General features: G+C 73.0%; 45 protein-coding genes and 2 pseudogenes (2 of these 47 running past the window's edge). 31 read left to right on the forward strand and 16 right to left on the reverse strand.

The window, feature by feature from the left end:
• Positions 1-905, reverse strand: the 5' portion of a protein-coding gene (locus tag LZF96_RS02395) for an ATP-binding cassette domain-containing protein (RefSeq protein ID WP_233865235.1). 70 nt of this gene lie to the left of the window's left edge; the window shows 905 of its 975 coding nt (coding positions 1-905); the start codon lies at positions 903-905; its stop codon lies beyond the left edge, outside the window.
• 299 nt (positions 906-1,204) lie between these two features.
• Here LZF96_RS02395 and LZF96_RS02400 point away from each other — a divergent pair, with 299 nt between their 5' ends.
• Positions 1,205-2,284 carry a TetR/AcrR family transcriptional regulator gene (locus LZF96_RS02400; protein WP_308294128.1) on the forward strand — a complete coding sequence of 360 codons (1,080 nt, stop codon included), beginning with the start codon at positions 1,205-1,207 and terminating at the stop codon, positions 2,282-2,284.
• A 122-nt stretch (positions 2,285-2,406) separates the two neighbouring features.
• On the opposite strand, the gene LZF96_RS02405 is transcribed toward LZF96_RS02400, so the two are convergent.
• Complete coding sequence (locus tag LZF96_RS02405) at positions 2,407-3,477, reverse strand: WD40 repeat domain-containing protein (RefSeq protein WP_233865152.1); 1,071 nt, start codon at positions 3,475-3,477, stop codon at positions 2,407-2,409.
• A 187-nt stretch (positions 3,478-3,664) separates the two neighbouring features.
• Between LZF96_RS02405 and LZF96_RS02410 the strand changes: the two genes are divergently transcribed.
• On the forward strand, positions 3,665-4,654 hold the full coding sequence (locus LZF96_RS02410; protein WP_233865155.1) for an aldo/keto reductase: 990 nt from the start codon (positions 3,665-3,667) through the stop codon (positions 4,652-4,654).
• A 774-nt stretch (positions 4,655-5,428) separates the two neighbouring features.
• On the opposite strand, the gene LZF96_RS02415 is transcribed toward LZF96_RS02410, so the two are convergent.
• The 3 genes and pseudogenes from LZF96_RS02415 to LZF96_RS02425 form a co-directional block, all read right to left on the reverse strand.
• Positions 5,429-6,319: a 2'-5' RNA ligase family protein gene (locus LZF96_RS02415; RefSeq protein ID WP_233865157.1), complete on the reverse strand. Its 891-nt coding sequence runs from the start codon at positions 6,317-6,319 to the stop codon at positions 5,429-5,431.
• A gap of 151 nt (positions 6,320-6,470) precedes the next feature.
• Positions 6,471-7,823 (reverse strand): MFS transporter, encoded by a 1,353-nt coding sequence (locus LZF96_RS02420; RefSeq protein ID WP_233865159.1) that lies wholly within the window; start codon positions 7,821-7,823, stop codon positions 6,471-6,473.
• 245 nt (positions 7,824-8,068) lie between these two features.
• Positions 8,069-8,443, reverse strand: a pseudogene (locus tag LZF96_RS02425) (MarR family winged helix-turn-helix transcriptional regulator); the annotation flags it as partial.
• Positions 8,444-9,722: 1,279 nt separating this feature from the next.
• Between LZF96_RS02425 and LZF96_RS26365 the strand changes: the two are divergent.
• The 4 genes from LZF96_RS26365 (at position 9,723) to LZF96_RS26865 (ending at position 18,274) form a co-directional block, all read left to right on the forward strand.
• Entirely contained in the window at positions 9,723-9,857 is a 135-nt protein-coding gene (locus tag LZF96_RS26365; RefSeq protein ID WP_267940331.1) for a hypothetical protein, read from the forward strand.
• Positions 9,858-9,866: 9 nt separating this feature from the next.
• The gene (locus tag LZF96_RS02430; protein WP_233865161.1) at positions 9,867-10,280 is read left to right on the forward strand and encodes a DUF2530 domain-containing protein; all 414 of its coding nucleotides are present in this window, start codon (positions 9,867-9,869) and stop codon (positions 10,278-10,280) included.
• 506 nt (positions 10,281-10,786) lie between these two features.
• A complete protein-coding gene (locus tag LZF96_RS02435) occupies positions 10,787-13,585 on the forward strand; it encodes an HAD-IC family P-type ATPase (protein WP_233865163.1) in 2,799 nt (932 codons plus the stop codon).
• Positions 13,586-14,566: 981 nt separating this feature from the next.
• Positions 14,567-18,274 (forward strand): CHAT domain-containing protein, encoded by a 3,708-nt coding sequence (locus LZF96_RS26865; protein ID WP_233865165.1) that lies wholly within the window; start codon positions 14,567-14,569, stop codon positions 18,272-18,274.
• 774 nt (positions 18,275-19,048) lie between these two features.
• On the opposite strand, the gene LZF96_RS02445 is transcribed toward LZF96_RS26865, so the two are convergent.
• On the reverse strand, positions 19,049-22,582 hold the full coding sequence (locus LZF96_RS02445; protein ID WP_374203063.1) for a sacsin N-terminal ATP-binding-like domain-containing protein: 3,534 nt from the start codon (positions 22,580-22,582) through the stop codon (positions 19,049-19,051).
• Positions 22,583-23,010: 428 nt separating this feature from the next.
• On the opposite strand from LZF96_RS02445, the gene LZF96_RS02450 reads away from it, so the two are divergent.
• Together LZF96_RS02450 and LZF96_RS02455 are read left to right on the forward strand one after the other, a co-directional pair.
• Positions 23,011-23,328: a hypothetical protein gene (locus LZF96_RS02450; protein WP_233865167.1), complete on the forward strand. Its 318-nt coding sequence runs from the start codon at positions 23,011-23,013 to the stop codon at positions 23,326-23,328.
• Between the two features lie 116 nt (positions 23,329-23,444).
• Positions 23,445-24,185, forward strand: coding sequence for a sulfite exporter TauE/SafE family protein (locus LZF96_RS02455; RefSeq protein ID WP_233865169.1), 741 nt, complete (start codon positions 23,445-23,447; stop codon positions 24,183-24,185).
• Between the two features lie 103 nt (positions 24,186-24,288).
• On the opposite strand, the gene LZF96_RS02460 is transcribed toward LZF96_RS02455, so the two are convergent.
• Entirely contained in the window at positions 24,289-25,254 is a 966-nt protein-coding gene (locus tag LZF96_RS02460; RefSeq protein ID WP_233865171.1) for a DUF3027 domain-containing protein, read from the reverse strand.
• A gap of 497 nt (positions 25,255-25,751) precedes the next feature.
• Here LZF96_RS02460 and LZF96_RS02465 point away from each other — a divergent pair, with 497 nt between their 5' ends.
• The 4 genes from LZF96_RS02465 to LZF96_RS02480 all read left to right on the forward strand — a co-directional run bounded on the left by LZF96_RS02465 (position 25,752) and on the right by LZF96_RS02480 (position 29,948).
• Positions 25,752-27,245 (forward strand): MFS transporter, encoded by a 1,494-nt coding sequence (locus LZF96_RS02465; protein WP_233865238.1) that lies wholly within the window; start codon positions 25,752-25,754, stop codon positions 27,243-27,245.
• A 26-nt stretch (positions 27,246-27,271) separates the two neighbouring features.
• Positions 27,272-27,856, forward strand: a complete 585-nt coding sequence (locus LZF96_RS02470; protein ID WP_233865173.1) for a hypothetical protein — start codon at positions 27,272-27,274, stop codon at positions 27,854-27,856.
• Positions 27,857-27,993: 137 nt separating this feature from the next.
• On the forward strand, positions 27,994-28,965 hold the full coding sequence (locus LZF96_RS02475; protein ID WP_233865240.1) for a futalosine hydrolase: 972 nt from the start codon (positions 27,994-27,996) through the stop codon (positions 28,963-28,965).
• 50 nt (positions 28,966-29,015) lie between these two features.
• Positions 29,016-29,948, forward strand: a complete 933-nt coding sequence (locus LZF96_RS02480) for a 1,4-dihydroxy-6-naphthoate synthase (RefSeq protein WP_233865175.1) — start codon at positions 29,016-29,018, stop codon at positions 29,946-29,948.
• Between the two features lie 124 nt (positions 29,949-30,072).
• Here the strand turns inward: LZF96_RS02480 and LZF96_RS26870 are convergent, their stop codons facing one another.
• Positions 30,073-30,456 carry a cold-shock protein gene (locus LZF96_RS26870; RefSeq protein WP_308294129.1) on the reverse strand — a complete coding sequence of 128 codons (384 nt, stop codon included), beginning with the start codon at positions 30,454-30,456 and terminating at the stop codon, positions 30,073-30,075.
• Positions 30,457-30,709: 253 nt separating this feature from the next.
• Here LZF96_RS26870 and LZF96_RS02490 point away from each other — a divergent pair, with 253 nt between their 5' ends.
• Complete coding sequence (locus LZF96_RS02490) at positions 30,710-31,006, forward strand: hypothetical protein (RefSeq protein ID WP_233865176.1); 297 nt, start codon at positions 30,710-30,712, stop codon at positions 31,004-31,006.
• Positions 31,007-31,031: 25 nt separating this feature from the next.
• Here LZF96_RS02490 and LZF96_RS02495 read toward each other — a convergent pair whose 3' ends face one another.
• The 5 genes from LZF96_RS02495 to LZF96_RS02515 form a co-directional block, all read right to left on the reverse strand.
• Complete coding sequence (locus tag LZF96_RS02495) at positions 31,032-31,682, reverse strand: HAD family hydrolase (protein WP_233865178.1); 651 nt, start codon at positions 31,680-31,682, stop codon at positions 31,032-31,034.
• 212 nt (positions 31,683-31,894) lie between these two features.
• On the reverse strand, positions 31,895-32,398 hold the full coding sequence (locus LZF96_RS02500; protein WP_233865180.1) for a GNAT family N-acetyltransferase: 504 nt from the start codon (positions 32,396-32,398) through the stop codon (positions 31,895-31,897).
• A 68-nt stretch (positions 32,399-32,466) separates the two neighbouring features.
• A complete protein-coding gene (locus tag LZF96_RS02505) occupies positions 32,467-33,906 on the reverse strand; it encodes an ATP-binding protein (protein WP_308294130.1) in 1,440 nt (479 codons plus the stop codon).
• Positions 33,907-34,053: 147 nt separating this feature from the next.
• Positions 34,054-34,713, reverse strand: coding sequence for a response regulator transcription factor (locus LZF96_RS02510; protein ID WP_233865183.1), 660 nt, complete (start codon positions 34,711-34,713; stop codon positions 34,054-34,056).
• The gene (locus tag LZF96_RS02515) at positions 34,710-36,002 is read right to left on the reverse strand and encodes a histidine kinase (protein ID WP_233865184.1); all 1,293 of its coding nucleotides are present in this window, start codon (positions 36,000-36,002) and stop codon (positions 34,710-34,712) included. Before LZF96_RS02515 ends, LZF96_RS02510 begins: the two co-directional genes overlap by 4 nt.
• 268 nt (positions 36,003-36,270) lie before the next feature.
• Here LZF96_RS02515 and LZF96_RS02520 point away from each other — a divergent pair, with 268 nt between their 5' ends.
• Positions 36,271-37,044, forward strand: a complete 774-nt coding sequence (locus LZF96_RS02520) for a Clp protease N-terminal domain-containing protein (RefSeq protein WP_233865185.1) — start codon at positions 36,271-36,273, stop codon at positions 37,042-37,044.
• Positions 37,045-37,202: 158 nt separating this feature from the next.
• Here LZF96_RS02520 and LZF96_RS02525 read toward each other — a convergent pair whose 3' ends face one another.
• The gene (locus LZF96_RS02525) at positions 37,203-38,321 is read right to left on the reverse strand and encodes an ArsO family NAD(P)H-dependent flavin-containing monooxygenase (protein ID WP_233865242.1); all 1,119 of its coding nucleotides are present in this window, start codon (positions 38,319-38,321) and stop codon (positions 37,203-37,205) included.
• A 246-nt stretch (positions 38,322-38,567) separates the two neighbouring features.
• Here LZF96_RS02525 and LZF96_RS02530 point away from each other — a divergent pair, with 246 nt between their 5' ends.
• The 9 genes from LZF96_RS02530 (at position 38,568) to LZF96_RS02575 (ending at position 48,427) form a co-directional block, all read left to right on the forward strand.
• A complete protein-coding gene (locus LZF96_RS02530; RefSeq protein WP_233865186.1) occupies positions 38,568-39,221 on the forward strand; it encodes a low molecular weight phosphatase family protein in 654 nt (217 codons plus the stop codon).
• A gap of 339 nt (positions 39,222-39,560) precedes the next feature.
• Positions 39,561-39,839 (forward strand): hypothetical protein, encoded by a 279-nt coding sequence (locus LZF96_RS02535; protein ID WP_233865187.1) that lies wholly within the window; start codon positions 39,561-39,563, stop codon positions 39,837-39,839.
• Positions 39,840-40,164: 325 nt separating this feature from the next.
• Positions 40,165-41,307 carry an iron ABC transporter permease gene (locus tag LZF96_RS02540; protein ID WP_233865188.1) on the forward strand — a complete coding sequence of 381 codons (1,143 nt, stop codon included), beginning with the start codon at positions 40,165-40,167 and terminating at the stop codon, positions 41,305-41,307.
• 101 nt (positions 41,308-41,408) lie between these two features.
• On the forward strand, positions 41,409-42,425 hold the full coding sequence (locus tag LZF96_RS02545; protein ID WP_233865244.1) for an iron chelate uptake ABC transporter family permease subunit: 1,017 nt from the start codon (positions 41,409-41,411) through the stop codon (positions 42,423-42,425).
• Positions 42,422-43,270, forward strand: a complete 849-nt coding sequence (locus tag LZF96_RS02550; protein ID WP_374203064.1) for an ABC transporter ATP-binding protein — start codon at positions 42,422-42,424, stop codon at positions 43,268-43,270. Before LZF96_RS02545 ends, LZF96_RS02550 begins: the two co-directional genes overlap by 4 nt.
• Before the next feature lie 136 nt (positions 43,271-43,406).
• Complete coding sequence (locus LZF96_RS02555; RefSeq protein ID WP_233865189.1) at positions 43,407-44,414, forward strand: ABC transporter substrate-binding protein; 1,008 nt, start codon at positions 43,407-43,409, stop codon at positions 44,412-44,414.
• A gap of 630 nt (positions 44,415-45,044) precedes the next feature.
• Positions 45,045-46,178, forward strand: a complete 1,134-nt coding sequence (locus LZF96_RS02565) for an IS630 family transposase (protein WP_233865190.1) — start codon at positions 45,045-45,047, stop codon at positions 46,176-46,178.
• A 51-nt stretch (positions 46,179-46,229) separates the two neighbouring features.
• Entirely contained in the window at positions 46,230-47,597 is a 1,368-nt protein-coding gene (locus LZF96_RS02570) for a hypothetical protein (RefSeq protein WP_233865191.1), read from the forward strand.
• Positions 47,594-48,427: an NAD(P)-dependent oxidoreductase gene (locus tag LZF96_RS02575; RefSeq protein ID WP_233865192.1), complete on the forward strand. Its 834-nt coding sequence runs from the start codon at positions 47,594-47,596 to the stop codon at positions 48,425-48,427. Before LZF96_RS02570 ends, LZF96_RS02575 begins: the two co-directional genes overlap by 4 nt.
• A gap of 325 nt (positions 48,428-48,752) precedes the next feature.
• Here LZF96_RS02575 and LZF96_RS02580 read toward each other — a convergent pair.
• Positions 48,753-49,016: pseudogene (locus LZF96_RS02580) on the reverse strand (transposase); the annotation flags it as partial.
• 68 nt (positions 49,017-49,084) lie between these two features.
• Here LZF96_RS02580 and LZF96_RS02585 point away from each other — a divergent pair.
• A complete protein-coding gene (locus LZF96_RS02585) occupies positions 49,085-49,405 on the forward strand; it encodes a hypothetical protein (RefSeq protein WP_233865193.1) in 321 nt (106 codons plus the stop codon).
• Positions 49,406-49,450: 45 nt separating this feature from the next.
• On the opposite strand, the gene LZF96_RS02590 is transcribed toward LZF96_RS02585, so the two are convergent.
• Positions 49,451-50,548, reverse strand: coding sequence for a hypothetical protein (locus tag LZF96_RS02590; protein WP_233865194.1), 1,098 nt, complete (start codon positions 50,546-50,548; stop codon positions 49,451-49,453).
• A gap of 267 nt (positions 50,549-50,815) precedes the next feature.
• Between LZF96_RS02590 and pstB (LZF96_RS02595) the strand changes: the two genes are divergently transcribed.
• From pstB (LZF96_RS02595) to pstS, 7 genes are all read left to right on the forward strand, one after another.
• Positions 50,816-51,697: a phosphate ABC transporter ATP-binding protein PstB gene (gene pstB, locus LZF96_RS02595; protein WP_233865195.1), complete on the forward strand. Its 882-nt coding sequence runs from the start codon at positions 50,816-50,818 to the stop codon at positions 51,695-51,697.
• 28 nt (positions 51,698-51,725) lie between these two features.
• Positions 51,726-52,544 (forward strand): response regulator transcription factor, encoded by an 819-nt coding sequence (locus LZF96_RS02600; RefSeq protein WP_233865197.1) that lies wholly within the window; start codon positions 51,726-51,728, stop codon positions 52,542-52,544.
• A gap of 409 nt (positions 52,545-52,953) precedes the next feature.
• Complete coding sequence (locus LZF96_RS02605; RefSeq protein ID WP_233865199.1) at positions 52,954-53,976, forward strand: PstS family phosphate ABC transporter substrate-binding protein; 1,023 nt, start codon at positions 52,954-52,956, stop codon at positions 53,974-53,976.
• Positions 53,977-54,025: 49 nt separating this feature from the next.
• Positions 54,026-54,994: a phosphate ABC transporter permease subunit PstC gene (gene pstC / locus LZF96_RS02610; protein WP_233865201.1), complete on the forward strand. Its 969-nt coding sequence runs from the start codon at positions 54,026-54,028 to the stop codon at positions 54,992-54,994.
• A complete protein-coding gene (gene pstA, locus LZF96_RS02615; RefSeq protein WP_233865203.1) occupies positions 54,994-55,977 on the forward strand; it encodes a phosphate ABC transporter permease PstA in 984 nt (327 codons plus the stop codon). The genes pstC and pstA overlap by 1 nt, the downstream gene beginning before the upstream one ends.
• 196 nt (positions 55,978-56,173) lie before the next feature.
• On the forward strand, positions 56,174-56,956 hold the full coding sequence (gene pstB, locus LZF96_RS02620) for a phosphate ABC transporter ATP-binding protein PstB (RefSeq protein ID WP_374203068.1): 783 nt from the start codon (positions 56,174-56,176) through the stop codon (positions 56,954-56,956).
• 263 nt (positions 56,957-57,219) lie between these two features.
• Positions 57,220-57,671, forward strand: partial view of a phosphate ABC transporter substrate-binding protein PstS gene (gene pstS, locus LZF96_RS02625; protein ID WP_233865205.1) — the 5' end (the start) only. The gene runs 634 nt beyond the window's last position; 452 of the gene's 1,086 nt are visible here — the first part of the coding sequence; the start codon lies at positions 57,220-57,222; its stop codon lies off the right edge, out of view.

A 57,671-nucleotide genomic window follows, 5' to 3' on the forward strand; every position in this document is an offset into this window, starting at 1 on the left:
AGGAAGACCTCGTCGAGGGTGGGACGGCGCAATCCGATGTCCTCCACTTCCGTGCCGCGGGCGTGGAGTTCGCGGGTGACCTCGGTGAGGGCGGCGATGCGATCCCGGACGGACGCGTGCACGCGCAGTTCGTGTTCCTCCACCACCGGCGCCGCGGCATCGGCTACCCGGGCCAGGACCGCGGCCACGGCCGGCAGGTCGGCGGGTTCGCGGGCGACGACCTCGATCCGATCACCCCCGATGGCACGCTTCAGCCCGATGGGGGTGTCCTCGACCACCTTGCGCCCGTTGTCCACCAGCGCGATCCGGTCGGAGAGGCGGTCCGCCTCGTCCAGGTAATGGGTGGTCAACAGGACGGTGGTGCCGGCGCGGGCCAACTCACGGATGGCCTCCCACACCTCCATCCGACCGCGCGGGTCCAGCCCGGTGGTCGGTTCGTCGAGGAAGAGCACCTCCGGGGCGAGGATCATGCTCGCCGCCAGGTCCAGGCGGCGGCGCATCCCGCCGCTGAAGGTGCCGGGGGCACGATCGGCGGCCTCGGTGAGACCGAAGCGTTCCAGCAATTCCCCGGCGCGGTGCCGCGCCCGCCGGGCGTCCAGGTGGAAGAGGCGTCCGAACATCTCCAGGTTCCGGCGGGCGGAGAGGATCTCGTCCACCGCCGGCTCCTGGCCGGTGAGACCGATGCGGTGACGCGCCGCCCGGGGTTCGGCGACCACGTCGTGACCGCCGACCACGGCCCGGCCGCCGGTGGGACGCAACAGGGTGGTGAGGATGCGAACGCAGGTGGTCTTCCCCGCGCCGTTGGGGCCCAGGAGTCCGAAGACCACGCCCCGGGGAACGGCCAGGTCGAGGTGGTCGAGGGCGACCTTGTCGCCCCAGCGCCGGGTGAGCCCCTCGGCCAGGATCGAGTACCGGCTGCCCGGGGCACCGCCCGGGGGCGTCGGAGGGAGCGAGGGATCGGGAGGGTGTGAAGAAGCGGACACGACGGAGAAACCTCCGGAAGTGGTCTGTGCTGGGTGATCGGAAGCCCGGCAGGGCGCGGTGCGCCCCGGCACGGGGCACGGGAGTCGACACCACACACGGCGTACGGCGTACGCTGTTCATCATGATGCGTACATCGTACCCAGAAATCAAGGGTACGACGTACGCACTTCTCGACCGGGGTGAGGGAACGAAACGGACGCGCCGTTAGGATGGCGCCACCATGACCACGGCACAGAGCGGCAGCGGCGATCTCTCCCGGAGCATGGAGCTCCTGTGGCGCGGCAAGGAATCCTCCGGTCGCGGCCCGCGCCCGGGCATGACCCTGGAGACGATCGTCGACGCGGCGATCGCCCTCGCCGACCGTGAGGGACTCTCCGCCCTGTCGATGCGACGGGTCGCCGCAGACCTGGGCGTCGGCACCATGTCGCTGTATCGCTACGTTCCCGGCAAGGGCGAACTGCTGGACCTCATGCTGGACCGGGTCCTGACACCCGGTCCCACCGGCACCGGCCCACCACCGCCGGAGACGGTTCGAAACTGGCGGACCATGCTCGAATTCGTGGCGCTGGGCAACTGGCAGCTGTACATGGCCCACCCCTGGCTGCTCCAGGTCAACCAGACCCGACCCGTGCTCGGGCCCAACGCACTGGCAGGGCTCGACTTCATGTTGGAGGGCCTGACCGGGCTCGGCCTCACCGACGCCGAGCGGGTGGCCGTCGTCATGACTCTGGACCACTACGTCACGGGCACCGCCCGCACCTATGTTCTACAGGCCGTGGCCGCGCGCGAGACCGGGGTCAGCGACGAGGAGTTCTGGGGAGCGCAGGAACCGATCCTCGACGAGATCATGGGGAGCGGTCGCTTTCCCCGACTCGCCGAGCTGGATCCCGCGAGCTTCTCCATCGGTGGCGCGCAGGCACTGCGCTTCGGGCTCGACTCCCTGCTCGACGGCCTGGAAAGGTACATCGGTGCCCGACGACGCGGCGATCGCCGGGCACCGTCTCTGGTGGTCACCGGGAACGACCCCGGCGCCGGGGTAAACGATCCGGCCACCGACATCGCCGAAGGGACCGGGGAAAACGGCACTCCCCGGTCCGTCGTCTCCGACACCGCCGGGGTCCCCGACCCCCCGGACCCGGCCACCGGCACCGATGCCACCCATGCGAGGACCGACACCGATCCCGTCGGTGGCCCCGTCACCGATTCCGGTACCGGGACGGGTACCGCCGAGCACGAGACGGGAAAGACCTCAACCGGCACGGGTCCCGAAAACACCGGGGAGTCCCGACCCGGCCGATGACACCGGGAGGACGGGGGTCCCCCGGGGCCGCTCGCCCGGCCGGCGGGAGGCCGCACCGACTCACCCCGACGCCCCGGCGGCACCGGGGTGACGGTGGCGGCCCCCGGCGCCGACTCCCGCCGTCACCGTCGGCGCGAACCGGCACCCCGGAACAACCGGCGCAGTGCCACCACCAGCACCGTGGCCGCGATGACCGCGATGACGGTACGGGTCGGGAAACCCTCCTCGGCCGCCCGCGAGCCGTCATCGGTGTCCACCCCGGTATCGGGGCCGGTATCCGTCCCGGTGTCGGAACCCCCCTCCGTCGCGGTTCCGGTGCCCTCCTCGGTGTCCCGCGCCGCGACACTCTCCGGCAGCTGCCGTCCGGTCAGTTCCACCGGCTGCACCCGGCTCATCGCACCCTCCGAACCGAACATCAGCGTCCGACCGTCCGGGGTGAAGGTCACCGACTCGCCCTGCGGCTGGAGGGGAACGTTCACCACGCCCAGGGATTCCGGCTCCTCACCCTCCGACCAACCGAAGATCTCGGCGTTGAAATAGCCGCGCAGGACCAACCGGGTGCCGTCCGGGGAAAAGGCGCCATCGGTCACCCACAGGTTCGTGTCGTGGTACCGGGTGAAGACGTTCGTGTCCTCGGTGCTCATCTCCTCCGGCCCGATGTAGACGGCGCCGCTGCCGTCCCGCCGCTTGCTGGCCAGGTGGACCCGTCCGGTGTCCGGGTGCACCATCAGCGCTTCCGCGTCCCGGGGGCCGTCCTCCCAGGTGACCGTGTACACCGCGGGGGCGAGACTGATGTCCGCCAGGGTCTCCGGCTCGGGGAAACGATAGATCCACACGTGCGGCCAGGCACCGTCGAAGTTGTCGCCGATGTCCCCCACCCACAGATCGCCGTCCGGGCCGAGGTGGATCGCCTCCACGTCCCGGAACTCCACCCCGGTGAGCGTTACCGTGGCGACGGTTCGGCCCGTGGTGCCGTCCACGGCGTAGATCTCGGGCGCGTAATCGCTGTCGTTGTGCGTCCAGTAGACGTCCGGGTGGCGATGGCTGGCCTGCAATCCACTGGACTCCACGATCCGCGGGTCCTCGATGGTGAACTCTTCCGGCACCCCGCCGCCGTTCCCCTCCTCGGCCACGGCCGGCGGAGCCGTGATCACCGCCGTGCCGGCGAACACCGTGACGACCGACATCACCATCAGCGCGAACCCCACCGGGCCCGGACGAGGCCCCCGACGGCCCCGTCGGGGGCCGGATACCCGGCGGGAGGAGACAGCGGGGACGGAAACGGAAGGGGATGGCATGATCCCAGCCTGCCGGCCCGCCGCGCCGCCCCCCGCATCGGTGCTTGCCCGGAGTGCGCTCCAGCACATTGACTGGTGTGTCATGGAGTACACACAGCTGGGACGCACCGGGCTCAAGGTCAGTCGCATCGTGCTGGGGACGATGAACTTCGGCCCCGAGACCGACGAGGCCGACAGCCACACCCTGATGGACGCCGCCCTGGACGCGGGCATCAACTTCTTCGACACCGCCAACGTGTACGGGTGGGGAGCGAACAAGGGCCGCACCGAGGAGATCATCGGTAGCTGGTTCGCCAAGGGCGGGGACCGCCGCGACAAGGTCGTGCTCGCCACCAAGGCCTACGGCAGCATGCAACTGGACGACAAGCCCGTCTGGCCGAACCACGACAAGATCTCGGCCCTCAACATCCGCCGAGCCGTCGAGGCCAGCCTCAAGCGACTGAACACCGATCACATCGACCTCTACCAGTTCCACCACGTGGACCGTGCCACCCCGTGGGAGGAGATCTGGCAGGCCATGGACGTACTCGTGCAGCAGGGCAAGGTGCTGTACGTGGGCTCCTCCAACCACGCCGGTTGGAACCTCGCGCAGGCCAACGAGACCGCCGCCCGGCGCGGCTCACTCGGTCTGGTGAGCGAGCAGTGCCTGTACAACCTGGTGGAGCGACGCGCCGAGATGGAGGTCATCCCCGCCGCCGAGGCCTACGGCATGGGTGTCATCCCCTGGTCGCCCCTGGGCAGTGGCCTGCTGGGCGGTGCCATCCGCAAGGAGCGGGAGGGCTCGGGGACCGGTAACCGCTCCCTGCGGGCGCTGGAGAACACCAAACTGCGCGAGCAGGTCCAGGCTTACGAGGATCTGCTCGACAAGCACGGTCTGGAGCCGGGCGAAGTGGGTCTGGCCTGGCTGCTGACCCGGCCGGGGGTGACCGGTCCGATCGTCGGGCCGCGTACCCGCGAGCAGTTGGACTCGGCGCTGCGGGCCGTGGAGCTGGAACTGGGCGAGGAGGTTCTGGCAGGGCTGGAGGATATCTTCCCCGGCCCCGGCCCCTCTCCGGAAGCCTTCGCCTGGTAACACCCGCCGGGAGGGTCCCCGGGATATGTCCCTGGGACCCTCCCGGCGCCCGGGCCCCCGCCGCTGCCGGGAAGCCCCTCGATATCCCGAAGGGGCCCGGACGCTCTCCACGCCGGACAGCAACCGGGGTGACGGCAACCGGGGGTGATCGACCGGGCAGGAACAGGACGACCGGAGCGGGCCGAAACACCGGTGCGGGAAGTCCTCCGCGGGCAGCGGCACAGCGGGGTCGAAAACGTGACATTCCCCGGAACGGAGACGGTCCGTGGAAACGCTCCGTCCGATGGGAGCACCGGTCCGGGAAATCAGCCGCCGAGAGCGGTGGCGATGAACACCGCGGCGAACATCAGGATCAGAGCTGCGCTGACAATGCGCGCACGGGTTTTCGCGTCCACGCCACCACGGTAGCCGGAACGAAGGCCATCCGGAGCGGCAGGGTGCCTTCCGGTCATCCCGACCCCGGCAGCCGCCCCGCACCGGGACACCGGCTTCCGCGGGAAGGATCGTGGAGGGGGGCCGCAGGAGGATGTGCCGGAAGGGCTCACCGGGAAGGATGAAGGGCCCGGGAAAAGGCGACGCGCGGTGCGTGGTGGGACCTCCCGTACGGAGAAGCCGAAATTCGGATGGCCGGGCACCGGGTCGGAGTCGGGGGCCGGATGGGGATCGGCGATCGGAAACCCGGAGGGCCCGGACAGGGAGCGGAAAAGGAGGGCCGGGAGCCCGTCGGCGAGAGTCGGGGCCGGGATGCTCGGCGGTCGGAACGGACGGAAGGGCTCAGTGTCCGGCGCCCGGCACCTCCACGGAACGTCCCGTTCCCAGTTCCCGGGCCAGCAGCGGGGTGTAACGCGGTCCGGCCCCCGGCACACCTCCCGATGGCAGCTCACTGCGGATCACCACCAGGCGGTCGACCGGCCAAGCCTCCCCGACGACGTCCTCCAGCGCGGCGGCGAGGACGGCTGTCGCCCGGCCCGCGCCCCCGCGGGATCGGGCAAGGGTGAGGTGGGGACGGAAGGGCGTGGTCTCCCGGTGCGATGCCCCTGCCCGGGTGCCGGCCGCCCGACAGGCCTCGGCCAACCGCACCACCGCGCGATCCCGACCGACCGCTTCTCCTCGTGAGCCCCGAGCGGCCCGCCCCCCTCGGACGGTCCGACGGGCCGAAGCGGCGTCATCCGAGTCCCCGCCCTCCGAGACACCCCCCTCCACGTCCCGCCCCGTTCCATCCCGAGCAGCACCGATCACATCGGTAAGTGGGCCGGCTCCGGCCCCGGCGGGTGGGCCGCCGGGGGAAACGGGAGAGGGCGGCGGGCCTCCCTCTCCCGGAATGGGGCTCCGGATGCCGGCACCGGGACGGGTATCGGTCGGGGTACGGGGAGGAGCATCGGCATCGGCGACTCCCAGCCACAGCACCCGATCCCCGAAACGCCCCCCGGGCCCGAGGCGGAGGTGGAAGGGCGCGCTCCTGCCCGCCGCCCGCCCGAGTCGTTCCCCCAGCTCCGGAAGCATCCCGTCCGGACACTCACCATGGAAGGCGAGGGTGATGTGCCATCCGGTCGGTTCGGTCCAGCGCAGCCCCTCGGCCTCCGGCAGACCGCGCAACTCATCGGTGATCTCCGCGACCCGGCGGAGGACGGCCTCGGGCGGAAGCAGGGCGGAGAACAGACGCATAACGGCAGTCTCCCCATTCCCGGGCCCGGCCGCGCGTCCGGGAGGGACGGGGGCCGCCACCCGCTTCCCCGCCGGTCGGTGCGGCACGGGCACCCGCTCACCGGGCCACGGCGAGCGGGTGAACAAGCAGGCGGGTGAACGGCGAGGAGGGTCAACCCACCGCAACCGCCGCCGGCTCCTTACGGGATACGAAATCGACGACGGGGGCACCACGCCGCAGCCTGACCCGCAGCCGCAATCCACCGATCCGGGCCAGTACCAGTGCCACCACCAGGGCGGCGGCCGCGCAGATGGCACCCCCGGCCAACATGCCGATTCGTGGGCCCATGGTGTCGGTGATCCAACCGAGCAATGGGGCGCCGAGGGGGGTGCCACCGAGGAAAACCATCATGTGCAGGCTGATCACCCGGCCGCGCATCGCGGGATCGCTGGCCAGTTGCAGGCTGGTGTTGGCGGTGATCATAAAGGTCATGCCGACGAACCCGAGGGGGATCATCAGGGCGGCGAAGACCACGAAGTGCGGAGCCCCCGCGGCCGCGACCAGCAGGACACCGAACAACCCCGCGGTCCCCACCGTGAATCGCATCCGACTCCCCATGCGTCGGGCGGCGATCAGGGCCCCCGCCAGCGAGCCGACCGCCATCAGAGTGTTCAGCAACCCGTAGGTGCCGGCCCCGGCATCGAAGACACGGTCGGTGAAGGCCACGACCCAGATGGGGAAATTGAAGCCGAATGTGCCGATGAATCCCACCAGTACGACCGGCCACAGCAACTCGGGCCGACTGCCCACGTAGGCGAGCCCTTCACGCAACTGCCCCTTCCCGCGTGGAGCCCGCTCGACAGGGGTGAGTTCGGAGGTCCGCATCAGGAGCAATCCGAGCACCGGGGCGATGAAGGACAGGCCGTTGAAGAGGAACGCCCAGCCGCTTCCCACGGCGGTGATGAGAATGCCCGCGACGGCGGGACCGACGATGCGGGCGGACTGGAAGTTGGCGGAATTCAGGGAGACCGCGTTGCGCAACAGTCCGGGGCCGACGAGATCGGAGACGAAGGTTTGACGGGCGGGATTGTCGACGACCGTGACCAGGCCGAGGACGAAGGCCAGGCCGTACACGTGGTAGACGTGCACCTGTCCGCTGAGGGTGAGCGCGGCGAGAACCAGCCCGGTCAGCCCCATCGCCCCCTGGGTGCACATGAGCAGCCGACGCTTGTCCATGCGGTCGGCGAGTACACCACCGTAGAGGCCGAAGAGCAGCATCGGCAGGAATTGCAGGGCCACGGTGGTGCCGACGGCCGCGGCCGAGCCGGTGAGGGTGTGGACCAACCAGTCCTGGGCGATGCGCTGCATCCAGGTACCCGTGTTGGAAACAATGGCCCCGAGGAAGAAGATCCGGTAGTTCCGCACCCTCAGGGACCGGAAGGTGGAGGGCCTGTCCGGTTCGGCGGAAGGGTCGTTCGGAGTGGGCTGATCGGGGGCGGAAGCTTTTCCGGATCCCGAGGTCAAGGTGGCGCTCCTTACATGTGGGGGGCGATGGGGTCGTCTCCCTCCGGCCCGGACGTCGAGGGGGCGGGGGGTGGTGGGGCGGTCGGGATCGGGCGGCGAGGGCTCCCGCTCGGAACCTCCCCGCCGGCGCCACCGGGGAGGGAATCGGTGGAGGAGAGAGCGGCGTCACCGATGGGCGCCCCGGTGGCCGATGCTCCGTCGAAGGACGCGGAAGAGCCTTCGACCGGCGGGAAGGGCGTCGGGTCCATATGGGCGAGCTTGTGAAGCACGGGAGCGGCGGCACGCAGCCGGGCCCGCTCGTCGTCATCGAGTCGGGAGGCGAGTCGAGTGAGCCAGGCGTTGTCCTTACTGCGAGTGGCTCGAATCATCTCCTCGGCCCGCTCGGTGACGGTGACGGTCTTCTGGCGCCGATCGACCGGGTGCTGTGCCACCCTCACCAGGCCGCGCTCCTGAAGGAGAGCGAGGATCCGGGTCATGGTGGGGGGTTGGACGTGCTCTTTGCGGGCCAGCTCCCCGGGAGACATCGGTCCGCATCGATGCAGGGTGCCGAGGGCGGAGAGCTCCGCGACCCCCAGGGAGCGGTCCTCGCGTTGGTGTCGGATGCGCCGGGCGAGACGCATCACGCCGATGCGCAGCGTGTTCACCGCGTCGGCGTTCTCGGGGGTATCGATGGGTGGCTCGGACACGCAGCCACCCTACACCCAGGTGGTTAGCATTGCTAACTAAATACTCCTCCTTCCCTGCCCGCCTGCCCGCCTGCCCGCCTGCCCGCCTGCCCGCCTGCCCGCCTGCCCGCCTGCCCGCCTGCCCGCCTGCCCGCCTGCCCGCCTGCCCGCCTGCCCGCCTGCCGATCATCGACTCGACCTGTCCCGGCTCCGGCTCGTTTCGGCGCGGTCACTCTCTTTTCTTTTCAAAGATCACGCCATCGGCATGTTCGCCGCATCGACTCACGGTGCCACCACCGGCCGGCCCGCAGCGCGCCCCACATCTCTCCACGCCGACCTGCTCCCGGACCCCACCCAGCGCAACCGTTCGCCACGATCACCCCCACGTCACCACTCGATGGACCCACCCTCCGGAACCGCCCTCTCCCGCCCGACAGTCGCCCGCACTTCCCGCCCCGAGCACTCACCCTCTCCTTCCTCCGCCGCTTTCCGCCGACGCCTCCTCCGGTGATCACCTCCTCCCGCATCCCTCGACTCCTCCGCTTTCCGCACCCCACCCTCTTCTCCCGCGTTCCGGCTTTGTACCTCCTTCCGGACTTCCCTCCCGGGGCTCTCCTCCGGTGCTCCCCCGAAATACCGCTCCATGCGCCTGCCCTTCGCCCCATCCGATTCGGACGACCACGCCTGTTGGACACATCTCGAGGGCCTGGAATCACGAATTTCGCAAGCACTTCACCCCTTTGAGTGAGAACATGCGGAAAATGACTCCGGAAACGATTCATCGGGGGAACGTCGGGGCATGAGACCAGCCGGGCGACCGAAGATGTCATCCCGGTGCCCGCGCCGATACGGGAAGCCGCCCCTCACCCGTCTGCCCCCCGGGCCCGGATCCGCTCCGCCCCGGGTCCCTTCCCGGCCCCGCTCGGAGAGAATCTCCCCCGAAGGGTTTCCCCGGCTCCCGCACCGCCCGGAAGCCCCCGGCCCCTCCCCCGCCCCGACCGCCGAATTCCACGGTCCACCCCGCTTCCGTCCTCCTTCCCCACCCCGACGAACTCCCGGGCCGGTCTCCCCGTTTCCGCCTCGGCCACCGACCCCCGGTGCCCTTCCCACCTCCCCCGGCCATGCCCGTTCCGCCGGGCACGGCTCCGGTGGGTCCGCCACCTCCCGGGTGCCGGCGGTGCGGGTGGACGGTGCTCTCTTCGAGCGGCTTCACCGTCATGCCGCCCGCCGGGGAATGACGATCCGGGGCCACGTCGCGGACATGCCGGCCCGGGAGGATTTCGACGAACGCCTGCTCACCTCGATCGAACGTGCCGAGCGCCTGGTGATCGGCGGTACCGACATCGAGACACCTCCTGCGGGCCGATAGGCTGGGACCGTGGGAATCAGACGGGATTTCCAACGGCGGCGGGACGGGAGGGCCACCACGATGCCCCGGGACTTCCTCACCCACGGCAAGCGGAAGGCGCCCGAGCCGTTGGAGGGCAACATCCCGGTCGTGGTGATGGCCCTCACCAGCGTCTGGGGCATCCTCCTTGTCGGCTCACTCCCCTTCCACTCCCGGCTCGCCGACCATGACGCGGAGTGGTGGATCGGGAGTTGCGGGGCCGGCGTCCTCCTCGGCCTCTACGGTCTGTGGTTCGTCCGTCGTCGTGAGACCGCCGCCCTGCGCCGAGCGGCCGACGCCACCACCCCCGCCAGGGGAAACGGCGGGGTCGGCCCGACCGAGACCGGCACGACCTCTCCGGAAAACCACCCCGACGACGACGCCCACCCCCAGCACCGGGATTGATTCCGAGCGAGCCACCGGTTCGGCCTCCTCCCCACAGCCCGGCATCCCCGTATTCCGGCACCCCGGCTGCGGCGCTCACCACCCGATCGCGGACCTCCGGCCACCCAACCTTTCTCGGTCCGCCGGCCAACACCCCGGAGTCGCTGCCCACTCACGGAGCCACCGCGTTCCGGGCGCCGGGGCCCGATCCGCTCGGCCGACGACGAGGGGCCGAGCACTCCACGACGCCCGGAGCACCGCCCACCCCCTGACCTGTTTCCCGCCGCCCGCTCCGGAGGCCGGGCATGGCTTTCCGGTGGGGACGCCGTGGAGCCCCCAGCCCATCCCGGGAACACCTGAAAAGCGGTGAACGCATCATGGGAATCAGCGACATTCACCACCGTCGTTTCGGGGCGAGTTGCGTTTCCCACATGCGCTCCGGCGATTCCCCGGCTCGTCACCCATCGGCGACCGGGAGGACGGGAGGCACCCGCGCGTTCGTCTTCCGGAAACCGTAGGGTCGGACCATGACGCAGACCCGGGTCGACACGACCGGCCAGGTGCAGGGGCTGACGGCGACGGAGGTCGCCGACCGGGTGTCCCGCGGCCAGGTCAACGACGTTCCGGTCCGATCCTCCCGCTCCACGGCGGAGATCGTCCGGGCCAATGTTTTCACCCTGTTCAACGGCATCATCGGCACCCTCTTCGCGATCATCCTGGTGGTCGGCCCCATCCAGGACGGCCTCTTCGGCTTCGTGATCATCGCGAACGCCCTCATCGGCATCGTGCAGGAACTACGAGCCAAGCGCACCCTGGACAACCTCGCGGTCATCGGCGAGGCCCGGCCGGTGGTGCGACGGGACGGGGAGGCACGGCCGATCCCCACCGACTCGATCGTTCTCGACGACGTGATCGAACTGTCTTCCGGAGCCAAGGTCGTCGTCGACGGCGTGGTGAACGAGGCCGACGGCCTCGAGGTGGACGAGTCGCTGCTGACCGGCGAGGCCGATCCCGTGGTCAAGCGTCCCGGGGACACGGTGATGTCGGGCAGCTTCGTCGTCGCGGGGAGCGGCGCCTTCACCGCCACCCGGGTGGGTCGGGAGGCATATGCGGTGCAGCTCGCCGAGGAAGCGTCCCGGTTCACCCTGGTCCACTCGGAACTGCGCAGCGGTATCAGCCGGATCCTGAAGTTCTGCGTGCTGCTGATGATCCCCGCCGCCATCGGGCTGATCATCAGCCAGTTGTCGGTGGAGGGGGCCGACACCTTCGAGGCGATCCGCCGCATGGTGGCCGGGATCGTCGTCATGGTGCCCGAGGGCCTGGTACTGCTCACCTCCATGGCCTTCGCCATCGGCGTCATCCGACTGGGTCGCCAGCAGTGTCTGGTCCAGGAACTACCGGCGATCGAGGGCCTGGCACGGGTCAGTGTCGTCTGCCTGGACAAGACCGGAACCCTCACCGAGGGCGGCATGGACGTCCGCGAGGTGCGGCCACTGCCCGGGGGCGTCCTCCCGCCGTCGCGCCACGGAGCCGGCACGGCCCCCACCCCCGTGTCCCCCGGCGATCCGGTTCCCGATGCCACCGGACCGAAGCGCGGTTCCGGACGTGCCCCGGTGACCGCGAGCAGTCGCACGGGCGGCGGAGTTGTCGGAGCCGTCCGGAACTCCACCGACCCCGCCGGTCCCGAGACCCCCGCTCCCCCTTCCGCCACCCCGGCCGCCGAACGGGGATCCGGGTTCGCGCCGCCCCCGGAAATCGACGCCACCCGTCACGCCTCCGACGGTACGGAAGCCCACTCCGTGATCGACAGCGCCCACCTGCGCGGTGTGCTCGGTGCGCTCGGCGCCGGAGACCGTCACCCCAACGGCAGTCTGCGGGCCATCGCGGAGGCCCATCCCGCTCCCGAGGGGTGGCGAGCCGTCGCCACGCTGCCCTTCTCCTCCGCCCGCAAGTACAGCGGCGCGGCGCTCGTGGAACCCGACGGTACCTGCCGGACCTGGCTGTTGGGCGCCCCCGACGTGTTGCTGCCCCCCGGTCACCCGGTGCTCACGGAGGCCGACCGCCTGAACTCCCGGGGTCTGCGAGTGCTGCTGCTGACCCGTTCCGACCTGCCGGCCGACCGCCTGGCATCCCTCACCGAGGCCGGGGACGGCCCCGCCGGCGCGGCATCGATCCCGACCGCACTGGTGGTACTCGAACAACGTCTGCGTCCGGAGGCGGCGGATACCCTGCGGTACTTCGCCGAGCAGGACATCGAGGCCAAGGTCATCTCAGGTGACAACGCCGTCTCCGTGGGAGCGGTGGCCGCCGAGCTCGACCTCCCGGGCGCCGACCGGCCGGTGGACGCCCGTTCCCTCTCCGGGGATCCCGCGCGGATGGCGGGAGAGCTGGAGAAGGGAACCGTCTACGGGCGCGTCACCCCGCAGCAGAAACGCGAGATGGTGGCCGCCCTGCAGTCCCGGGGGCACGACGTGGCGATGACCGGTGACGGCGTGAACGACGTGCTCGCGCTCAAGGACGCCGACATTGGTGTCGCGATGGGTTCGGGGTCGGAGGCCACCCGGGCCGTGGCGCAGATCGTGCTGTTGAACAACAGTTTCGCCACGCTGCCGTCGGTGATCGCCGAGGGCCGTCGGGTGATCGGCAACATCGAGCGGGTCGCGAACCTCTTCCTCACCAAGACCGTCTATTCGGTCTTCATGGCTTTCGCTGTGATCATCAGCCAGGTGCCCTATCCGTTCCTGCCCCGTCACCTGACGCTGATCTCGGCGCTGACCATCGGCCTGCCGGCCTTCTTCCTGGCGCTGGCGCCCAATCGGGAGCGGGCCAGGCCGCACTTCGTGCGTCGGGTTCTGCGGGTCTCCGTACCATTCGGTCTGATCACCGGCGTCTCGACCTTCTCGGTGTACCTGCTGGCCCGCCGGCACTACGGCGCCACGGAGGCCGGTTTGGAGGCGGAGACCAGCGCGGCGTCGTTGACGCTGTTCCTCGTCGCGCTGGGCGTGCTGTCGATCATCGCCCGGCCGTACACCTGGTGGCGAGTGGGTCTGTTGGCCGTGATGGCGTGCGGGTTCCTGACGGTGTTGGCCACCCCTTGGTTGCAGGGGGTCTTCGCATTGAGCCTGGTCGGCATGACGATGCCGTGGGTGGCGGTGGCCGTCGCGGGCATCGCGGTGCTGGGCCTGGAGGCGGTCTGGCGGATCATTCCCCGGTACTGGCCCGATCTGCCGGAGGAGCCGCACGGTGCCGCCGTGTCGGTCGAGCCCGGCCGGGTGGGACGGCGGGCCTCCCGGAATGGCGCGGACCGACCGCACGCGGGCGGGTGACGTACACCGGCCGGACATCGGTCGGGGCCGCCGGTCCCCGGAGCGTGACGACGCGGCCCGGGTCTCCCCCATGGTCGGGTGGTCCCGGGATCCCGGTGTGCGCGTGGACGCGGTTGGGGCGCACGGCACTTCGGGGCTCGTCCACCGCGTCCAACCGAGGGAGGCACCGGGGCCGCACGCCCCGGGTGTGCGGATGGCACTCCCGGGCATATCACCGGCACACGCCCCCGTGTCGCAGGGCAGCCGTCCGACGCCCCGGGACACGACGGCACGGCGTCATGAAAGCACCGTGTCGTGAAGGCACGATGTGCGGAGCCGGGGTGGTTTCCGCCCGGCCTCCGGGTGGTTTCGACCGGGTGGGCCGAATCGAATGGGGAGGGACATGCGCATGAGGCCGGATCGGGGGCGGACGTGCCCGGGATCGTCCGAGCGGTTCGCTCGGACGGGTGAACCGGGGGCCGGCGCCCGGCGATCGGTGCGTCCCGCTCGGGCCGCCTCACCCGTCGGCTGTCGCCGCCCCGAGGGCGGCCCGGTGGGAAACCGCGAAACCCGCACGGTCGGCGCCCCGAGGTCCGTACCGTGGACTCCGGCGTCGCGCGGCTCCGCCACCGGCGCGTTTCCCGGACGGTGGCTCGACGCGATGGCGGGAGGTTCCGAAAACCCGACCGGGAACGGGACACCGATCGGGAGCGGAGGGACAGCCGTGAACGGGGGGTCGGCGGTGGAGAGGATCCCCCTCGCACGTCGTCCTGCGCCCTGCCCGGAGCCGGGCGGTACCCGTCGTCGTGCCCGCCGGGATTCCCGTTCGGGGGCCCGACGGTGAGCGGTGTGCGATCGGCCCGGGAGGAGCGCGCCGAGGACGAACCCCCTTCCGTAGCCGCCCCCTCCCCCGGGCCATCCCCCGTCGCCCCACGTCCGAACACCGGCACAGGCACCGGTGCCGGCACCGGCACCGGCACCGGTAACCCGCCACCCCCGCCGGTGCCTGTCGAAAACGCCACCGGGGACACCCCCGAAGGCACCTCCGGGGACGCCCCCGGGCACGTCCGTACCCCCGACCCCGTCGGTGACAAGGACTTCCGCCACGACCGTGAGCTCCTGGTGCGGGCCGTGCGGCGACGGCTGCGCCGCACCCGCGCCGAGGCCGACCACGCCCCGGTGCTGGAGCGCGGGACACGACGCGAGGCGGATCGTCTGGCCTCCTTCCTGAACGCCTCACCCGATCCGGTGGCCGAGCCGGATGGCGGCGGGGAGCTCATCGAGGCGCACTACGTCCTGGGGTGGGTGCGCTGGCTGCGGGCGGACGGCATCCGCTTCCGGCGTCGCGCGGCCGAACGCGAGCGGCGGGCCGCCCTGGACGCCCTCCTGCCCTGCTATCTGTGGGCCCCGAAGGATCCCGAGTACGTACGGCGGCTTCCCTCGGGGGCCCTTTCGGCATTGGCCGAGCGGGCCGTCCCCGTTCTCGCCGAGAGGGTCTTCGACGCTCCCGCGCCGGCCGGGGCCGCGACGGGAGCCGGCGCCACCGACACCGCCTCGGACGCCATCGCCCTGTGGCGTCGCGTCCTGCGGGACCTGCCCGAAGACCACCGGGAGCGCGCCCGCGCCCTGACCCACCTGTCCCGGTGGCTACTGCGGCGGCACGCCGAGGGCGGTTCCCCCGCCGAGGGTCCCGGCCCGGAGTCGTCCGACCCGATCGAGGCCCTGCACATCGCGCGGCTCGCCGCGGCCGCCGCGGACCGCGCCCCCGGGGAGAGCCGCCGGGGCGCCGCCCGGGTACCGACGGACACGCCGGACGCCCGGTCCTCCCGACGTGCCGCCACGTCGGTGTTGGCCGCCGCCCTGATCTCCGTCGGGACGTGCTCGCCCGGTACCGACACCTCGCGGGTGGACGAGGCGATCCTCCTGTTGGAGGGACCCGACGGCATCCCGGCCGCCGGGGAGCCGGTGACGGCGGCGGGCGCGGAGGCACTCGCCCTGCTGGGCCTCGCCTTCCGGGTGCGGTGGGAACGGGTCGGGGACGAACGGGCGGCCGAACGCGCCGTGGAGTGCGCCCGTCGGTCGGTGTGCGCGCCGGCCGGGGAGGATCCGCGTCGCCCCGATCACCTCCGGGCGCTGGCGGTCGCGCTGCGCCTGCGGTACGAGCGGACCGGCGAACTCGCGGCCCTGGAGGCCGCCGTGGAGGCGCAGGCCCTGGCGGTGGACACCACTCCGGTCGGTGACCGGTCGTCCGCCGCGCGGCTGGACGGGCTCGGTGCCCTGGTGCAGGTCCGGTATCGGCGCACCGGGGCGGCGGAGGACACGGAACGGGCCGTGGAGTCGGCCCGGCGGGCGGTGGCCGCGAGCCGGTCGGGAGATCGGGTTCGGGCGGTCGCGTTGTCCAACCTGGCCACCGCCCTGTGCCTGCGACACGAGCGGGGGCGGGACCCCAACGCCCTCAACGACGCGGTCGCCGCCCTGGAGGAGGCGATCGCGCTGCTTCCGACGGAGCACCCGCTGCGGCCGGTGCTGTCGGGGAACCTCGGCGCGGTGCTGCGCGACCGGCACGCGCACGTCGGCTCCGAGGGGGACCTGGAGCGGGCCGTGAACATGCTGCTGGACGCCTGTGTCGGCGTCCCGCCCGGCCGGAACGCCCCCGGCGCACCCGCACCCGCACCCGCACCCGATGAGGAGGGGCCGGGCGAACCGGACGGTCTCCGACAGGGCCGGCGGAACGACACCGACGGCGCTCCCGGGAGCGTCATCCCGTCCCCGGAAGGGGTCGTGGCCACGGCCGTTCCCCGCTGGGCCGATCTGGGCCGGGCGCTGGCGCGCCGACACGAACTGACGGGTGCGGTGGACGACCGTCGGGCCGCCGCCGACGCGCTGGCGGTCGTCGCCGCGGCGGAGACCGCCCGCCCCTCCCTGCGTGTGGAGTCGGCGCGTCGGGCCGCCGGCCTGCTCGAGCCGATCGACCCGACGGCGGCGGCCGCCATGGCGGCCCGGGCGGTGGAGTTGTTGCCGTTGATGATCTCGGACGGGAGTCGCGCATCACATCGTCCGGGTCGGGCTCCCGCCCCCGGGCCGTCGGGATCGCCGGCCGAACCCGGTGAGGAGGCGGCTTCCCTGGCGGTGGCCGATCCGGCCGGCGGCAGCACCGTCGAACGGGCCCGTCGGGCACTGTCCCTGGTGGAAGCGGGCAGGCCGGTGGCCCCGGGGCCGTTGCCGGACGCCGTGGTCGATCCCCCGCCCGTGACGGGCACGGCCGATCACGCCGTGTCGGCGGGGTGGGTCGCCGGTGAACGCACCGACCGGGAAGCCGCCGTCGGCACCCCGGCGGCCACCGGTGGCCCCTCTCCCGCGGCCCCGCCCGGCGGGGCGAGGGCGGCACGGCGCCGGTTGGAGACCGTGCCCGTCACGGGCGAGGGGCCGATCACCCTGCTGGAGCACGCCGAGCACCTGCCCGCCAGGGCGCGGGACGCCCGGCTGGCCGTGGCGGGCACCCTCATCGGCCCGGCACGACTGCCGGACCCCGATCGGCTGCTCGCCGCCGCCGATCGGGGGCCGGTGGTGACCCTGGTCGCGGGTCGTCGGCACGGTGACGCGTTGGTCGCCGTCGACGGCACGGTGCGGCGGGTCGAGCTCCCGTCGCTGACCCGCAACGCGGTCGGCGCGACCGTGGACACCCTGCGGGACGCCCTCGTCCTCGCCCGGGAGGCCGGGGTGCCGGCCTCCCGACGACCGGCCGCGGAGGACGAGGTGGACGCCGTGCTGCGCTGGTTGTGGGACGCCGTGGCCGGCCCCGTCCTCAGCGCTCTCGGCTCCCGCGGGCCCGTCCGGGCCGGCACCGGGGCGTCCGGGGACCTCCCACCCCGCCTGTGGTGGGTGCCCGGTGGCGCCCTGGCGCACCTGCCGCTGCACGCGGCCGGTCACCACGACGACCCGCCGGGTGCCCCGGGCCGTCGGGTCCTGGCGGACCGGGTGGTGTCCTCGACGGTGCCCTCGATCCGTTCCCTGCTGCTCGCCCGGGAGCGCGCGGCGGTCCCTCCGCCGGGGGTCGGAACCGACGGGAAAGGCATGGGGGAGCCTGCCCGGGGCCATGTCGTGGCGGTGGGTGACCGGGGAGTCCTCGGCGGACGTCGGCCGGCGTCGCGGGAGGTCATGGCGGTGCGCGGTCTACTGCCCGGTGCGCCGGTCCTCGGTGGCCCCGGCACCGATGACCCGCCGGGCGATCCGCGGACTGCGGCGCGTTCCCTGCGCGGCGCGACGGTCGCCCATCTGGTGACCGGCACCGGCGGAGAGGAGCACCGGTTCGACGGTCCGGGGCCGCGGCTGGCGTACCTGTCCGCGTACGGGCCGCCGCCGGGTCCGATCGACGGAGAGGTCGTCGCGCCGCCCCCGACCGTGGCCCTGTACCTCGCGGGGGTCCCCTCGGTGGTGGGGCCGCTGTGGCCGTGGGCCGACGCGGGTGGGGACGCGGCCGGCGACGGATCGCCCCGGGAGGGAGGACACTCGTCCGCCACCACCTCCGGGGAGTTCGCGGTGGAACTGGCCCGGGAGTTCCACCTACGGCTGCGCCGTGCGAGGGCCGGGGGGAACGGGGAAGTGTTCCCGGACACCGCCCGTGTCCTGCACGCCGCGGTGCGCGCGGCGCGACGGACCACGGGAGCCGGGCCGTCCCTGTGGGCCGCCCCGCACCACGTGGGCGCCTGACCCGCCGTCCGACCGGGTTCCCGGGGCCCCGGGAACCCGGGGCGCCCGTACCCGACGGCGGAGGGGCGCGGGCGGCCGCGGATCGCCGGCGTCCGTGCCCCGGATCCCGACACACCTCCCCTGTTCGGGAGACTCCGCTCGGCGGCGGGGCGGCCGTCCCGTTCGGGAACCGCGGCGCCTCCCGCCCGGACCGCTCGGCTTCGGAACGGCGACCGTGCCCCGGAGCGTCCCGGCGACGGCGTGCTCATCACCGGCCGTCGCCGGCGAGGCGTGCTCGCCACTCCTCCGGGGCCCGCCCGTGCGCCTCCTTCATCGGCCGTCGCCGGCCCCCGGCGACGTGGCGTCACGAGGTACGACGGAGGCGCGGGGCGGGGTGGCCTCGCGATCGGTGTCGGAACCCGGCGTCGGCCGGCACCGGGGCGGACCGCCCCGGGTCGAACACCGGTCCCATGCCGAGGTGCGTCTCCCGGCCGGCGCCGTGACCGGTCGCCGGCGGCGGTCGGGGATCGCGGAAGGTCCTCCGCGACGGGTACGGACCGGGTGGTCGACAACGCGCCGCTCCCGGATCGGCGGTCGGTCGAACCGGAGGACCCCGGCCGGCCCCGCCGTCCGGGACAGGTCCTCCAACAACGCGGCCGGCACGAACCGTCGCGACCACCGACCACCGGCCCGGGCCGGCCCGGGAGCGGCACCGCGCGGTTCCGCGACGGCCCGCCCCCGACGAGGAGGACTCCCACCGGGACCCGGAACCCGGCACCCGCCCGGTCCCGCCGGTCAGTCGAACCAGCGGGCCACGGCCAGTTCCGCGGTCCGGGACGGGTCCTCCAACAGCGCGGCCAGCTCGAACCGTCCCGACCACCGACCACCGGCCCGGGCCAGCCCGGCGGCCAGGCCCTCCACGGTGGCGGCGTGCACGACGCCGCCGCACAGCCGCCAGTCCACCTCGACGCCGTCCACCACCAGCTCCTCGTGCTCGCGGTAGCGGGTCGGGGTGTCGGGGCCCAGGAGGGCCCGGACTGCGGCGGGTACCTCGCGTTCCTCCCCCGCGTCCGCCGGAACGGCGGTGCTCGCGGCCAGGGCCGTGCTCAGCAGCGGGACCTCCAGCAGCACACCGAGCTCGGCGGCGCGGCGCGGATCGCAGGGCAGCAGCGGGCGACCGGCGGCGAGCGGCAGCAGGTCGGGCGCGTCGGCGACCAGGGCCTCGCCGGCGGGCACGACGACGCATCGGATCCCACCCCGCGCGTCGGTCCCGTCGTCACCGCCGAGGACGACGGCGCGCAGTTCGTCGGGGAGGGTGACCTCCTCCGGGTCCAGTTCGGCGAGGAGCGTGTAGAGACCGTGCAGCCGGGCGGGGTCCACCTCCCGATCGGGGTCGGCGAGGCGGGAGAGCAGTTCGGCGGCGCCGCCCGGCTCGTCGAGGAGCGCGGCGGCGGTGGTGCGCACCCCCAGCGCGCGCAGTACGCGCTCGTCCACGCCGGTGGTGTGCCCGGCGGCCACGGTGTCGTACAGGTCGGTGAGCAGCGGGTCGCCGTCGGTGGTCCGCAGACCGGCGGGGCGACGGCCGCCGAGGACGGGCGCGCCGCGCAGCCACCACGCGGTGTAGGGGCGGGTGGTCCGCATGGTCCCGTCGGGCAGCAGCACCCGCACCGGCCGGGTGAGGGCGTCGCGCAACGGCGGTTCGGAGAGCTGGGCGAGGGCGAGCGGCCAACGGTCGTCGTCCACCAACTCCAGGTCCCGCACACCCGTGACCTCGGTGGCGACGGGCGGCAGCGGGGTGTCGGGGAGGTCGTCCAGGGCGTCCTCGCACCACACGTCCACGGCGTCGAGCAGGCCGAGGTCGTCGGGTTCGGGATAGCCGGGGTCCCGGCGGTCCTCGGGCACCAGCTCGTCGGGGTCGAGGAGGACCTCCTCGGCACGGTGCAGCGCGAAACGCGCCTGGACACCCACCGCGGCCAGCGGGCCCTCGCCCCACCGCTCGACGAGTTCCGGGTCGCACAGCGGGAGTTCGCCGTCGCGGATGACGGCGTGGAACGGGCTGCCGGGCAGCACCAGTTCACCGGCCGGGGTGGGCTCGGCGTCCTCGTCGGGGAGGGCGAGGGCTGCCAGCCAGGGCAGTTCACCCGGTTCGATCCCGGCGGCCCGGACCAGACCGAGCACGATGTCGGCCAGTTCCGGGGCGCGCAACGGCCCGGCGGGGTTCCCCTCCTCGTCGAGGGGGTCGGCCAACGGGTCGGCCAACGGGTCCGCCAACGGATCGCCGAGCGGGTCGTCCTCCACGGAGGCGGCGACGGCGGCGCGCACCCGGGGTGTCTCCAGCACCGCGCGCGGGCCGGCGGGGACGGCGCCCAGCTTCTCCAACAGCGGGTGGACGGCCCCGGGGTGGGCGACGCGCAGGCCGAGTCGGGCCAGTCGGGCGGGGGACATGTCGTCGGGCTCCCCCGCCCCCACCGCGTCCCCGGCACGGTCGGCGGCATCCGCACGGTCGGTGTCCCCGGCCGGGAGGGGCAGCAGCACACCGCGCGGGCCGATCACGGGGCGGCCGTCGGCGAGGGGCACCGGCAGGCCGGTGAGCAGGTCGGGGTCGGTGCCGGCCAGGGCGTCGTACAGACCGTGCCACCAGGTCGGCGGCCGGTCGGCGGCGGCGACCCGGTCGATCGCCTCGCCGAGCGGGATCCGGCCGACGCCCAACAGACGCAGCGCGGGGCTGCGTTCCAGACCGGCGGGGAGCAGGTTCGGGAAGAGGTCGGCGAGTACCCGGACGGTGGAGGCGCCGGCGCCCTCCACGAGCTCCGCGCGGGAGGGGCGCAGTGCCCGGGGCGCGTCCCGCTCGGCATCGTCCGCGAGGGGCGCCCCGGCGGTCGCCTCCCGGGCGGCCTCCTCCTCGGCCGAGGCGGCGGCGGACGTGCCGGCGGACGCGGGCGGGAGGGCGGGCGGCAGGAACGGGACCTCGGGCAGCAGCGTGAACAGTCGCTCGCGCAGCGCGGTGTCCAGGGCTCCTCCACCGAGCGGGCCGGGCACCAGGTCCAGGGTGCCGGGACCGATGGGGCGCCAGTCGCCGATCAGGCCGGCCAGGGTGTCGGCGGCACGGTCGATCAGGAAGTCGGTCAGCGGACCGGGGGCGACGTGCCGGCGGGTGGGCTCCAGCGGGAAGGAGGCGAGCAACACGCCGGGGATACCCAACGGCTCGTCGGTGGGGGTGGGGGCGTACACGACGCGCGGACCGGGCGGCGCGACCGGTCCGCCTTCGGCGCCGACCGGGACGGCCCAGGTCACCGACCACCGGGGGCGCTCGCGCTCCTCCAGCGGGCGATCGGCGAGCAGGTCGGGGGCGGCCTCGCCGGCGGCGGAGGCGATGCGCCAGGCGGTGACGCGGTCGCCGTCCCGGATCACCACGACGGCCGGGTCGTCCGGGTCCTCGGCACGGGTCAACCGGCGGCGACCGGTGGGGCGTTCGACGACGACCTCGGCCAGTCCGGGCAGGGCGAGCAGCAGGGTGTCGTCCACGGCCGCCAGCAGGCGGTCGGCCAACTCGGCCGCGGCGGCGTCGCGCAGCGGCAGTTCGACGACGGTCTCCCACTCCACCGGGGCGGTGACATCGGCCCCCCGGGGGTCGCCGTCGGCGGGATCCGAGGCCCCGGCTCCGGCCGGGGTCAGGGCCGGCGCGGGCAGTGGGAGACGCAGCAGCGGCACGGCGTGGCGCTGCCCGGCGCGGCGGGCCAGTTCGACGGCCAGGCCGGTCGACGCGGCACCGGCCCTCTCACCCGGGCTGTCGCCCGAACCGTCGCCCGGGCCGTCTTCCGTCCCGGCGGCCCCCTCGGCCAGGGCCACGGCCTCGGCCAGCGACCACCGCACGCCTCCCGCCCGTCCACGCACGGCCGGCGTGTCGGTGACGGCGAGGACGGCGGAGAAGCCGACGCCGAAACGCCCCACCCGTCCCTCGGCGGGTTCGTCCCGCTTCGCCGAGGCACGGAGGGTGGAGAGCGATTCCACGCCGGCCGTGTCCAGGGGCGCGCCGGTGTTGGCGGCGGTCAGCAGGCCGTCTCGCAGGGTCAGCCGCAGCCGGCCGGGGACACCGGCACGGGCGGCGGCGTCGGCGGCGTTCTGCGCCAACTCGATGACGAGGCGGTCGCGGTAGCCGCCGCGCGCCAGGTCCTCCTCGGCGTTGGCGTCCTCGCGGAACCGGGCCGGGGACGCCGTCCAGGCGGCCAGCACGGCGTGCCGCAGGCGCGCGGTGTCGAAGACGTCCGGGGCCTCGGGGGCGGCGGTGCCCCGGGCGGGGGCGGGGGTGCCGTTCGCATCGGTGCTCACGCGGTGGACAGTACCGGGCCGGGGCGGTCCGGGTCCGGACCGGTGTCCCCGGGGCGACCGTCCGGCACGGGCCGGTCCCGGGGAGTTGGCCGGGCGGGCCGGCCGGAAAACGACGGGGTGGCGGGGACCGCCGGGGGCATGACATTGATGGGAGAACGATCATCGTCCGTGGTCGACCCCGGGCGGTACGGCCGGCCGGACGCGCGTCCCCGCGGCCCACCGGGCGGGGAGGCACCGACGCCGCGGACCCGCACCGCCCGGGCGGGGAGCGGAATCGTCCCGTCGGCGTTCGGAAATCGCCCGGCCACGGGTCCACCGGGCGACCGACGCGAGCGATCCGCCCCGCGATCCGCGGGAACCACGACACGGCCGAACCGGCCGAACCGGCCGGCCACGACAGCCGCCCGCGCGAAGGGAGAACACATCCGATGGGTGACGACCGCGAGAGGGGTCCGGCGCCCGTGTCCCGCCGTTGGATGGTGGTCAACGCGGGGGTCGCCGTGGTGTTCGTTTGCGGCCCGATCGTGACCGTGACGGCGCGCGGGGAGTTCTCCCCGGTCGGCGGGGCGCTGCTCCTTCTGTTCAGCCTGGCCGTCGGCACGGGGACGTTGCTGCTCTTGAACCGCCTGGCGACCGCATGGCGGCGGGGGGAACCGGGTCCGAACCGGCCCACCGGCGGGCGGGAGCCGGAGTGGCGGCCCACCGGAGGCGGCCCCGGCCCCGGTGGTGACCGGGCGCCGATGTGACGGTCACGGGGCGGACCGGGCGTTGATCGACACTCCGGCGCCCCGTAGCGTCGGCACACGTGCCCGATCCCGCCCGCCCTGTGTGGCAAGCGCTTTCCGCACTCGAGCCCCTCTCCGTGTTCTCCTCGCTCCCTCCTCTTCCCTCCCCACCGTTCCTGCTGGTCGTCGGCCTCGCCGTGCTCATCGGCTCCGTCGTGCAGAGCGGCATCGGGCTGGGGCTGGGCCTGATCGCCGCCCCGGTGGTGGCGATGATGGACCCGACCCTGCTGCCCGGCACCATGCTGATGGCCACCCTGCTGCTGCCGATGTTCACCATCCGCGCCGAGTGGCGGCACGTCGACTGGTGGGGACTGGTCCGGGTGTTGCCCGCCCGGCTGCCGGGCGCGGTGGCGGGCACCTGGCTGGTGGCGGTGGTGGCCCCGGAGACGCTGGGCGCCCTGGTCGGATTGATGGTGCTGCTGGCGGTGGTCGCCACCGGGTGGGCGGTGCGGGTACCGATCACCACGGGCAGCCTGGTGATCGCCGGCATCGCCTCCGGGGTGGCCGGCACGGCGACCTCCATCGGCGGTCCGCCGGTGGCCCTGCTCTACCAGCACGAACCGGCGCCGAAGGTGCGCGGCACCCTGGGAGTCTTCTTCCTCTGCGGCACGGCGATGTCGTTGGGCGTACTGGCGGCGGGTGGTCAGCTGACCGGTGAGCAGGTGGTGGCGGGGTTGGCGCTGATCCCGTTCGTCGTCGCGGGTTTCCTGCTCGCCCGTCCGCTGCGCCGGCGGATGGGGAAGGCCGGCATCCGCACCGCGTTGCTCGCGCTGGTGTCGGTCTCCGGGTTGGCGCTGCTGGTGCGCTCGCTCTGGTGAACCGGGCCCCGTCAAACGGTCGGGCCGGCCCCGTCCCCCGGGGGGACGGGGCCGGCCCGGACCACGCGGGTCGGAGCCGTCCCGGCCGGGGCGGCTCCGCCGATCACAGCGGATCGGCCCCCAGGTGGTCGATGACGGGCGGCGGCGGGGTGATCGAGTCGGGCATCCGGGCCGCCTCGGAGTGGGCTCCACAGCCGTAGTCCAGGGAGACCACCCGGCCGTCGGCGGGCGAGTACTCGTTGGCGCACACCCCGAAGGCCTGCCGCAGCGATCCGGCCATCGGGATCAGGAATCCGCAGCCGGCGCAGGAGGCGGGGGCGGCCTGCGCCATCGGGGTCTCGGGACCGAATGCCTCCTGCCAGCGCTCGGCTGACTCCTCGATGCCGAGCCGGGAGAGCACCCGCGCCCGACCGAACCCGAGCTCCCGGGCCACCGCCTCGATCCGGGCCCGCTCCGGCGGCTCGACGAGGTGCGCGTCCTCCGCGCCGCCGGCCTCCCCGGGCTCCCCCGGGTCTCCGCCGAGAGGCTCCCCGCCGAGGGACTCGCCGTCGCCGTCGGCCACGGAGTCGTCACCGGTGGGTGCGTCGGCGCCCGTCGGCCCGGACGTGCCGTCCGACCCCTCCGGTTCCCCGGCCCGTTCGGCGTCCGCGTCCGGCACCGGCGGCGCGATCGCCTCGCCGAGGCCGGAGCCGCCCGACGCCAGACGCGGGTCGTCCGCCTCGACCGGCAACAGGTCACCGGGACCCAGGTCACCCGCCCGCAGTCGCTCGCTCCACGGCACCCACTCGGGTGCCAGCAGGGCGTCCGGTCCGGGCAGCAGCGCGACCTCGTCCACGGTGACGTACCGGGCGCGGGAGGCGCGGGCGACCGTGACCCCCCAGTACCAGCCCCGGTACCCGGGGTCCAGGCACTCGAAACGGTGGGTGACCAGCCGGTCCCCCTCGTGAACCACCCCCAGATGGGGGCCCGTGCCCCGGGGCGCGGCGACCTCCTCGGCGACCTCCCGGGCGAGTTCGACGGCCTCTGCGCACAGCCGGTCGGGGGTGCGGCTTCGCGTGCCAACTCTCACTTGATCGACTCTCTCCTACGCCGTGTGCTCGGGTGCCGGGCCGCCGGGAATCACGGGGCGACGGAGCGGCTGCCGCATCGCCGCCGAACGCGGGGGCCGCGGCGGCGCGTGCTCCGGGATGTGGAGACCGCGCGATTCACCGCCGCCCCGCACCGGCACGCTGGGCGCGCCACGACGGGACACGGGCCGCTGCGACGTCATACCGATCGTGAATGACGAGACGGAGGGCACCGTTCGACCACGCTACCGCACACGCCGCGTGCGGGGCCGCGCGGGCACGGTCCGGGGCCGGCCGATCCGACCGCCGGCGTCCCGTCGAACGCTCCCCCGGGCCCCGCCGCACCGCCCACCGCACCGTCCGCGGAACCGGACGCCGCGCCGGGGGTCCGGTGGTCCGCCGTTCGGCCCCCGTACCGCTCCGTTCGCCCCGCATCCACCCCGAACCCCCATGGGGCCCGTCGGTACCGCCTACCCTTGCAGGCGTGGCAGCTGACAGCATGTCCGACCGCAGAACCGGGGGCCGGTCCGGGCCGCTGGTCCGTTCGCTGCGCGCCGTCGGTCGCGGGTTCTCCCGCCCACCGGCGGCGCTGGGTCGTCGGATCCGGCGTGTCACACACGCCCAGGGAGCCGGGGAGTCGGGTCTCGGCAAGTTGATCGAGGTGCACGCCGTGCACTCGATGGGCGACATGTTGATCACGATGGCCCTGGCGTCCACGATCTTCTTCTCGGTCCCGACCGACGAGGCGCGCGGCCGGGTCGCGCTGTACCTGGCGGTCACGATGGCCCCGTTCGTGCTGCTGGCCCCGGTGATCGGCCCGCTGTTGGACCGGATCCCGCACGGTCGGCGGGCGGCGATGGCGGGGGCGCTGCTGTTCCGGGGGGTGTTGGCGCTGCTGATCACCGGGGCGGTGGTCACCGGGGAGCTCCTGCTGTATCCGGCGGCGCTCGGCGTGATGGTGGCCTCCAAGGCGTACAACATCGTGCGGGCGGCGGTGGTGCCGCGCCTGTTGCCGCCGAAGATCTCGCTGGTGAAGGCGAACGCCCGGATCACCCTGACCGGTCTGATCGCGGCCGGCGCGGCGGCGCCACTGGGGTTGCTGCTGCACCTGCTGGGCCCGCAGTGGCCGCTGTACGGGGCGTTCGTGCTCACCACGATCGGCGCCCTGATGTGTTTCCGGCTGCCGCACAAGGTGGACCTGGCCAAGGGCGAGCGGGCCCTGCACCTGGAGGAGCTGGCCCGGACCCGGGTGGTGCGCGAACCCGCGGACGGCGCGAGCCGGAACGGCACCCGGAAGTCCTCCCGCGACGGCTCGTCGCGGGCCTCCCGCGACGGCGGTCCGCGCCGGACATCCGGGCCCGTCACGTGGTGGCGGCTCCGGACGGCGGAGCGCGAACGGGTGCTGAGGGCGGCGGACTCGCCGTTGTTCATGGGACTGATCGCGAATTCCTCACTGCGGGTGCTCTCCGGCTTCCTGCTGTTCTTCCTGGCGTTCCTGCTGCGCGACCAGCCACTGCCGGGGATGTCCACGGCGCTGGCGCTGGGTGCGGTCGGCGTGGCGGCCGGGGCGGGCAACGGCCTGGGCAACGTGCTCGGCGCGTGGGCCAGGGACCGGGCACCGGAGGCGATCCTGCTGTTGATGCTGGCGCTGGCGGTGGGGAGTTCGATCGCGGCGGCGGTGGCCTACGGCACGGTGACGGTGCTGATGGTCGGCACGGTGGCCGGGCTCGGCCAGGCGATGGGAAAGCTGTCGTTGGACGCGATGATCCAGCGGGACGTGCCGGAGGTGGTGCGCACCTCCGCCTTCGCCCGCTCGGAGACGGTGATCCAGATGGCGTGGGTGGTCGGCGGGGCGTTCGGCATCGCGCTACCGCTGATCGGGTGGCTCGGCATGACGGTGGTGGCGGTGCTGCTGACCGTGGGCACGGCCATCTCGGCGGGAACGCTGCTGGCCTCGGCCCGGCGCGGCACGCCGCACCCGCGCGTTCGCTGACCGGGGCCGCCCGGTACCCTGCCCGCATGACTGCGATCTCCGGGATGATGGGCCGGCGGGCCCTGCGCACCACTCTTGCCGTCGGCGCCGTTTCACTGGGACTGGCGGGGTTGACCGCCTGCGAGCGGCCGACGCCGAACGCGCACTTCACCCTCGGCACCTCGACCTCCTCCCCGGAGACCGCGAGCGACTGTTTCGGCCACGACGACCCGCTGGGCGTGGAGCGGGCGCAGGAGTGCATGGAGCACACCGACGACGCGCCGTCGTTCACCTCCCGGTCCGGGGAGACCTTCCGGGTGGGCGTGGACCCCTCGATCGCGGAGCACGGCTGGCTGCTGTTCGTCAACGGCGAGACCCGCTCGGTGGACCCGTACACCAGCACCTTCCAGAACTTCCCCGTGGACGAGCTGCAGGCGATGTCCCAGCCCGACCCGTTCGGCGAGGAGGAAGAGGACGAGGGCATCACCGTCAGCGTCGTCAAGCTCACCGGGGACTACGACTCCGAGGAACTGATGGCCGCCTACCAGGCGCAGGACGAGGATGCCTTCGGCGAGGCGCTGTACGGGCGCTTCGAGGGCGTCTGGAACGCCCGCCTGGTGCCGGCCAACTGACCGGGGGTTCGGTGGGCACCGAGTCCTCCGGGGCCGCGGAGGCGGCCCGACCGGCCCCGCCGGACGGTGGGGACGCCGTCGGGCGACCGGGTACGACCGACTCCCCCCGTGGGGGTCGGCTGCTGGTGGTGACCGCCGTGGCCGCCGAACGCGACGCCGTACTGGCCGGCCTGGCCGCCGCCGGCCGACCCGTACCGACCGGGGACTCCGGGACGACCGGGAGCGACACCGCCCCGGGCACCGGGGCCGGGGAGACCGGCCGTCGCGTTTCGCGGGACGGCGGCGTGGGACGGGCGACCGGCGACAGCCGGGCGGGCACCGGGGCGCTCCGGGCCGGCGGACCCCTCGTCTTCGGGGCACCGTCGGCGTCCGACGTCGCCCCTCATCCGTCTCCCGCCGGCACCGCCACCGCCACCGCCACCGCCACCGGGTCGAGTGGACCGGGGCCGACCCCCGCACCGGCGCCCGTCGCCGTGGAGGCCGTCGTCGCCGGGGTGGGCCCCGCCGCCGCGGCGGCGGCGACGGCCGACGCCCTGGCCCGGGCCCGCGCGGAGGGCCGACCGTTCGACCTGGTGCTGTGCGCCGGCATAGCCGGCGGCCTCACCGGCCGCGCGCCGCTCGGTTCGGTCGTGGTCGCCTCCCGGATCCTCGCCGCCGACCTGGGTGCGGAGACCCCCGACGGCTTCGCCGACGTGACCGAGCTGGGCTTCGGAACCGTCGCGCACGACCCACCCGCCCGCCTCGCCGCGGAGGTGGCCGGGGCGGCCGGGGCGCTGCTCGCCCCCGTACTGACCGTCTCCACCGTCACCGGAACCGTCGAACGGGCCGCCGAACTGGCGGCCCGGCACCCGACGGCCGGAGCGGAGGCGATGGAGGGCTTCGGCGTCGCCGAGGCCGCCGTCCGTGCCGGCGTACCGGTCCTGGAGGTGCGGGCGGTCTCCAATCCCGTGGGTCCGCGCGACCGGGCCGCCTGGCGGATCCCGGAGGCGCTGCGCGCCCTGGCCGACGCCTGCGCCGCCGCGGCCCACCCGCTGCTCGCCGCCGCCCACCCGGACGGCGGTCGCCGTACCCCGCGCCCCGGCCGACCGGCGCCGGGCACCCCTTCGTGACCGGCCCGGGGGCATCCGGGCCGCCGACCCCTACGAGGACACCGACCACCATGGCCGACCCCGCCCATTCCCCCGACAGCCGTTCCACCGGTATTCCCGGCACCGACGCCGCGTCGACCGCCGTGGACATCGCGTACTCCCCCTGCCCCAACGACACCTTCGTCTTCCACGCCTGGACGCACGGGCTGGTGCCCGGCGCCGAACCACCCCGGGTGCGGTTCGCCGACATCGACGTCACCAACGGCCTGGCCCGACGCGGCGAGGGACAGGTACTGAAGGTGTCCTACGCGGTGCTGCCGCACGTCCTGGACACCTACACGCTGCTGCCCTGCGGCGGCGCGCTGGGGCGCGGCTGCGGTCCGCTGCTGCTCAGCCGTGAGCCCACCCGCCCCGGTGAGCAGGGCACCTCGCTGACCGGCCGAACGGTGGCGGTGCCCAGCGAACTCTCCACCGCCTACCTGCTGTTCCGACTGTGGGCGGCCCGCTGGGTGCCGGAGGGACCGGGGAACGTGGTGGTGATGCCGTTCCACGAGATCATGCCCGCCGTGCGGGACGGCCGGGTGGACGCCGGTCTGGTCATCCACGAGGCGCGCTTCACGTACCGGGAGTACGGACTGCACCAGTTGGTGGACCTGGGCGAGTTCTGGGAGGGGACCACGGGGCACCCGATCCCGCTGGGCGCGATCATCGCCCGCCGGGACCTGGGCGCGGAGCGGCTGCGCGCCCTGTCCGACACGATCCGGGCCTCGGTGCGGATGGCGTGGGAGGACCCCTCGGCCTCGCACGCCCACGTGATGGAGCACGCGCAGGAGATGGACCCGTCGGTGGCCGACCGTCACATCGCGCTGTACGTGAACGAGTTCACCGCCGATCTGGGCGATGACGGGTACGCGGCGGTCCGCGAGCTGCTGGGCCGGGCGGCGGCCGAGGGGTTGGCGCCCCGGATGTCGGCGACCGCCCTCGAGCCGTCCTTCGACGACTGAACCGGTCTCCCCCGGCGCCGGCCGTTCCCAGCCGGCCCCGTACCGACGCACGCCGCCGGCCCCCGGACCCCTCGGCCCGGGGGCCGGCGGCGGGACGGCCGGGACGCGTGCCCCGGCCCGGTGCTCAGACGTCCAACTGGTCGGCGACCGCCCGCAACAGGTCGGCGATCTTCCGCCCGTTGGCCCGGTCGGGGTAGCGGCCCCGCTCCAGCTGCTGGGCCACGCCGTCGAGCAGGGTGGTGAGGTCCTGGACGATGGAGACCATCTCGTCCGGCTTGCGCCGCTGGGCGGCGGCCACGGAAGGGGTCGGGTCGAGGATCGTCACCGACAGGGCCTGATCGCCACGCTGTCCGGCGACCACCCCGAACTCGACCCGTTGGCCGGGCTTGAGCACATCCACCCCCGGGGGCAGGACGGAGGAGTGCACGAAGACATCGCCGCCGTCGTCCCGGGAGAGGAAGCCGAAGCCCTTCTCGCTGTTGAACCACTTGACCTTGCCGGTAGGCACGTGTCCTCGTCCTCGCTGTCGCCCGGGCCGCCCCGCATCGGCCGGTGAAATGTCGTCTCGGTGCGTCTGGGTGCGTACGTTCACGGGGTCGCACGGATGCGGGTACGGCAGGCGGCGGGCCGCACGACCCGCCGTCTCCCTTCCAGGCTAATCGCCCCCGCCGATTGGGCAAGATCGCCTCGGCACGGGACCCCGGCCCCGGAAGGCCGGGGGTCGGCGCCCGGGCCCGGAGGGACCCGCCTACCCTGGAGGGGTGAGCAGCGCATCCGAACCGACGGCGGCCGAGGGCCGGAATGGTGACCTGCTGGTCCGGATCGGCGGAGTGGTCTTCGCCGTCGGGGCGGTGGCCACACTGATCACCTTCATCCCCATGTTCGTCGGCTCCGAACCCTTCCCACCGATCGCCTACGGGGTGTCGATGCTGATGGGGGCGGGCTTCGCGCTCGCCGGGGCCGGCATGATCCGGGACATCCTGGCGCAGCGGCGTCGTGACCGGGCCGCCCGGAACGGGGCCGACACGGGGTCGCCCGCCCCGGGTGCGATGGGCTGAGGGGCCCGCCCCGGCCCGGAACGGTTCACCGGAACGATCCCCGGCCGTCCGTGCCCAGGTGGTTGGTCAGCCAGGCGGGGAAGGCCGGCAGTCCGTCGGGGAGCACCACGTCCGCGCCGGCGTCCCGCAACTCCTCCGCCCCGTACGGGCCGGTGGGCACGGTGACCGACAGCGCGTTCGCCGCGACCGCGCCCCGGATGTCGCCGAGGTGGTCCCCGACGTAGACGCCGGCGCCGTGCTCGCGCAGCGCGATCGCCTTGGCCTCCGCCCACAGGTCACCGACCAGCACGTCCGGGGTCAGCCCCAGGTGATCCAGGTGCAGCTTGGCGTTGGGGGCGTACTTGGCGGTGACGACCAGTACCCTGCCGCCCGCCTCCCGGACCGCCGTCATCGCCTCGGCCGCGCCGGGCATCGCCGGGGTGGCGGCGATGCCGTGGCCCGGGTAGAGCGCGCGGTAGCGGTCGGCGACCTCCGTGATCCGCTCGGCGGGGAACCAGTGCTCCAGTTCCTGTTCGAGCGGGGGACCCAGACGGGTGATCGCCAGGTCCGCGTCGATGAACACGCCGGTCTCGGCGGCCAGCGCCGTGTAGGTGGCGTGGATCCCGGGGCGGGAGTCGATGAGAGTCATGTCCAGGTCGAAGCCGACGATCGGCGGGGCGGAGGCCATGCCCCGCATTGTGCCCGGCGCGGGAGCGGGCCCGACGGCCGGCCCACCGGGGCGGGGCCGGGGAGGGGACGCCGGCGGGTTCCCCCACCGCCCGTCGCACCCTCGCACGGGCCGGCCGAACCCCTCCGGACCTCTCGGGAACAGGGGACGACCGTCCCCGGCAGGAACCCGCAGGTCCCGGCCGGGTCGCGTCGGGTCCTGTCGGCTCGTGGGGGCCGAACTCAGTCGAGCGATGTCAAGGGCTTCTCCATGAGGTGCTCCACCCGACCGTCCGGCAGCGTGTTGCCCGGCAGGTCGGTGCGGCGGAAGCCGTGCCGCCGATAGAGCGCGGCGGCGTACGGGTTGTCGGGGGCGACGGCCAGGCGGAGCGCCACGGCGTCGTGCTCCTCGCGGGCCCACTGCTCGACGGTCGTGATCAGCCGGTCGCCCACGCCCCGGCCGCGCGCGGAGCCGGCGACCCACATCGAGACCAGTTCCACCACACCCTCCGCGCCGGGGATCGGCACGCCGCCCGCCACGCCGACGGGGGCGCCCTCCCACTCCGCGACCAGGGTGCGGGCCCCGGGGAGGGCGAGGCGTTCGCGCCACCGCTCCTCGCGGTCGTTCTCCCCCTGCCAGTCGGCGAAGCGGGAGCCGAAGGCCCGGGGCGCGTCGGCGAGGGCCGCCAGGCGCACCTCGCGCCACAGCGGCCAGTCGTCGGGGGTGAGGGGTCGCAGGGTGATCACCGGTTGATCCTCCCCGCCGACGACCGGGTCACGCCGGCGGATTTCCCGTGCACCGTGCCCCGGCGGGTTCATCGGGGTTCCCAGGCCCCTACGAGGTCCTCGGGACCCCACCGGGCCGCCAGGGGCAGCCCTTCGGTGACCCCGGACCGGGAGACCGCGACCAGGGGTGTGTCCGGGCCGGTTCCGGGCACCGCGAGCAGATCACGGACCAGTGCGTCGTGATCCCTTCGGTCGAAGGGGCGGTTCTCCAGCCACTTCACGGAGCCGACGAAGTGGATCCGGCCGGCCGGCGATTCCCGATCGGCTCCGACGAGATCGAGTTCGGGGTTGTTCCGCCGATTCCACCATCCCCCGATCGCCGAGGTGTCGGGCCACTGCTCGTCCGGCAGGAGACGGAGCAGCGATTCGCGGATGAGGGGCTCGACCGCCCGCCCGCGCCATGTGGTCCATGAGCGTTCGATGCGATCGAACGCCACGTCGCCCCTCCCCCGCTCGATGAACGGCAACACCCGGGGCATGAAGGCCAGCCAGAAGCGGAGGTAGGGATCGGCGATCCGGTACCGCTTGTTCTTCGTGTCGGTGGTGGTGGAGAGCGGCCGGTCCGTCTCCACCACCCGCTTGTCGCGCAGCATGGCGAGAAGGGGCGTCAGTGTGCCGGAGGGCAGACCCTCCGATCCGCCCACCGAGGCGGCGATGGCCCCGAAGGTGCGTTCCCCCGCACCGATGGCCTCCAGCACCGACCGGGCCCGGGTCGTTCCGGGAAATTCACCGAGCAGTGAGAGCTCCCCGGCCACGACCAGCGGGGAGAGCGGATCCTCACACGCCTCCCGCAGATACGTCCGCCGGTCCGTTCCCGGCTTCCAGGAGCGGACCAACTCCGGAAACCCGCCGGTGATCAGAAGCGCGTCAATGGCCTCGGCGGCGGAGAGCCCCGTCATCGCACGAACATCCGCCGGGTTGAGCGGTCTCACCACCATCCGACCGGCGCGACCGAAGAAGGGTCGGCCGTAGGTCTGGAGCGCCTCCATCACGGAGAGGTCGCTGCCCACCAGGACCAGGAGGACGGGTTTGGCCGAGAGGTGGTGATCCCACACCGTCTGCAGTGCACCTTCGAACTCGGCGTCCTGTTCGATCAACCAGGGCACCTCGTCCAGGACCACGATCGTCGGGGTTTCATCCGGCAGCGCGGCCGCGAGCGCACGAAGGGCGGTGTTCCAGTCCCGTGGCTCGATGCCGGAGAACAGATCCGCTCCGGACCACGCGGCCCTCCCGATACCGGCCACGAAGTCCGCCCGTTCCGCCGCCGGGCGCCGCCCGCGGGTGGCCTGGAAGACCACGTGGGGTGCTCCCGAACGATCACAGAACTCCTGCACCAGGCGGGACTTGCCGACCCGCCTGCGCCCGGTCACGACCACGGCCCGACCGCGCGTGGAGCCACTCCCTTCCTTCACCGAGAGGTACTGCCGCTCCAACATCCGCAAATCCTCTTCCCGACCCCGGAACTCCACGCTCCACCTCCCACACAAACGTAGCTTCAATAAACGTAGATGAAGTATACGTTTGCTGGGATTACGTTTGTTGGAGTTACGTTCCTCGGGCTGCCTTTCTTCCATGGGGAGCCGGACCGGTGACGCGGACCCGGCCGGAGCCCGGCGTCAGCCGGAGGGCTGCGGGAGGATGCCGCACTCCAGGGCCCGGGTGACGGCCCGGGTGCGGTCGTCCACGCCGAGCTTGACGAAGATCCTGGCCAGGTGGGTCTTCACCGTGGCCTCCCCGATGAACAGGCGACGGGCGATGTCGGGGTTGCCGAGCCCTTCGGCGACGAGCCCCAGCACCTCCCGCTCGCGGGCCGAGAGACGGGGGCGGCTCCCCCCGCCCCGGGCCCGGGAGACCAGCCGGGCGGCGACCCGGGGCGAGAGCGCCGTCTCGCCGGCGGCCACCGCCCGCACCCCGGCCAGGATCTCCTCCCCCGGGGCCGCCTTCAGCAGGTAGCCCCGGGCCCCGGCCTCGACCGCGCCGAGGATGTCGTGGTCGCTCTCCCACGTGGTGAGGACCAGCACCCGGGTGCCGGGGTGGTCGGCGGTGATCCGGGCGGTGGCGGCGACCCCGTCCCCGCCGGGCATCCGCAGATCCATCAGGACCACGTCGGGGGACCGGGCGGCGACGAGTGCCACCGCTTCCCGCCCGTCGCCGGCCGCGCCGACGACCTCGACGCCGTCGGCCCGGTCCAGAAGGGCCACCAGGCCCTCCCGGACGATCGGGTGGTCGTCCACGACCAGCACCCGGACGGGCGCGGCGCCCGGCCCGGCCGTCACGCGACCCCTCCCCGGCCGGCCCCGGCGGGGACCGCGACGACCGGCGTCCCGCGCTCCTCCCCGACGGGGAGGCGGACCGTCAGCAGGGTGCCGGGGCGGCCGTCGTCCGGCGGGCCCACCGTCAACTTCCCGCCGATCGGCAGGAGTCGGTCGCGCATCCCCGGCAGGCCGAACCCGCCTCCGGCCCCGGGGGCGTCGATCGGCGTGCCCCGACCGTCGTCGAGGACCGTCAGGACGGCCTCCCCGTCCCCGACGCGCAGGGTCAACTCGACGTGGTGCGCGGCGGCGTGCTTGCGGACGTTGGCCATCGCCTCCTGCGCGCAGCGCAGCACCAGTACCTCCCGGTCCCGACCGAGCCGGTCGGTGGGACCGGTGACCGTCACGGCGACCGGCGGGCCGGTCTCCCGGCGGAACCGTTCGCCGAGGCGGACCAGGGAGTCGGCCAGACCCTCGCCGTGCGGCGGCGCGGCGTTGGCCGCGATCAGGGCACGCGCCTCCTCCAGCGCCTCCCGGGCGGTGGTCTCGATGAGTTCCGGGATGCCGGGGTCGTCGTCGGTGCCGCCGCCGGCGGTCTCCCCCGCACCGGTCTCCTCGCCACGCGCCCGCTGGGCGAGGACGACGATGCCGGTCAGGTGCTGGGCGATGGTGTCGTGCACCTCGCGGGCGATGCGCTCGCGCTCGGCCGCCGCTCCCGCCTCCCGGTGGGCGGTCGCCTCGGCCCTCCGGGACTCCCGCACCTCCTCCAGGAGCCGGTTCCGTTCGGCGCCCCGGTGACCGAGGTGGGTGATCCACGCGCCGGATGCCGTGCCGAGGACCAGGACGGCGAGTTGGATTCCGGCTACGGGCACCGGATCCCCACCGACGGGGGTGATGTCGAGGGCGAACCGGCTGATGAGCCACGGTCCGAGGAGGGCCGCCGCGCCCATGCCGAGCACGGTCGGGACGGTGACGACCAGCGCCCGGCGCACGGTGCCGGAGAACGTCCACACCAGGGGCAGGACGACCAGCTGGAGCATCAGCGCGGCGGGGCCGAAGCAGGCCGCCGCCACCGCGATCACCGGCAGGAGCACCCGGGTCGGGACCGCTCGCGCCCCGTAGGGCGGCGGGTCCGCCAACCGGGTGGTGAGCGCCCCGCGGACCCCGACCGCGTACACGGGGATGAGCAGGAACGAGCAGACCGTCAGGCCCCACCACATCAGTGCGTGGCCCGGGCCGACCATCAAGGCGAGGGCGGAGGATCCGAGGGCCACCAACGGCACCACCCCGTCCCACCACCGGCGGACGTTCACCCGGTACTCCCGGGCCGGCCCTCCCCGGGCCTCCCGTCGCACGCCGTGTTCCACTGCCGTTTCCCCCTTTCGATGGCCCGGGTGCCGGTGGTTCCGCGTCCTCCCGAACCCCTCGCCCCATGCTCACGGGTCGCCGCCCCCGGCCGCCGGCCCGCTGTCGGTCGACAGCCGCTGTCCCCCGGTCGGGGGACAGCGGGGCAGGCCACGGATCACCGACATCCGTCAACTCCGGGTTGACGCACCTCGCTGTCAACTCTAGGTTGACAGCATGACGAACCCCATCACCCCCTCCCGCCCGGTGCGCCTGGACGACCTGATCGAGGCCGTGGAGCGCACGCACACCGACGACCTCGACCGCCTCTCCGCCGCCGTCGTCGCCGGTGAGCACCTCGGCGAGGTGGCCGACCACCTGATCGGCCACTTCGTGGACCGGGCCCGCCGCTCCGGCGCCTCCTGGACCGACATCGGCCGCAGCATGGGCGTCACCCGTCAGGCCGCGCAGAAGCGCTTCACCCCATCCCGTCCCGGTGAGTCCGCCTCCATCGACCCCAACGAGGGTTTCGCCCGCTTCACCCCCCGGGCGAGGAACGTGGTGATGGCCTCGCAGAACGAGGCGCGGCGAACGGGACACCGCGAGATCCACCCCGCCCACCTGCTGCTCGGTCTGCTCTCCCAGCCGGAGGCGATCGGCACCGGCGTGCTGGTGGGCCGGGTCGGGGCGACCGACACCGTCCGGGAGGCGGCGGAATCCGCGCTCCCCCCGGTCGAGCCCGATGTCACCGTTCCCGACCTCGTTCCCTACGACAACGCCTCCCGCAAGGTGCTGGAGCTGACCTTCCGCGAGGCGTTGCGCCTGGAGCACACCTCGGTCGGCACCGAGCACATCCTGCTCGCGCTGCTGGAGCAGGAGGGTGACGCGGGGCCGCTGACCACGCTCGGGTTGCGGAAGCCGGAGGTGGAGGCGGACGTGGTGGCCGCCGTCACGGAGGCCGACCGGAAGGCGACGGAGGAGGCGGAGGGCGACGCGCCGGCCGGGAGCTGAGACGGCGGTCCCCGTCGGGTCGGGCCCGGACGGACGCCCGACACCGCGCCCGGATCTTCCGCCCCGGGGGGACACCGGCCCGCACGCCCACCACGCCGAACCCGGTCCCCGCACGCCCACCACGCCGAACCCGGGTCGATCCCGTCGTGGCCGCCGGATCAGCCGGCGCGGGCCCGGCTCTCCCGGGCGGCGCGGACGTCCGGCAGGTCGGCGACGGCGGCGGCCGTCTCCCGCGCCGGTCGACCGACGCCGATGAGGGTCGCGGAGGCCGGCCCGGTCCAGTCGCCGTAGCCGAGGAGGAAGAGGCGCGGTTCGTCCACCGACCGGGTGCCCTCCACCGGGATCCGCCCCCGGGCGCGGCGCGGGCGCAGCGGGGCGAGGTGGGCGAGGGCGGGGCGGAAGCCGGTGCACAGGATGATCGCGTCGGCGGGGCGCACGGTGCCGTCCGCCCACCGGGGCCCCTCCGGCTCGAGCCGGTCGAACATCGGCAGGGCGGTGAGCGTGCCCTGCTCCCGGGCCTCGCGCACCGCCTCGGTCGCGACCACGTCGCCGAGCGCCGCGACGCCGCCGGGGTCGGGACGACCCGCCTCCAGGGCCCGGCGGCGGGCGGTGGCGGTGTCGAAGAGGGCACGGCCGTCGATGTCGTCGGGCAGGAAGCGCGGTGGGCGGCGGGTGACCCACAGGGTCCGGGCGTGCGGGGCGAGGTCGGCGGCGATCTGGGCGCCGGAGTTGCCGCCGCCCACCACCACGACACGACGGCCGGCGAACTCCTCCGGGCCCCGGTAGTCGACGGTGTGCAGGAGCCGGCCCCGGTAACGGTCACGACCGGGGAGGGCGGGAACGAAGGGCCGCGACCACGTACCGGTGGCGCTGATCACGGCCCGGGCGACGAGGGTGCCGGGTTCGCCGCCGGTGTCGAGGCCGGCGCCGGAACCGTCGTCGGTCTCCACCGCGAGGCCATCGGCGACGCGCCGGACCGCCCGCACGGTCACGGGTCGCCGGACGGGCAGGTCGTACCGCCGCTCGTAGGCGGTGAGGTACTCCACCACGTGGCCGGCCCTCGGGTAGGGCTCCCCCGGCGTCCCGGGCATGGGGCGGCCGGGCAGCGAGGAGTGGCTCGCGGGCGAGAAGAGGCGCAGCGAGGGCCAGAAGCCGCGCCACGCGCCGCCGGGGTGTCGGGCGGCGTCGAGGACGAGGAAGCGCAGGCCGTGCCGGCGCAGGTGGTAGCCGACGGCGAGGCCGGCCTGTCCGCCGCCGATGACCAGGGCGTCGAGCACGTCGTCGGGGGTGCCGTCGGACCCGTCCCCGACGTGCCGACGGCCCCCCTCCGGGACGGCGTCGTCGCCGATCACACCGGTCACCCCCGCACCCCCGGCGTCGGTTCCGGCATCGGTCGTCCCTCCATCGCCCCTACCATCAGTATCGACTGACATCAGTATTCACTGATACTCTCACGCCGCCCGGAGCCGGCCGACCCCGCCCCCTCGGGGCCCCACCCCGGTACCCATCCGCCCGGAGGACCCGTGACCGCCCTTCCCCCGCACCGCGTTCCCGGCGATCGACTGACCTCCGCGACCCTGCGCCTGGCGGCCCGCCATGAGCACCGCTTCTCCCTGGACACCGTCCACCACCTACTGCTCGACTCCCACCGCCGACTGGCCGCCGGTGCGACGATCCCCGATCACCTGCCCCTGCTCGCCGAGCGCCTCACCGGCGAGCGCCTGGACGCCCTCGCCCGCACCGAGGGCCCCGTCCGATCCGCCGTGCCGCACGTGCTCTTCGTCTGCGGGCGCAACACCGGACGCTCCCAGCTCGCCGCCGCGCTCCTGCGGCACCACTCCGGGGAGCGTGTCCTCGCCTCCTCGGCCGGGACGGATCCCGGTGCGGCGGTGTCGGCGGAGGTGGCGCGCTCCCTGGCCGAGGTGGGGGTGGAGGTCCGGCACGCCTATCCCAAGCCGTTGACCGACGAGGTCATCGGGGCGGCGGACGTGGTGGTGACCATGGGGTGTGGTGACGCCTGCCCGATCCTCCCCGGCCGCCGCTACCTCAACTGGCCGTTGCCCGATCCGGACGGGGCCCCGCCACGGGTGGTGCGCGCCATCCGGAACGTCGTGGACGCCCGGGTGCGCGAACTGCTCGCCGTGCTCGTCCCGACGACACCGGCCGGCACCGGCTGACCGACGCGGGGGCGGGGGGCACCCGCCGGGCGGGCGCGGTTCGTCGATCCACCGTCAAATTGGGTGCCGATCAGTGGACTTGAGTCACCCCGGGGAGGCATTCCGTCACTTCGGGAAGGGCCGACGGGGTGTCACGACGACACCCGCGCTACACCGACGGCGACCGGCGCGGGGCCCGAACGGGACCGGACGGCGGAGCAAAGGACACACCGATTCACTCCCCCGTGGGTACTTGATGCCCATATTGCCGACTTTGGAGCATTTCAAGGTGATAGTTGACTCGTTGACGCAAATACTCGAACTGTCCTCATTCCGGAGGATCACGACAGGAGAGCATCAATGCGCACTTCCTTCAAGATGGTGGCCGTGGCCGCCGCCGCCACCGCCATGCTCGGCGCCTCCACCGCCACGGCGGGCGCCTACGGCAAGGGCGGCAGCGACACCACCGTCGCCAACGTCTGTGGCAACACCCTCCAGGGCACCGACGTCGAGAACAAGGGCTTCCTCGCCGGCATCCTGGGCCAGCAGTCGAACAGCACCACGCTGTGCCAGCTGGGCAACGACAACTTCGCCGTCAACACCAGCATCTTCCAGCCCGTGGTGATCACGTTCGACTGATCGGCACCCGCCACGTTCCGATACCCACCACCCGGGGCCCGGGGCGGACCACCCGCCCCCGGGGCCCGGGTGGTGGGGGACATCGAGGGGAGAGACGCACCCGGCACCCCGGGTGCGTCTCTCCCCTCTCCCTGTTCCCCCATCTCCCCGCGTCCCGCGTCCCCGCACCCGGCGCGCCCGTTCCGAGGCCCGCCCGTCCCGAAACGACGGGCAAGGTTAGGCTGGCCTCACCCGAGAGACACGGAGGGGCGACGCACCGGGCCGACCCCCACCTCCGTCGATCGGCCACCGACCGCTCGCCGACCGCACCGCCGGGGGACCGCCCATGCCCGCCACCGCGTCCAGCGGCGTGCCCCCCTCCGAGGACACCGTTCCCGAGGACACCGATCCCGGGAACACCGACACCGGGAACACCGGCACCGGAAAGACCCGCGCGGGCGGAACCGATTCCGTCGCCGCCGGCCCACGCCGCGTCGGCGGCCCCTCCTTCCTCGCCCGCCTCCTGCTCGTCGCCCTCGCCCTCGCGGGCACGGTCGTGCTCAGCCTCGCCGTCGGCAGCCGCACCCTGCCGCCCGCCGAGGTGTGGGAGGCCCTGGTGCACGGCGGGGACGGCACCACCGCGCAGGTCATCCGGGAGATGCGACTGCCCCGCACCCTGGTGGGGCTGCTCGCCGGCGCCGCCCTCGGCGTGGCGGGCGCGGTCCTGCAGGGTCTGACCCGCAACCCCATCGCCGAACCCGGCATCCTCGGCCTGGCCCAGGGCGCCTCGGCCGCCGTCGTGATCGCCATCTCCTTCTTCGGCGTGCACACCCTTCTCGGCTGGATCTGGTTCGCCTTCGCCGGCGCCGGGGTCGCGGCCGTCCTGGTGTACGCGATCGCCTCGCGCGGCCGGGGCGGCGCCTCCCCGGTGAAACTGGCCCTGGCCGGCGCCGCGATCAACGCGCTGCTGGCCTCCCTGATCGCCGGCGTGCTGACCACCCGCTCGGCCACCCTGGACCAGTTCCGGTTCTGGCAGATCGGCTCGCTCACCGGCCGCGACGCGGAGGTCCTCGGCCGGCTGTGGCCGTTCCTGGTGATCGGCCTGATCCTGGCCCTGGCCGGCTCGCGCGGCCTGGACGCGCTGGCGCTCGGCGAGGATGTCGCCCGGGGGCTGGGCCGCAACGTGGCCGCCGTGCGGATCTGCGGCGGGCTGGGCGCGGCCGTGCTCACCGGCACCGCCGTGGCCGCGGCGGGCCCCATCGCCTTCGTCGGCCTGGCGGTGCCGCACCTCGCCCGGGCCCTGGCCGGTCCCTCGCACCGGCGGCTGCTGCCGCTGGCGGCGCTGCTGGGCCCGGTGGTGCTGCTGGTCGCCGACGTGGTGGGCCGGGTCGTGCTGCCGCCCTCGGAGGTCCCGGCCGGGGTGATGACCGCCCTGATCGGGGTGCCCTTCCTCATCGCGCTGGTGCGCCGTTCGGGGGTGGGGGCGTGAACGCCGGACCCCCGACCCGCCTCGCCGCGCGACCCGACGCGCCCGCCGACCGCCTCGGTGCCGTCGGCCGGCCGGGCCGGCCGCGCCCCGCCGGGTACGCGGTGCTGCGCGCCGGCCCCGCCTCGGTGCTGCTGCACCTCCGCTCGGCGGCCGTGGCCTGCGCGCTGACGCTGCTGCTGCTCGCCGCCTGCACCGCCGCGCTGTCGATCGGCCGACAGACCGTGCCGCCGACGGAGGTGTGGGCGGTGTTGCTCGGCGAACCCTCCCGGTACGAGGTACTGGTCGGCACACTGCGCCTGCCCCGCCTGGTGACCGGCCTGCTGGTCGGCCTGGCGCTGGGGGCGGCGGGGGCGCTCATCCAGACCGTCGCCCGCAATCCGCTGGCCAGCCCCGATGTCATCGGCGTCACCCACGGCGCGGCGGCGATGACGGTCGGCGCGATGACCTTCGGCCTGGTCTCGGCCTCCGTGCTGCCGTACCTGTCGGTGCTCGGCGGGGTGCTGGCGGCCGCGCTGGTGTGGTTGTTCGCCTGGCGCGGCGGCCTGCACGCCGCCCGGTTCGTGCTGATCGGGATCGGCGTGGCGGTGGCGCTGCGCTCCGTGGTGCAACTCTTCCTCACCAAGGGTGAACCGATCGTCGCGCAGCAGGCCACGGTGTGGATGACCGGCTCGCTGAACGGGCGCGGTTGGGAGCAGGCCGGCCCCCTGGCGATCACCCTGCTGGTGCTGCTGCCCGCGCTGCTGTGGGCGGCCCGGGCGCAGCGCGCGGTGGGGGTGGACGACGACACCGCGATCGGGCTCGGCACCCGGCTCGGCCGGGTACGGCTGGGCCTGGTCGGCATCGGGGTGCTGCTCGCGGCGATGGCCACCGGGGCCGCCGGTCCGGTGGACTTCGTGGCGCTGCTCTCGCCGCAGATCGCCCGCCGGCTGACCCGCACCGCGCAGTTGCCGCTGCTGACCTCCGCTCTGGTCGGAGCGCTGCTGGTGGTCGTCGCCGACCTCGGGGCGCGACAACTGCTGTACCCGGTCGAACTGCCGGTGGGCGTGCTGACCGCCGCCGTCGGCGCCCCCTACCTGATGTGGCTGATCGCCCGCGGACGCACCGGAGGTCGCGCGTGAACCGTTCCCCGCACCCCGACCCGGCGCCGCCCGGCGCGGGCTCCTCCACCGATGGTCGGCTGGTCACCCGCGACCTGACCCTCGCCTACGACGACCGCACGGTGGTCGAGGGGCTGGACCTCTCGCTGCCGGACGGCCTGGTCACCGCCGTCGTCGGCCCGAACGCCTGCGGCAAATCCACCACCCTGCGCGCGCTCGGCCGGCTGCTGCGTCCGCGTTCGGGCGCGGTGTTGCTGGACGGCGTGGAGCTGGCCGAGCGGCCCACCCGGGAGATCGCCCGCCGAATCGGACTGTTGCCGCAGTCGCCCGTGGCGCCGGAGGCGATCAGCGTCTCCGACCTCGTCTCGCGCGGTCGGCAGCCGCACCAGCGGTGGTGGCGGCAGTGGTCGACGGAGGACGAACGGGCGGTGGTCGAGGCGATGGAGCGCACCGGCGTCACCGACCTCGCCGACCGGCCGGTGGACGAATTGTCCGGCGGACAGCGGCAGCGGGTGTGGATCGCCATGGCGCTGGCGCAGGAGACCGAACTGCTGCTGCTCGACGAGCCGACCACCTTCCTGGACATCGCGCACCAGGTGGAGGTGCTGGACGTGATCCGGCGGCTGAACCACGACCGGCGCAGCACGGTCGCGATGGTGCTGCACGACCTCAACCAGGCCGCCCGCTACGCCGACCACCTGATCGCCATGTCCGGCGGACGGGTGGTGGCGAGCGGCCCGCCGGCGGAGGTCGTCACAGCCGAGCTGGTGGGGGACGTCTTCGGGCTCGCCGCCGTGGTGGTGGCGGACCCGGTGACCGGCGGGCCACTGGTGGTGCCCGCCGCCCCCTGGTCACCGGACGGGTGATCCCGTCCGGCCCGGACGCCCGCGACCGACCCCGCGCCCCGGGACCACGCCGGGACCCGTCCGCCTGCCCGACCGACCGACCGCCTGCCCAACCTCCCGGGAGCCCCCGGGAGCGACCCGAGGAGAGACCGACACCGTGACCCGCACCCACCGCGCGACCCGCGCCCTGACAACCGGCGCCGCCCTGCTGACCGGCGCCCTGCTGCTGACCGCCTGCGGCTCCGACGACGACACCGAGAACGGCACCGCCGAGGACGCCACGACCCCCGAGGGCGAGGTCGGCGAGGTCGGGGAGACCCGCACCATCGACACCGTGATGGGCCCGGTGGAGGTGCCGGCGGATCCGCGACGCGTGATCGTCCTGGACACCGCCGAACTGGACTCCGCCCTGACCCTGGGCGTCACCCCGATCGGCTCGGTGCGCGCCGACGTCGCCACCGGCTTCCCCTTCTACCTGCCGGAGGAGCGGCTCACCGACGTGGAGAACGTCGGCAACATCGCCGCCCCCAACCTGGAGGCGATCATCGAGCTGGAGCCCGATCTGATCATCGGGAACATGGCGCGCGACGCCGACCGGTACGACGAGCTGTCCGCGATCGCGCCGACCGTCTTCGGCGAGAACCCGGGTGGACCATGGAAGGAGAACTTCCTGCTGCACGCCGAGGCGCTGAACCGGCAGGAGGAGGCCGCCGCGATCGTCGAGGACTACGAGGAGCGGGTGGACGAGGTGGTCGAGGCGCTCGGCGGCGCCGAGGAGGCCGCCGACACCGAGGTCAGCGTGATCCGCTTCATCGAGGGCGGCGACACCCGCCTGTACGGGCGGGAGAACTACATCGGCACCATCCTGGAGGACCTCGGACTGGGCCGACCCGCCATCGTGGACGAGGCCCCCGACGGCTTCGCCGTGGAGATCAGCCCCGAGCAGGTCGACCTCGGCGACGGCGACGTCATCTTCTACACCTCCTACGGCTCGGCGGAGAACAGCGGCGAGTCGGCGGCGGTCGGCGGCGCCCTGTGGGAGGGCATGGACGCCGTGCGGGAGAACCGGGTCTTCGCGGTCGAGGACGAGCTGTGGTTCCAGGGCATCGGCTACACGGCGGCCGGCATCATCCTCGGCGAGATCGAGGAGGCCCTGGCTTCTTGACACCCCCTCCGGGTCCCGATCCGCCCCGGATCGGGACCCGGCCCGTCACGACGCGTCAGGGCTCGGCTCGGCTCGGCTCGACGGGGATTCGCCGAAGGTCGGTGAACGGCGCGGTCCACGTCCGACCGCCGTCGAGTGGGGTCGGGACGGCGTGGGTGGGGCGAATCGCCGAAACGATCCCCACCCGTCGAACTCGGCGAGCGGGTCGGCTACACGGCCGCTTCCCTGTCCCGGATGGAACGCGGCAGGCAACCACTCCGGGACGTGGTGCTGCTTCGGCACCTCGCCGACTGCCTGGACATCCCACCCCACCTCCTCGGACTGACGGCACAACCCCAACAGCTCCCCCGGCCCCCGCCCGCCGCCCGCCGCCCGCCGCCCGCCAATGGTCTCCTGCGCCGGAGACCCGTCGGCAGAAACGGGCGAGGGAGCCGAGGATCTCCTCGACTGTCTTTGGCGCAGGTCACCGGGTGCGGCTGTTGTGGTGCAGGATCGCCCCTCCAACCGCCTGGGCGAGGATGCTCTGTGTCCGGAGGGATAGACCTAGTGCCGCATCAGGCAACGTTCGCCCTGTCGTGATGTGTCGCCCGGTTGCTGCGCCGGGAAGCTCTCCGACGCCAGAATGATCACGTGGCTGAACGCGTGCGGGTCCGTGAGATCGATGATGACGAGGGCAAGCGGCTGCTGCGGATCATCCGCCGTGGCAGCGGTTCGGTGGTGACCTGGCGCCGCGCTCAGATGGTTCTGCTGTCCGCGCAGGGCATGACGGTGGCGAAGATCGCCGAGGTGACGTTCACCAGCGACGACCGGGTCCGGGACGTGATCCACAACTTCAACACCGACGGCTTCGACTCGCTGTATCCCAAGTACAGGGGCGGCCGGCCGAAGACCTTCACGCTGCCCGAACGCCGGGAGATCAAGGAGATCGCCAAGTCCAAGCCGGCCGAGCACGGCCTGCCGTTCTCGACCCGGGGCCTGACCAAGCCGGCGGACTTCCTGGTCGCCGAGGGGGTGGTCGACGACATCAGCCACGAGGGCCTGCGCATCCTGCTCCGCGAGGAGGGCGTCTCCTTTCAACGCGTGAAGACCTGGAAGACCTCCCGCGACCCCGATTACGCGGCCAAAAAGGCCCGTGTCGAACACCTCTACGCGATCGCCGACAGCGAGGTGGTACCCGAAGACGGCGAGCCCGAAGTCATCTTTTGCCTCGATGAGTTCGGGCCGCTCAATCTCCAGCCGCACCCGGGCCGGCAGTGGGCCGAGCGCGGCGGCAGGCACAAGGACCCCGGCCGCGACCCCCGGCCCCGGCGGCGGGCGACCTACACCCGCCCCCACGGGGTCCGGCACCTGTTCGCCGCCTACGAACTGGCCAAAGACCAGCTCTACGGCCACATCGAGAAGACCAGGAACCGGTCGAAGTTCCCGGGGTTCTGCCGCTACCTGCGCTCGCTGCACTCCCGAGAGGTCCGCCTGGCGATCGTGCGCGACAACTACTCACCGCACCTGACGACGAAGCGGTGCCGGCGGGTGGGGGCGTGGGCGGAAGCGAACAACGTGGAGATCGCCCACACCCCGACCAACAGTTCCTGGTTGAACCGAATAGAGGCCCAGTTCACCGCCCTGCGCTACTTCACCCTCGACGGCACCGACCACACCAGCCACAAAGAGCAGGGCAGCATGATCCGCCGCTACATCATCTGGCGAAACCGTCACGCCGCCGACGAACACCTCCGGGAGGTCATCGACAGGGCGAACGTTGCCTGATGCGGCACTAGCGTGGATGCCGGAACAACTCCCGAGCCCCAAGGAGCGGCTGTGGAAACGGAACCGCCCCTCTTCCAGATCTTGGTCAACCAGAAGGGCTGGCAGGAGTACGAGGTGTTCAAGAGGCGGTACCAGGACGCCGCGCGAGAGCTGGCGGATCTGGAAGGACCGACCTCTCTCGCGACTGCCCCGCCGCCGGAGAAGCGCCAGTTCGTCAGGTGGGTCCACGGTGAGGTGAAGACGACGCCGCGCACCGAGGCCCGGCGCATCTTGCAGTTCATGTTCCCGGGAGTCCCGGTCGGCCGCCTGTTCGCTCGCGCCTCGGCGATGAACAGTTCCCCCGGCCTGCGCGAGGCGAGAGAATCCGTTTCGGAAGATCAGTTCGATTACGGCGCCGAGGACGTGGTGATGGCGGCTGCCAATGAGTCGGCGCGGTTCGCCGCCAGGGCGGAGGGCAGCAACGTCGGCCCTCACACGATGGAGCAGCTGGAAGCAGATATCCGACGGATAGTGACTAACTATCCCAATCGTCCTGTTGGGCCCCTGTTTCGTGAGGTGCGCGCTCTTCGCAACCGTGCCTTTGAATTCCTTGAGGGCCGCCAGCCACCTCAGTACACCCGCGACCTCTATGTGGCGGCGGGCGTGCTGTGCGGCGTCCTGGCCAACGCCGGCTTCGACCTCGGTCGGTACGAGGCGGCAGAAACACAGGCCCGCACCGCGTTCATGTGCGGTGAACTCGCCGGCCACAACGGTCTGCGGGCATGGGTCCGAGGGCTCCAAGCCCTGATCGCCTACTGGGACGGCCGCCCTCACGACGCTGTACGTCTCGCCGAGGCCGGAGTCGACTTCACACCGGAGCGCGGCACCGCTCACATCCGTTTGGCCAGTATCCAGGCCCGTGCCTACGGGCAACTTCAGCAGGCGACCGACGCCATCGCCGCCCTGAACAGGGCCAATGACATGCGCGATCAGATGACCGCCGGGGACGATCTTCCAGGCGGCATGATGACCTTCCCGGAGGAGAAGCAACTCTTCTACGCGAGCAGCACCCACCTGTGGCTCGGCGGCAACCAGCACCTGAGCGACGCCGAGGCGCGAGCCGACGAGGCAGTATGCATGTTTGAGGCAGTTCCCCCGGAACAGCGACGCTTGGGAGAGATGTCGTTGGCACGCATGGACCTGTCCATGGCCCGCTTGAGCCGCGGGGATCTCGATGGCGCGGCTCTCCAGGTCTACGACGTGCTCGGTGTGAACGCTCGTCGCCGTACTGAGAGCGTACGGAAGCGGGTGCAGCAGTTCGGCCGCCACCTCGCGCTTCACCCCGCGCGCACGACCCCAGCGGCCAGGGCGATGCGTGAGGCTATCGTCGCTCACCAGGAGCAGACCCCGGCCGAGCTTCCCCATGGAGGAACACAGTGACCACGGTGACGATCCTGCACCCCGGCTCGATGGGGGCAGCCGTGGCCGCTCAGGTCATCGGGGCTCGTAGGGTGCTGTGGGTTTCTGCGGGCCGTAGCCCGGCGACGACTGAGCGTGCCGAGAGCGCGGGTATGACGTCCTGCATGTCGCTCGAAGAAGCTCTCGGCACGAGCGACGCTGTCCTTTCGATCTGTCCGCCGCATGTCGCAGAGGACGTTGCGACCGAGGTTGCCGCCCATGCCTTCAAGGGGCTCTACCTGGACGCCAACGCGATCAGCCCCCAGCGTATGGAACGGATCGCGCGCGAGATCCGCCCGGCCTCTGTCGTACTCGACGGCGCCATCTTCGGTCCTCCGCCCGGCAGCGGGCGTTCGTGCCGCCTCTACGTGGCGGGGGACGGCCATGCCGCAGAGCTCGTGCACACCCTGTTCAAGGACTCTGCGGTCGAGGTACGCGGCGCCGGTGCACACGTCGGCTCCGCCTCGGCGCTCAAGGCATCGTTTGCGGGTTTCCAGAAGGCTGCCCGCACCCTGGCCGGCGTTTCGCACGCTCTCGCCGATACTCATGGCGTCGCCGACCTCCTCACGGAGGAGGCGAAGAGGATGCCCGCGCGGATCCTCTCCGATCCGGAGTACCTGCCCAGCGTGGCTGCACGAGCGTGGCGATGGGGCCCCGAGATGGAAGAAGTCGCAGACGCGCTGAGAGATGCCGGCCTCCCGACCGAAATGGCCAAGGCAGCGGCCTCGGTGATGGCGCGCTGGGAGAAGGACAAGGACCAGTACGACTTGGCCCTCGCCGCCACTCTCGCGCATCTACGGAAAGAGCCCTGATCCGAAGCAAAAGGTGATCGACGCGGCCTGCCGTGTCCCCCTCGTCGTGGGCGGCCATGGCTGCACATGTGTCTGGCCCGGGGCGAGGTGCTTGCGGAGAACTGGAACCCTGGATGAGTTCCACTGTCCTGCTTTCGGCCTGTTGAGCGCTTGATACCCCGCTCGCCTCGATCTTTCGTGACGGTCTGTTGGATTACCCGGTGGGTCGTTTCGGTTGTTCGGTCCGGTCGCGGGCAGGTCGAGCGTCCGGCTGTCGCGTCGGGTGGGCGCCGGATCACACGGCTCCGGTGGGCTGGTGCTGTTCGCAGGGATGGGAAGGCGCTGGTCAGCCAGGGTTCGGGAGAGTGTGGAGCCGGTCCGGAGCTTTGGTGATCATGTCGGCCCGGGGCCGGTGGGCCGCGAGGCGGAGGGAGCGGCGGCGGCCGGTGGTGACGAGCTGGGCGGCGGTGGAGAACAGCCGAAGCCGCAGGCGGCGGGGCTCCCGGAGGCGGGCTTTGCCGGTCAAGGCGAGCAAGGACATTCAGCCGAGCAGGTCGAGGGCGATCTGGACGATCTCCAACCAGATCTGGTTCTGTGCGGCGTCGTGGAGGATCTGCTGCTCCACCGAGGCCCCGAGCAGGCGCCCCCACCGATCCCACTCCGGCGACGGTCGCGGCGGTGGTGGACGCCTCCCGGGAAGAGTTCGGCGCCTGCCGCTACACCGCTCTCGCCCGCGCGCTCCCCTCCCGTATCGCGCCGGCCGCAGCTCCGGACGGGAACGCCTGCCCGGAAGGGGCGGCGACGGCGGTCGCCGATCCGTACACCATCGCGACCCGCCTGTGCGTCAAACTCGGTGAGGACGGCTTGGCCGCCAAGCAAGCGGCACCGCAAGAGGTCCGGCGCGCACCGGTCCGGGTCATGACCGCCGATCTCGTACGGTACGACCGGACCCTGCCGGGGGTCCGGACGTTCGCCCGACGCATCGGCGCCCTCGCGTGAGGAAGCGACGGCTTCGGGTCCGCGGCGGGCCGCAGAAGACCGGCGCTACTTCTTCTCCGCCGGGCGGCGCAGTCCGCGCCAGAGGATGAACAGGGCGCTGGCCACCGCCGCCGCACGGACCACCAGCGGGACGTTGGCGGTGAACGCGTCGGTCATGGCCTCGGCCTCCAGCGGGTCGCCCCACTGTTCGTTCACCCGCCCGTACAGCCAGATCAGGTAGCCGCTCGCGACCAGGGCGGGCATCCCGAAGACCGCCCACTTGGCCTCGGTGCGGCCGATCCGGGGCGCCCAGTAGGCGAGCAACCAGCCGCCGGCCATGGCGATCAGCTCGCCGAGCAGGCCGCCTCCGACCAGCAGCAGCACCGCCAGCAGCTCCACCGGGCCGCCGACGTGCCTGCCGCCCAGGCCGCGCCGGGCGGCCCGCCAGACCGCGCGGCGGCTGTCGCGGGGGGCCCGGCCGTCACCCGGATCGCCGGCGGCACCGTCACCCGGGGCAGCCGGGGCGGCGGGGTCCGCGCCCGGTTCGGCCCGGGGACCGGGCACGGCCTCCGGGGCACCGGGCACGCCGGGCACGGCGTCGGTGGGTTTGGTGAAGTCGACCGGTCGGGGATTGGTCACCTCGGGGTCGGTGAAGCCGCCCTCCATGCCGGGGAGGTGGCCGCCGTAGTACTCGCGGGGCAGTTCGTCGGCCCAGGGGTGGCGAGCCGTCGGACGACCCGCCGGGACGGCGGGCGTCGCCGGGACGGCCGGGACCCGCGGCTCGGCGGGCGCCGGTGCCGCGTCGGCGACCGGCGGCGGCTGCGCGGCGGCCGGGGCCGGCGGCTGCGCGGACGCGGGAGCGGGAGCCTGCGCGGGGGCGGGCTCCGGAGCCGGTTCGGGCGCGGCGGGGCGCGGGTCGGGCACGGCGGTCGCCCGTTCACCGGCGGCGGCCACCACGTCCTCGGGCCGGCCGACGCCCTTGAGGATGCGTTTGACGTCCGCGCGGGACTCGTCGCCCTGCACCTCGGAGCGACGCCGGGTGATGTCCGCCCGCAGGCGGGTCACCAGGTCGCGTCGCTCGGTCGGCGACAGGCCGGTGGTGTGCGCCAGGTCGCCGACCCGACTCAGGTAGTCCAGTACCAGTTGCTCGCCCTCGATCCCCACGCCTGCCGATGCTACTGATCGCGCGTGCCTTTCGGGGGATTCCGCGCCCGGAGGTCCGGCGTTCCCCGCCGACCTCCTCCGGCGACCCCTGTCGGCGACGCCCGGATCCGCCCGACTCGCGGGGTCCCGGAACGGTTCGTCCACGGCACCACCGTGCACCGTGTTGTTCATTTCGGGTTCACCGAAGGCCGCACAACCCGCTACCCGGGTCTCTTTACATGGTGAACGTCCCATCCGGCCGCCCCCATTCACGCCCCGGGAGCCTCCATGGCAGTAGATCTCACCGTCGCGACGGCTCGCCGGAGAACGGCGCCCGCGTCCGGGACGTCCGACGGAGCGGAGGCGGCCGGCGAGCCGCGCACGTTGTCGCCCACGGTCTTCGAGGTGAGCGACCTCTTCGTCTCCTACGGTTCGCACCGCGCCGTGCGCGAGGTCTCGCTGACCGTCCACGAGCACGAGATCACCGCCCTCATCGGACCTTCCGGCTGTGGCAAATCCACCGTGCTGCGCTGCCTGAACCGCATGAACGACCAGGTACCCGGCGCCCGGGTGTCGGGCAAGGTGTCCTACTACGGCGAGGACCTGTACGCGCCGCACGTGGACCCCATCGAGGTGCGGCGCCGGATCGGGATGGTCTTCCAGAAGCCGAACCCGTTCCCCAAGTCCATCTACGAGAACGTCGCCTACGGGCTGCGCGTGGAGGGCAAGCGTCCCAAGTCCGAGCTGGACGACCGGGTCGAGGAGGCGCTGACCGGCGCCGCGCTGTGGGACGAGGTCAAGGACAAGCTCAAGGAGAGCGGCTTCGCCCTCTCCGGCGGCCAGCAGCAGCGGTTGTGCATCGCCCGGGCCATCGCGGTCCGGCCCGACGTCCTGCTGATGGACGAGCCCTGCTCGGCCCTCGACCCGATCGCCACGGCGAAGATCGAGGACCTGATGCTGCGGCTGGCGGACGAGTTCACCATCGTCATCGTCACCCACAACATGCAGCAGGCGGCGCGGGTTTCGGACCGGACGGCGTTCTTCACCGCCGAGAATGACAGCGAGGGAGAGCGTCATGGGCGCCTGGTCGAGTACGACGTCACCGACAAGATCTTCAGCAACCCCGCCGACCGGCGCACCGAGGACTACATTTCCGGGCGATTCGGCTGACGGCCGGCACGGTTTCGGTCCGACGACGGTGAACGACCGGGGTGCGGTGGACGAGCGCGACCCGGGGGCCGCCGGAGGCGGGAGGGCCGACGCCCGCGGGGCCGAGGGTTTCGGGGACGACCCCGAGGCGTTCGTCCCCCGGCAGCCGCGGATACCGCTGGGCAGCAACCCGCTGGTGCTGCTCGCCGACGCGGACGAGCGGATCCGCCAGGGACTCACCGCCCAGCTGGCCAGGTACCAGGTGTCGGTGGTGCACTGCGCGGACGGCGCGGTGACCCTGCTGGAGGCCGGGCTGCGCAAGCCCGACGTACTGCTGATCTCCGCCGACCTGCCGGTGCTCGACGGCGCGACGGTGCTGCGGCTGGTGCGGCGGCGGATGTCGGTGCCGGTGGTGCTGGGGGTGGGTCCGGAGGACACCGCCGCCGTGGCCCCGGCGCTGGCGGCGGGGGCGAGCGCCTGCGTGGCGCGCCCCTACCGACCGCGCGAGGTGGCTCAGTTGCTGAGCCTGGCCGATCACGGCGGGCGCGGCGGCTGGGACCAGCCGCTGGTCTGCGGACCGTTGACGCTGGATCCGGCCGGGTACGAGGTGCGGATGCACGGGGTGCCGACCGGGCGCCTGCCGCTGCGGGAGTTCCAGCTGCTGCACCTGCTGATGCAGCACGCGGAGAAGGTCATCACCCGGGACCGGATCCGGGCGGAGCTGTGGGGTGACGGCGCGCGTCGCTCCAACACCATCACCGTTCACATTCGTCGCCTCCGGGAGCGGCTGGGGGACGACCCGCACCACCCGGAGATCATCCAGACGGTGCGCGGCGTGGGGTACCGGCTGGTGCCGCCGGGTCCCTGATCACCGCCCCGTCGCGACGACGGTGCCGGAGGGAAACCGACCACGGCCGGTGGGGCCCGCGAGGCTCCCGCACATCCCGGTCCGCATCGCTGACCGGCGCACATCCCGGTGAACGCGGACCCCGCGCCCGCCGAACCGACAGGGGAACACCCCGGTCCCCCGGGACCGGACGGGCCGCCACGGCCCGGCGGAACCACCGCCGGGCCGGGCGGCGTTCCGGCATTTTCGGGGTCGATCGATCCTTAACGATTCCAACACTTTTTGTGAAACTCCTGGTTCGGCCGAACCTATCTTCCTGTTCACCTTGTGGCCCTCGAGGCGTCGCCGCGCGCTCCTACGTTCAGTCTCGACGCAGTCAAGTCACCACCACATGCCGGCCGGCGGCCGGCGTTCTGAAGGAGCACACGTCATGCGCAACTGGCGCGCCAAGACCGCCGCGATCGCCGCGGTGTCCGCCCTGGCCCTCGTCACCGCCTGCGGCAGCGACGACAACGGTTCCGACTCCGCCGCCGACACCGGCAACGAGACCGAGGCCGGCAACGAGACCGAGGGCGAGGGCGAGGGCGGTGGGGACCTGAGCGGTTCCATCCGCGTCGACGGTTCCAGCACGGTCGGCCCGCTGGCCGAGGTCGCCGCCGAGATGTTCATGACCGAGAACCCCGGCGTCATGGTGGACGTCGCCATCTCCGGCACCAGCGGCGGCTTCGAGAAGTTCTGCCAGGGCGAGAACGACATGAACAACGCCTCCCGGGAGATCAAGGAATCCGAGATCGAGCTGTGCGAGGGGAACGAGATCGCCTACGAGGGCATCCAGGTCTCCAACGACGCGCTGGCCATCGTCGTCAACAGCGACAACCCCGTCGAGTGCCTGACCGTCGACCAGGCCAACCAGATCTGGGACGAGGGCTCCTCCGTCTCCACCTGGGGTGACGTGGACGGTCTGGACATCCCGGACGACCTGGCCTCCGAGGACCTCGTCCTCTACGGCCCGGGCACCGACTCCGGCACCTTCGACTACTTCACCGACGCCATCAACGGTGAGGAGGGTCGTATCCGCACCGACTACACCGACATCGGTGAGGACGACAACGCCGCCGTTCGCGGCGTCGAGGGCGACTTCGCCGCCATGGCCTTCGTCCCCTACTCCTACTTCCAGGAGGCCGGCGACGCCATCAAGCCGCTGCAGATCGACGGCGGCGAGGGCTGTGTGGACGCCACCCTGGAGAACGTCCAGGACGGCTCCTACGCCCCGCTGGGCCGCGGCCTGTTCACCTACGCCAGCGACGTGGCTCTCGAGAAGGAGGCCACCGTGGCCTTCATGAAGTTCTGGCTGGAGAACTCCGCCCAGATCGCCGAGACCGCCGGTTTCGTGCCGATGACCCAGGAGCAGATCGACGAGGGCGACGCCAAGGTCGACTCCCTCACCTCCTGACGCCCCATCGGCCCCGTCCGGTACCAATCGACGAGTAGGACACGCAGCCATGACCGCTTCCCAGCGTGGCAGCGTGTCCCCCGAGGCCGGCGCGGAGGAGACTCCGCGCCGGCCACTGGGGGCCGCGCGCCCACGTCACGGCGAGAAAGTCGTCAAAGGATTCCTCGCCCTGTGCGCGGCTCTCTCGGTCGGCGTCACCATCGCCATCGTCATCTCGCTCCTGACCCCCACCATCAGCTTCTTCCGTGAGGTCTCCGTCGTGGAGTTCCTCACCGGCACCCAGTGGTCGCCCGGCTTCGCCCGGGGCGAGTTCGGGGTGCTGCCGATCGTGGTCGGCACCCTCACCGTGGTCGTCATCGCCCTGATCGTGGCGATCCCCATCGGCCTGCTCTCGGCCATCTACCTCGCCGAGTACGCGCCGCGCCGGGTCCGGGCCGTGATCAAGCCGGCCCTGGAGGTGCTCGAGGGCATCCCCACGGTGGCGATCGGCCTCTTCGGCCTCTTCCTCCTGCGTCCGCTGGCGGAGACCGTCTTCCCCTTCCTGAACTGGCGCGGCGACTTCTCCATCGGCGTCGCCGGCGTCGCGGTCGGCCTGCTGATCGTGCCGCTGATCGCCTCGGTCTCCGAGGACGCCATGCGCTCGGTCCCCGGCGGCCTGCGCGAGGGCGCCTACGCGCTGGGCGCCAACAAGATGCGGGTCTCCCTGAAGGTCGTCTTCCCGGCGGCCGTCTCCGGCATCGTGGCGGCCATCGTGCTGGGCATGTCCCGGGCGATCGGCGAGACCATGGTCGTGCTGCTGGTCGCGGGCGCGGGCAACCCCAACCTCTCCTTCGACCTGGCGCGCGGCGCGCAGACCATGACCGCCTACATCGGTGGCACCGCCACCGGTGACATCGCCACCGGCACCACCGTGTACAACACGATCTTCGCCGTGGGCACCCTCCTCTTCCTGATGACCCTGGTGACCAACATGTTGGCGATCCGCCTGGTCCGCCGCTTCCGTGAGGTGTACGAGTGATGGCTACCGGGGGAACGCAGGAGACGCAGCACAACCGGGAGAAGTCCGCCGGACCGCGCCGGACCTCCGAGCGCACCCGGCTCGCCGTGGCCGGGGCCCGCGCCGCCGGTCAGGGGCTGTACAGCCCGCGGACCGCGAAGCACCGGATCACCAACACCCTCTTCTCCGTCGTGCTGCTCGTGGGGCTGGGCACCGCCCTGGTCGCGCTGGTCTCGATCATCACGTGGGCGCTGATCGAGGGCTGGCCCCGGCTGGACGCCAATCTCTTCCTCGCCGGCCCCTCCACGATCAACCCGTCGGAGGCGGGCTTCCGCACCGCCATCATCGGCACCCTCTACGTGATCGGCGGCGTGATCGCGCTCATCGTGCCGCTGGGCGTGGGCGCCGCCATCTACCTGGAGGAGTTCGCCGACCGGGAGCGCTGGTACAACCGCTTCATCGAGCTGAACATCCAGAACCTGGCCGGCGTGCCCTCGATCGTCTTCGGCATCCTGGGTCTGGCCTTCATCGTGCGCGGCCTCGGCAACTTCGGGTTCGTCGCCGCCGCCGGCTCGATGACCCTGGCGCTGCTGGTGCTGCCGACCGTGATCCTCGCCTCCCGCGAGGCGATCCGCGCCGTGCCCTCCTCGGTGCGCAACGGTTCCCTCGCCCTGGGCGCCACCCTGTGGCAGACGGTCTGGCGGAACGTCCTGCCGGCCGCCGCGCCGGGCATCCTGACCGGCGTGATCCTCGGAGTGGCCCGCGCGATCGGCGAGGCGGCCCCGCTGCTGCTGGTCGGCGCGGTGACCTTCGTGGTCTACGACCCGAGCTTCTTCGAGGGCGGCTACTCCGTGCTGCCGGTGCAGATCTACAACTACGCCAAGCGCCCCCAGGAGGAGTTCCACGTCATGGCCATCGCCGGTGTCCTGGTGATGCTGGTGGTCCTGATGGCCATCAACTCCTTCGCGATCTGGCTCCGCAACCGGTACGAGAAGAAGTGGTGACCCCACGATGACCACCGACAAGGACGCCCCGATCTCCGGGGAGACGCCCCGCGACGAGGGCACCGACGCCACCGCGCCCGCCGACCCGGGTCCGGGCGCCGACGGCGCAACCGACATCGAGGGGGACCTCGGCACCGACGGGAACCTCGACTCCCCCCTGCACCTGCGGCCCGCCGCGCTGCGCGACCACGGCCCCGTGGAGCACCGGGACGCCGTCTTCGAACTGCGGAAGGTCTCCGTCTCCTACGGCTCCCACCGCGCGGTCGGGGACGTGTCCCTGGACGTCTTCCGGCACAACATCACCGCCCTGATCGGCCCCTCCGGCTGCGGCAAGTCCACTCTGCTGCGCAGCCTGAACCGGATGAACGACCTGATCCCCGGCGCGCGGGTGGACGGCGAGGTGCTGTACCACGGCGAGAACCTGTACGGCCCCCGGGTGGACCCGGTGCGGGTGCGCAAGGTGATCGGGATGGTCTTCCAGAAGCCCAACCCGTTCCCCAAGTCCATCTACGACAACGTCGCCTTCGGTCCCCGCACGATGGGGATCAAGCAGAACATGGACGACATCGTCGAGGAGGCGCTGCGCGGCGCCGCGCTGTGGGACGAGGTCAAGGACAAGCTGTCGAGCAACGGTCTGGCGCTCTCCGGCGGCCAGCAGCAGCGGCTGTGCATCGCCCGGGCCATCGCGGTCAAGCCCGAGGTCCTGCTGATGGACGAGCCCTGCTCGGCCCTCGACCCGATCGCCACGCTGAAGATCGAGGATTTGATCCAGCAGTTGAAGGACGAGTACACGATCGTCATCGTCACCCACAACATGCAGCAGGCGGCGCGCGTCTCGGACATGACCGCCTTCTTCAGCGTGCGCGTCGACGGGGGCGCCCGCACCGGCGAGCTGGTGGAGTACGAGGACACGGAGAAGATCTTCAGCGCCCCCGGTGACCAGCGCACCGAGGACTACGTCAGCGGTCGCTTCGGCTGACACCGCGTCTCCGGTTCCCCCCGGCCCGCCGCCGGGGACGCGCGTGACCGGCCCCGGATCGCACGGTGACTCCCGCGCGGCCCGGGGCCGTTCACGCGGGTTCCCGTGCGGCGCGCACCCGGTCACCCGGAGCCGACGCCCCGTTTCACCCGGTCACCTCCCACCGTTCACCCGGCGTCCCCCGCGCGGTACACCTCCCCTCGTAGGTTCGGCAAGGGCTTTGGACGGGGCGGGAGTTGACAAGGAGCGGGTGGATGCGCGAGATGCGCACGAGATCGGTGGCGATCGCCGCGGCACTGGCCGTCGGCGTGATGACCATCGCGGGCTGCGGCCCGCAACAGGCGTCGGCCGGTGACGCCGGTCCGGAGCGCGAACAGTTGTTGACCGGCGTCCTCAACGGGGCCGGCGCGACCTTCCCCAACCTCCTGTTCCAGGAGTGGATCGAGGCCTACGGCTTCGACCAGCCCTTCACCAGCATCAACTACCAGAGCATCGGCTCGGGCGGCGGCATCCAGGGGTTCATCGAGGACACCCTCGACTTCGGCTCCTCCGAGAAGTACCTGACCGACGAGGACCTGGCCACCGCCGCCCTCAACCGGGACTGCGAGCCCATCCAGTTCCCGGTGGTCTTCGGCTCCGTCGTGATCGCCTTCCACGACCCGGGGATGGACGGCCTGGTCCTGGACGCCGAGGCGATCGCCCGGATCTACGACCG

The organism is Streptomyces sp. ST2-7A (assembly GCF_021390475.1).
Lineage (GTDB): Bacteria > Actinomycetota > Actinomycetes > Streptomycetales > Streptomycetaceae > Streptomyces.

Coding starts and splice junctions, on each gene's coding strand:
- pstC (WP_233865201.1), top strand. CDS start 54,026: ATGACCGCTTCCCAGCGTGGCAGCGTGTCCCCCGAGGCCGGCGCGGAG.
- LZF96_RS02470 (WP_233865173.1), top strand. CDS start 27,272: ATGACTGCGATCTCCGGGATGATGGGCCGGCGGGCCCTGCGCACCACT.
- LZF96_RS02435 (WP_233865163.1), top strand. CDS start 10,787: ATGACGCAGACCCGGGTCGACACGACCGGCCAGGTGCAGGGGCTGACG.
- LZF96_RS02465 (WP_233865238.1), top strand. CDS start 25,752: ATGTCCGACCGCAGAACCGGGGGCCGGTCCGGGCCGCTGGTCCGTTCG.
- LZF96_RS02480 (WP_233865175.1), top strand. CDS start 29,016: ATGGCCGACCCCGCCCATTCCCCCGACAGCCGTTCCACCGGTATTCCC.
- LZF96_RS02495 (WP_233865178.1), bottom strand. CDS start 31,682: ATGCGGGGCATGGCCTCCGCCCCGCCGATCGTCGGCTTCGACCTGGAC.
- LZF96_RS02540 (WP_233865188.1), top strand. CDS start 40,165: ATGCCCGCCACCGCGTCCAGCGGCGTGCCCCCCTCCGAGGACACCGTT.
- LZF96_RS02400 (WP_308294128.1), top strand. CDS start 1,205: ATGACCACGGCACAGAGCGGCAGCGGCGATCTCTCCCGGAGCATGGAG.
- LZF96_RS02450 (WP_233865167.1), top strand. CDS start 23,011: ATGGGTGACGACCGCGAGAGGGGTCCGGCGCCCGTGTCCCGCCGTTGG.
- LZF96_RS02405 (WP_233865152.1), bottom strand. CDS start 3,477: ATGGTGATGTCGGTCGTCACGGTGTTCGCCGGCACGGCGGTGATCACG.
- LZF96_RS02605 (WP_233865199.1), top strand. CDS start 52,954: ATGCGCAACTGGCGCGCCAAGACCGCCGCGATCGCCGCGGTGTCCGCC.
- pstA (WP_233865203.1), top strand. CDS start 54,994: ATGGCTACCGGGGGAACGCAGGAGACGCAGCACAACCGGGAGAAGTCC.
- LZF96_RS02410 (WP_233865155.1), top strand. CDS start 3,665: ATGGAGTACACACAGCTGGGACGCACCGGGCTCAAGGTCAGTCGCATC.
- pstB (WP_233865195.1), top strand. CDS start 50,816: ATGGCAGTAGATCTCACCGTCGCGACGGCTCGCCGGAGAACGGCGCCC.
- LZF96_RS02520 (WP_233865185.1), top strand. CDS start 36,271: ATGACGAACCCCATCACCCCCTCCCGCCCGGTGCGCCTGGACGACCTG.
- LZF96_RS02535 (WP_233865187.1), top strand. CDS start 39,561: ATGCGCACTTCCTTCAAGATGGTGGCCGTGGCCGCCGCCGCCACCGCC.
- LZF96_RS26365 (WP_267940331.1), top strand. CDS start 9,723: ATGACGATCCGGGGCCACGTCGCGGACATGCCGGCCCGGGAGGATTTC.
- LZF96_RS02415 (WP_233865157.1), bottom strand. CDS start 6,319: ATGCGTCTGTTCTCCGCCCTGCTTCCGCCCGAGGCCGTCCTCCGCCGG.